This is a genomic window from Rhodococcus sp. PAE-6, from assembly GCF_025290685.1.
GTDB classification, from domain to species: domain Bacteria; phylum Actinomycetota; class Actinomycetes; order Mycobacteriales; family Mycobacteriaceae; genus Rhodococcus; species Rhodococcus pyridinivorans.
In genome coordinates, this window is record NZ_JAOCLZ010000004.1 from 287,116 (window position 1) to 338,886 (window position 51,771).

48 protein-coding genes and 3 pseudogenes (1 of these 51 only partly in view) are annotated in these 51,771 nt (G+C 68.4%); 24 read left to right on the forward strand and 27 right to left on the reverse strand.

The features are described 5' to 3' along the window. Positions 1–50: the 5' end (the start) of a thioredoxin-disulfide reductase gene (trxB, locus tag NVV99_RS12020; RefSeq protein ID WP_006550899.1), read on the reverse strand. 916 nt of this gene lie to the left of the window's left edge; only the first 50 of its 966 coding nucleotides appear in the window; it begins with the start codon at positions 48–50; its stop codon lies beyond the left edge, outside the window. 200 nt (positions 51–250) lie between these two features. Then, positions 251–1,450 carry an NADH:flavin oxidoreductase gene (locus NVV99_RS12025; protein ID WP_024102536.1) on the reverse strand — a complete coding sequence of 400 codons (1,200 nt, stop codon included), beginning with the start codon at positions 1,448–1,450 and terminating at the stop codon, positions 251–253. A gap of 105 nt (positions 1,451–1,555) precedes the next feature. Here NVV99_RS12025 and NVV99_RS12030 point away from each other — a divergent pair, with 105 nt between their 5' ends. After that, entirely contained in the window at positions 1,556–2,107 is a 552-nt protein-coding gene (locus NVV99_RS12030; protein ID WP_006550897.1) for a TetR family transcriptional regulator, read from the forward strand. A 49-nt stretch (positions 2,108–2,156) separates the two neighbouring features. Here the strand turns inward: NVV99_RS12030 and NVV99_RS12035 are convergent, their stop codons facing one another. The 5 genes from NVV99_RS12035 to NVV99_RS12055 all read right to left on the reverse strand — a co-directional run bounded on the left by NVV99_RS12035 (position 2,157) and on the right by NVV99_RS12055 (position 10,525). Beyond that, complete coding sequence (locus NVV99_RS12035) at positions 2,157–2,879, reverse strand: hypothetical protein (RefSeq protein WP_024102535.1); 723 nt, start codon at positions 2,877–2,879, stop codon at positions 2,157–2,159. Positions 2,880–2,933: 54 nt separating this feature from the next. After that, a complete protein-coding gene (gene sigM, locus NVV99_RS12040; RefSeq protein ID WP_024102534.1) occupies positions 2,934–3,482 on the reverse strand; it encodes an RNA polymerase sigma factor SigM in 549 nt (182 codons plus the stop codon). Between the two features lie 142 nt (positions 3,483–3,624). Then, the gene (gene murJ, locus NVV99_RS12045) at positions 3,625–7,443 is read right to left on the reverse strand and encodes a murein biosynthesis integral membrane protein MurJ (RefSeq protein WP_024102533.1); all 3,819 of its coding nucleotides are present in this window, start codon (positions 7,441–7,443) and stop codon (positions 3,625–3,627) included. Continuing rightward, the gene (locus NVV99_RS12050; protein ID WP_024102532.1) at positions 7,440–9,923 is read right to left on the reverse strand and encodes a DUF6049 family protein; all 2,484 of its coding nucleotides are present in this window, start codon (positions 9,921–9,923) and stop codon (positions 7,440–7,442) included. The genes murJ and NVV99_RS12050 overlap by 4 nt, the downstream gene beginning before the upstream one ends. Beyond that, positions 9,920–10,525, reverse strand: a complete 606-nt coding sequence (locus tag NVV99_RS12055) for an NUDIX hydrolase (protein ID WP_033098068.1) — start codon at positions 10,523–10,525, stop codon at positions 9,920–9,922. The genes NVV99_RS12050 and NVV99_RS12055 overlap by 4 nt, the downstream gene beginning before the upstream one ends. Before the next feature lie 75 nt (positions 10,526–10,600). Here NVV99_RS12055 and NVV99_RS12060 point away from each other — a divergent pair, with 75 nt between their 5' ends. The 6 genes from NVV99_RS12060 (at position 10,601) to NVV99_RS12085 (ending at position 19,310) form a co-directional block, all read left to right on the forward strand. Continuing rightward, positions 10,601–12,055, forward strand: a complete 1,455-nt coding sequence (locus NVV99_RS12060) for a CCA tRNA nucleotidyltransferase (RefSeq protein ID WP_006550891.1) — start codon at positions 10,601–10,603, stop codon at positions 12,053–12,055. A 141-nt stretch (positions 12,056–12,196) separates the two neighbouring features. Further along, positions 12,197–16,252, forward strand: coding sequence for a bifunctional nitrate reductase/sulfite reductase flavoprotein subunit alpha (locus NVV99_RS12065; RefSeq protein ID WP_024102531.1), 4,056 nt, complete (start codon positions 12,197–12,199; stop codon positions 16,250–16,252). Positions 16,253–16,316: 64 nt separating this feature from the next. After that, on the forward strand, positions 16,317–16,721 hold the full coding sequence (locus tag NVV99_RS12070; protein WP_019290487.1) for a molybdopterin-binding protein: 405 nt from the start codon (positions 16,317–16,319) through the stop codon (positions 16,719–16,721). Further along, the gene (gene modA / locus NVV99_RS12075; protein WP_024102530.1) at positions 16,718–17,470 is read left to right on the forward strand and encodes a molybdate ABC transporter substrate-binding protein; all 753 of its coding nucleotides are present in this window, start codon (positions 16,718–16,720) and stop codon (positions 17,468–17,470) included. The genes NVV99_RS12070 and modA overlap by 4 nt, the downstream gene beginning before the upstream one ends. Next, complete coding sequence (locus NVV99_RS12080; RefSeq protein ID WP_041803501.1) at positions 17,467–18,252, forward strand: ABC transporter permease; 786 nt, start codon at positions 17,467–17,469, stop codon at positions 18,250–18,252. Before modA ends, NVV99_RS12080 begins: the two co-directional genes overlap by 4 nt. Continuing rightward, entirely contained in the window at positions 18,249–19,310 is a 1,062-nt protein-coding gene (locus NVV99_RS12085; RefSeq protein ID WP_006550885.1) for a sulfate/molybdate ABC transporter ATP-binding protein, read from the forward strand. The genes NVV99_RS12080 and NVV99_RS12085 overlap by 4 nt, the downstream gene beginning before the upstream one ends. A 3-nt stretch (positions 19,311–19,313) precedes the next feature. Here NVV99_RS12085 and NVV99_RS12090 read toward each other — a convergent pair whose 3' ends face one another. Both NVV99_RS12090 and NVV99_RS12095 read right to left on the reverse strand, forming a co-directional pair. Further along, positions 19,314–20,606: an MFS transporter gene (locus NVV99_RS12090; RefSeq protein ID WP_024102528.1), complete on the reverse strand. Its 1,293-nt coding sequence runs from the start codon at positions 20,604–20,606 to the stop codon at positions 19,314–19,316. Positions 20,607–20,616: 10 nt separating this feature from the next. Further along, entirely contained in the window at positions 20,617–21,564 is a 948-nt protein-coding gene (locus NVV99_RS12095; protein WP_024102527.1) for an NAD-dependent epimerase/dehydratase family protein, read from the reverse strand. Between the two features lie 166 nt (positions 21,565–21,730). Between NVV99_RS12095 and NVV99_RS12100 the strand changes: the two genes are divergently transcribed. Together NVV99_RS12100 and NVV99_RS12105 are read left to right on the forward strand one after the other, a co-directional pair. After that, positions 21,731–22,399, forward strand: a complete 669-nt coding sequence (locus tag NVV99_RS12100; RefSeq protein WP_019290493.1) for a TetR/AcrR family transcriptional regulator — start codon at positions 21,731–21,733, stop codon at positions 22,397–22,399. Between the two features lie 13 nt (positions 22,400–22,412). Further along, entirely contained in the window at positions 22,413–23,030 is a 618-nt protein-coding gene (locus NVV99_RS12105) for a YqgE/AlgH family protein (protein WP_019290494.1), read from the forward strand. 24 nt (positions 23,031–23,054) lie between these two features. Here the strand turns inward: NVV99_RS12105 and NVV99_RS12110 are convergent, their stop codons facing one another. Beyond that, complete coding sequence (locus tag NVV99_RS12110) at positions 23,055–24,008, reverse strand: DUF1648 domain-containing protein (RefSeq protein ID WP_024102525.1); 954 nt, start codon at positions 24,006–24,008, stop codon at positions 23,055–23,057. A 4-nt stretch (positions 24,009–24,012) separates the two neighbouring features. After that, positions 24,013–25,164 (reverse strand): response regulator transcription factor, encoded by a 1,152-nt coding sequence (locus tag NVV99_RS12115; RefSeq protein ID WP_024102524.1) that lies wholly within the window; start codon positions 25,162–25,164, stop codon positions 24,013–24,015. A 101-nt stretch (positions 25,165–25,265) separates the two neighbouring features. On the opposite strand from NVV99_RS12115, the gene NVV99_RS12120 reads away from it, so the two are divergent. Continuing rightward, complete coding sequence (locus tag NVV99_RS12120) at positions 25,266–25,919, forward strand: hemerythrin domain-containing protein (protein WP_024102523.1); 654 nt, start codon at positions 25,266–25,268, stop codon at positions 25,917–25,919. A 21-nt stretch (positions 25,920–25,940) separates the two neighbouring features. On the opposite strand, the gene NVV99_RS12125 is transcribed toward NVV99_RS12120, so the two are convergent. Further along, positions 25,941–26,345, reverse strand: coding sequence for an SdpI family protein (locus tag NVV99_RS12125; protein WP_024102522.1), 405 nt, complete (start codon positions 26,343–26,345; stop codon positions 25,941–25,943). Positions 26,346–26,441: 96 nt separating this feature from the next. Between NVV99_RS12125 and leuS the strand changes: the two genes are divergently transcribed. After that, the gene (leuS, locus tag NVV99_RS12130) at positions 26,442–29,309 is read left to right on the forward strand and encodes a leucine--tRNA ligase (protein WP_260782886.1); all 2,868 of its coding nucleotides are present in this window, start codon (positions 26,442–26,444) and stop codon (positions 29,307–29,309) included. Between the two features lie 68 nt (positions 29,310–29,377). On the opposite strand, the gene NVV99_RS12135 is transcribed toward leuS, so the two are convergent. From NVV99_RS12135 to NVV99_RS12145, 3 genes are all read right to left on the reverse strand, one after another. Further along, positions 29,378–30,037 carry an IF2 family translation initiation factor gene (locus NVV99_RS12135; protein WP_024102520.1) on the reverse strand — a complete coding sequence of 220 codons (660 nt, stop codon included), beginning with the start codon at positions 30,035–30,037 and terminating at the stop codon, positions 29,378–29,380. Between the two features lie 59 nt (positions 30,038–30,096). Continuing rightward, positions 30,097–30,693: a CsbD family protein gene (locus NVV99_RS12140; RefSeq protein ID WP_024102519.1), complete on the reverse strand. Its 597-nt coding sequence runs from the start codon at positions 30,691–30,693 to the stop codon at positions 30,097–30,099. Between the two features lie 65 nt (positions 30,694–30,758). Then, entirely contained in the window at positions 30,759–31,586 is an 828-nt protein-coding gene (locus NVV99_RS12145) for an alpha/beta hydrolase (RefSeq protein WP_024102518.1), read from the reverse strand. A gap of 143 nt (positions 31,587–31,729) precedes the next feature. On the opposite strand from NVV99_RS12145, the gene NVV99_RS12150 reads away from it, so the two are divergent. Genes NVV99_RS12150 through NVV99_RS12160 form a run of 3 tightly spaced genes read left to right on the forward strand, consistent with a single transcriptional unit; the run spans position 31,730 to position 33,638 of the window. Continuing rightward, positions 31,730–32,113, forward strand: a complete 384-nt coding sequence (locus tag NVV99_RS12150; RefSeq protein ID WP_024102517.1) for a nuclear transport factor 2 family protein — start codon at positions 31,730–31,732, stop codon at positions 32,111–32,113. Continuing rightward, positions 32,113–32,634, forward strand: coding sequence for an alpha/beta fold hydrolase (locus tag NVV99_RS12155; protein WP_024102516.1), 522 nt, complete (start codon positions 32,113–32,115; stop codon positions 32,632–32,634). Before NVV99_RS12150 ends, NVV99_RS12155 begins: the two co-directional genes overlap by 1 nt. Then, positions 32,589–33,638: a DUF6777 domain-containing protein gene (locus NVV99_RS12160; RefSeq protein ID WP_024102515.1), complete on the forward strand. Its 1,050-nt coding sequence runs from the start codon at positions 32,589–32,591 to the stop codon at positions 33,636–33,638. The genes NVV99_RS12155 and NVV99_RS12160 overlap by 46 nt, the downstream gene beginning before the upstream one ends. Before the next feature lie 38 nt (positions 33,639–33,676). Here the strand turns inward: NVV99_RS12160 and NVV99_RS12165 are convergent, their stop codons facing one another. Beyond that, on the reverse strand, positions 33,677–34,348 hold the full coding sequence (locus NVV99_RS12165; protein WP_024102514.1) for an SDR family oxidoreductase: 672 nt from the start codon (positions 34,346–34,348) through the stop codon (positions 33,677–33,679). Positions 34,349–34,358: 10 nt separating this feature from the next. Beyond that, the gene (locus NVV99_RS12170; RefSeq protein ID WP_006550869.1) at positions 34,359–35,063 is read right to left on the reverse strand and encodes a vancomycin high temperature exclusion protein; all 705 of its coding nucleotides are present in this window, start codon (positions 35,061–35,063) and stop codon (positions 34,359–34,361) included. 40 nt (positions 35,064–35,103) lie between these two features. Here NVV99_RS12170 and NVV99_RS12175 point away from each other — a divergent pair, with 40 nt between their 5' ends. Further along, positions 35,104–36,114, forward strand: a complete 1,011-nt coding sequence (locus tag NVV99_RS12175; RefSeq protein ID WP_024102512.1) for a PHP domain-containing protein — start codon at positions 35,104–35,106, stop codon at positions 36,112–36,114. A 3-nt stretch (positions 36,115–36,117) separates the two neighbouring features. Beyond that, complete coding sequence (locus tag NVV99_RS12180; RefSeq protein WP_024102511.1) at positions 36,118–37,560, forward strand: NAD(P)/FAD-dependent oxidoreductase; 1,443 nt, start codon at positions 36,118–36,120, stop codon at positions 37,558–37,560. 4 nt (positions 37,561–37,564) lie between these two features. Here the strand turns inward: NVV99_RS12180 and NVV99_RS12185 are convergent, their stop codons facing one another. Then, complete coding sequence (locus NVV99_RS12185) at positions 37,565–38,185, reverse strand: trans-aconitate 2-methyltransferase (RefSeq protein WP_024102510.1); 621 nt, start codon at positions 38,183–38,185, stop codon at positions 37,565–37,567. Positions 38,186–38,271: 86 nt separating this feature from the next. Between NVV99_RS12185 and NVV99_RS12190 the strand changes: the two genes are divergently transcribed. After that, entirely contained in the window at positions 38,272–38,562 is a 291-nt protein-coding gene (locus NVV99_RS12190; RefSeq protein ID WP_006550865.1) for a putative quinol monooxygenase, read from the forward strand. Positions 38,563–38,609: 47 nt separating this feature from the next. Here the strand turns inward: NVV99_RS12190 and NVV99_RS12195 are convergent, their stop codons facing one another. From NVV99_RS12195 to NVV99_RS12205, 3 genes and pseudogenes are all read right to left on the reverse strand, one after another. Beyond that, on the reverse strand, positions 38,610–39,590 hold the full coding sequence (locus tag NVV99_RS12195; protein WP_024102509.1) for a pirin family protein: 981 nt from the start codon (positions 39,588–39,590) through the stop codon (positions 38,610–38,612). Between the two features lie 59 nt (positions 39,591–39,649). After that, entirely contained in the window at positions 39,650–40,549 is a 900-nt protein-coding gene (locus tag NVV99_RS12200; RefSeq protein ID WP_260782887.1) for a spermidine synthase, read from the reverse strand. 41 nt (positions 40,550–40,590) lie between these two features. Further along, positions 40,591–40,785: pseudogene (locus NVV99_RS12205) on the reverse strand (MFS transporter); the annotation flags it as partial. Positions 40,786–40,856: 71 nt separating this feature from the next. On the opposite strand from NVV99_RS12205, the pseudogene NVV99_RS12210 reads away from it, so the two are divergent. Next, positions 40,857–41,579: pseudogene (locus NVV99_RS12210) on the forward strand (LLM class flavin-dependent oxidoreductase); the annotation flags it as partial. Positions 41,580–41,698: 119 nt separating this feature from the next. After that, the gene (locus NVV99_RS12215; protein ID WP_024102503.1) at positions 41,699–43,036 is read left to right on the forward strand and encodes an amylo-alpha-1,6-glucosidase; all 1,338 of its coding nucleotides are present in this window, start codon (positions 41,699–41,701) and stop codon (positions 43,034–43,036) included. A gap of 49 nt (positions 43,037–43,085) precedes the next feature. Here the strand turns inward: NVV99_RS12215 and NVV99_RS12220 are convergent, their stop codons facing one another. The 4 genes from NVV99_RS12220 to NVV99_RS12235 all read right to left on the reverse strand — a co-directional run bounded on the left by NVV99_RS12220 (position 43,086) and on the right by NVV99_RS12235 (position 48,117). Next, complete coding sequence (locus NVV99_RS12220) at positions 43,086–45,164, reverse strand: PhoX family phosphatase (protein WP_024102502.1); 2,079 nt, start codon at positions 45,162–45,164, stop codon at positions 43,086–43,088. A 111-nt stretch (positions 45,165–45,275) separates the two neighbouring features. Next, positions 45,276–46,526: an alpha/beta fold hydrolase gene (locus tag NVV99_RS12225; RefSeq protein WP_024102501.1), complete on the reverse strand. Its 1,251-nt coding sequence runs from the start codon at positions 46,524–46,526 to the stop codon at positions 45,276–45,278. A 60-nt stretch (positions 46,527–46,586) separates the two neighbouring features. Continuing rightward, positions 46,587–47,381 carry an LLM class F420-dependent oxidoreductase gene (locus NVV99_RS12230; protein ID WP_006550857.1) on the reverse strand — a complete coding sequence of 265 codons (795 nt, stop codon included), beginning with the start codon at positions 47,379–47,381 and terminating at the stop codon, positions 46,587–46,589. A gap of 466 nt (positions 47,382–47,847) precedes the next feature. Further along, positions 47,848–48,117: a pirin-like C-terminal cupin domain-containing protein gene (locus NVV99_RS12235; protein WP_006550856.1), complete on the reverse strand. Its 270-nt coding sequence runs from the start codon at positions 48,115–48,117 to the stop codon at positions 47,848–47,850. Between the two features lie 95 nt (positions 48,118–48,212). Between NVV99_RS12235 and NVV99_RS12240 the strand changes: the two genes are divergently transcribed. Then, the gene (locus NVV99_RS12240; protein ID WP_006550855.1) at positions 48,213–48,461 is read left to right on the forward strand and encodes a type II toxin-antitoxin system Phd/YefM family antitoxin; all 249 of its coding nucleotides are present in this window, start codon (positions 48,213–48,215) and stop codon (positions 48,459–48,461) included. Next, positions 48,458–48,712: a Txe/YoeB family addiction module toxin gene (locus NVV99_RS12245; protein WP_024102500.1), complete on the forward strand. Its 255-nt coding sequence runs from the start codon at positions 48,458–48,460 to the stop codon at positions 48,710–48,712. The genes NVV99_RS12240 and NVV99_RS12245 overlap by 4 nt, the downstream gene beginning before the upstream one ends. Before the next feature lie 100 nt (positions 48,713–48,812). Here the strand turns inward: NVV99_RS12245 and NVV99_RS12250 are convergent, their stop codons facing one another. Beyond that, positions 48,813–49,334 carry a hypothetical protein gene (locus NVV99_RS12250; protein WP_024102499.1) on the reverse strand — a complete coding sequence of 174 codons (522 nt, stop codon included), beginning with the start codon at positions 49,332–49,334 and terminating at the stop codon, positions 48,813–48,815. A gap of 156 nt (positions 49,335–49,490) precedes the next feature. On the opposite strand from NVV99_RS12250, the gene NVV99_RS12255 reads away from it, so the two are divergent. The 3 genes from NVV99_RS12255 to NVV99_RS12260 all read left to right on the forward strand — a co-directional run bounded on the left by NVV99_RS12255 (position 49,491) and on the right by NVV99_RS12260 (position 51,221). Beyond that, positions 49,491–50,447 carry an ERCC4 domain-containing protein gene (locus tag NVV99_RS12255; RefSeq protein WP_019290518.1) on the forward strand — a complete coding sequence of 319 codons (957 nt, stop codon included), beginning with the start codon at positions 49,491–49,493 and terminating at the stop codon, positions 50,445–50,447. Positions 50,448–50,760: 313 nt separating this feature from the next. Further along, positions 50,761–50,997: a transposase gene (locus tag NVV99_RS27265; protein WP_080678512.1), complete on the forward strand. Its 237-nt coding sequence runs from the start codon at positions 50,761–50,763 to the stop codon at positions 50,995–50,997. A gap of 11 nt (positions 50,998–51,008) precedes the next feature. Continuing rightward, positions 51,009–51,221 (forward strand): transposase, encoded by a 213-nt coding sequence (locus NVV99_RS12260; protein WP_024102496.1) that lies wholly within the window; start codon positions 51,009–51,011, stop codon positions 51,219–51,221. 170 nt (positions 51,222–51,391) lie between these two features. Here the strand turns inward: NVV99_RS12260 and NVV99_RS12265 are convergent. After that, positions 51,392–51,771: pseudogene (locus NVV99_RS12265) on the reverse strand (transposase); the annotation flags it as partial.

A 51,771-nucleotide genomic window follows, 5' to 3' on the forward strand; every position in this document is an offset into this window, starting at 1 on the left:
GGTCCCGAACCGACGATGATGAGGTCGTGAATCGTGGGCGAGGTCGTCATGCGGCGGAGCCTTCCGGTTGGGTGAACGGGGGCGCGAGGACTGCGGGCGATCCGGCCGGAACCGGACGGCAGCCTACAGATACTGTCAACACCAGGGTAAACGGTGTTGTTCCCCTTCCGCCGTGCGTCCCGCCACAGACGCCCTGTACGGACCGGCCGGTGGCCCGACCGGCCCGCCCTCGATGCGAACCGGTACGGTCTCAGGCCGCGCCGGGCACGTCCCGCAGCGTCTCGCGGATCACGCAACGCGTGCCCGTATAGATGGTCGGCATGCACTTGTTGCAGTGGATGCACAGACCTTCGTGTGCCGTCTTCTCCTCGAACTTGCGGACGAGATACGGATCACGCAGCAGCGCGCGGCCCATGGCGACGAACTCGAAGCCTTCGTCGAGCGCCGTCTCGATAGTGTCGAGCCGGTTGATGCCGCCGAGCAGGATCAGCGGGATCTTCAGTTCCTCCCGGAACTGCCGGGCCATGGGCAGGAAGAATGCCTCCTCGAACGGGAGCTTCGGGAAGATCTTCGGCCCGTAGACCTTCAGTCCCCAGCCGACGACCTTCGGCTGCGACGCCTGGAACTCCTTCATGGGGACGTCGCCGCGGAAGAAGTACATCCCGTTCAACAGCGAGCTCCCGCCGGTGAGCTGCATGGCATGGATGGTGCCGTCGGACTCGATGAGCTTGGCCATGGGCAGGGACTCGTCGAGCCACAGACCCTGGGGCACGCCGTCGGTCATGTTGAACTTCGCGATGACGGCCACCCCCTCCCCCACTGCCGTGCGGACGGCCTCGAGCACGCGACGCGGGAAGGCGGTACGGCCCTCGATGCTGCCGCCGTACTTGTCGGAGCGCTTGTTGAGATTCGGGCTCATGAAGGAGCTGAGCAGGTAGTTGTGCCCGAGGTGGACCTCGACGGCGTCGAATCCGGCCTCGACGGCGAAGCGCGCGGCGCGTGCGTAGTCCTCGACCACCCGATCGAGCTGCTCGAGTGTCGCGCCGCGGACGAGCCCCATGGCGGGGGCGCTGATGCGCGTGGACGGCGCGAGCGTCTTCATCTTGTTGGAGATCTGGTTGGCGACGAGTCCGGCGTGGCCGATCTGCGCGGAGGCCAGACCCCCGGCGGCGTGCACGGCGTCGGTGAGCCGGGTCAGGCCGGGGACGGAGTCGGGGTCGAGCACGAGGGTGTCGCGGTGGACGCGGCCGTCGTGGGAGACCGAGCAGTAGGCGACGGTCGTGAGGGCGGTGCCGCCGCGGGCGACCTCGGCGTGGAATTCGACGAGTTCGTCGCTGACGGCTCCTCGAGGCATGACCCCTTCGAAGGTTGCCGCCTTGACGATGCGGTTGCGGAGGGTGAGCGGCCCGAGTCGGGCCGGTTCGAACACGGTGGGTCGCGGCGAAGACATGCCCCTACTTTCGATGCCAGTGGTATCGTAATTGCGCTTCGACTATAACGCTCGTCACACTCCGCGCCAGATCGATTCCCACTCGGTCCCGACATCACGGATCCCATGCCCAGCACCGCTCCGGGGCGCCCCCGCGACCCCCGAATAGACAACGACGTCCTCACCGCCACCCGCGAGATGCTCCGCTCCCACGGCTGGGACGGGCTGAGCCTGCGGGCGGTCGCCGCCCGCGCCGGCGTCGGCCGCGCCGCACTCACGCGTCGGTGGCCGACCAAGGCCCACCTGGTGCTCGACGCACTGCTCGGTTCCGCACCCGATCTGACGCCCTACGACGGCATCGATCGCAAGGGCTGGATCGAATGGGTGGTCACCGGGAGCATCGAATTGTTCTCCCGGCCGGAGGTCCGCGCTGCGCTCCCGGGGCTTCTCGCGGCACTGCGGGACCACGACGACCTCCGCAACACGCTCTGGCGCACGTTCAGCGGCCCCAGCACCGCCCTGTTCGCTGACGGCGACGGTTCGGACGTCGAGATCGACGCCAAGGCCGTGCTCGTGATGGCAGCGGGGTCGGCGTTGTTCGCCGGCCTCATCGCCGCGGAGGACGACACACCCGCGCTGCGCGCGCGGATCCTGGAACTGTTGTCGACCGTGGCGTAGCGCCGGACCCGAGCGCCGGACCCGAGCGCCGGACCCGAGCGCCGAAAGATCAGCCGATCGTCTTGCGGACCACTATCGCGGGATCATCTGCGTCGCAGTCGGTTCCGACCACCAGAGCGGTAAGCGCCGGTGCGTCCGGTCCGCTCAACAGGACGAGGACGGCATCGTCGCCGGCGTACCGCACCGCGCGTGAACCGATCGGTGACCGGCCTTCGAAACCGTTCGCGTCCAAGCATTCTCGGAGACGATCGGCTCCACCGAGGAGACCGGGATCGGTGTCGCCGATCATCGCCCGCAGGGTGGAGGGTTCGAACAGGGCCTCGTCTTCCGCTGCCGCGACGGGAACACCGGTCGGGTCGTCGCTACCGAAAGCCGTTTCGCGCACGACCACCACGAGCAACACCGCCACTGCAGCCGCGACCGCGGCACCGGCCACCGCCCACCGGCGACGCCGTGCGATGCGGGACGGTGTGGACCGGACATCGGACCGGTCGTCGGATCGATCCTCCGCGAGCGCGGCACCGATACGCGCGGCGATCTCGGGCGGAATCGATTCTTTCGGTGGAGCGCCGCGCAGGGCCGACAACCGCGCCTGCGTCGCGTCGAGCCGCGCCAGATACACGACGGCCCCGGGATCGCGGCGCACGCGCGGCCACAACCGGGCGGCGAGCTCCTCGTCGAGCACCCCGGCATGCAGATCGGCGAGCAACTCCGCGGAGTACGGCGGGCGCATCTCGGCGGAGTTCGACGGACGCATCTCGTCCTCGTTCATGCGCGACTCTCCTCCGCGGTTCGGCATCCCTCACCAGAGTAAGACGGAGGAGGATCACGATCGGTTCCCCTCGGAGCGAAGGTCGTCGAGAAGAATTGCGAGCCGGCTCCGCGCGCGGGCACAGCGGCTCTTGACCGTTCCCTCCGGAACACCGAGACGTTGCGCCGCCTCCCGGACGGAGAAACCTTCCACATCCACCGCGACGACGGCTGCCCGCTGGTCGGGTGGCAGTGCGAACAGGGCGGATTCGATGTCGAGTGCGATCTCGGTGTCGTGGATGGGATCGCGCGGGGTACGCAGGTCGTGCGAATCGTCTTCGAACAGTGGGACGGTCACGCGGACACGATTGCGGCGGATGCGATCGAGGCACGCGTTGACGACGATCGAGTGCAACCAGCTGCGGACCGCGGCGTCCTCCCGGAAACCCGAAGCCCTCCGGTGCGCCGAGAGCAGTGCCTCCTGAAGCGCGTCGGCCGCGTCCTCGTTCGAGTAACTCGTCCGCCGCGCGACCTGCCACAGATGGTCGTGATGTCGTGCCAGCAAGGCGGAGAAGGCATGCCGATCGCCTGCGACGTGTGCTGCGAGCAGCTCGGCATCCGACACTGCTCCATCGGACGCCACCCCGTCCGACACGCTTCCGCCGTCGTCGACACCCCCGTCGGGCACGGCGATTTTTGCGATCCCCCCGAAAATTCGCACGCGCGGATGGTAGCCGATCCGGACGATTCCGCCCGGCTGTCCGCGGTCAGCGTGCGGCTTCGAATTCCACTTCGGAGAGGGAACTCTTGTTGCTTCCGCCGCTCGAGCTCAGATCGGTGATCCACACCAGCACGTGCGAAGTCTGGCCGTCCGCCTCGACCGGGATCGTGGTCTCACCGGAAGCCAGTGTGCCCGAACCGATCACCTGCGTCTGATCGAGCGACGTCGACTCGGACGGTGCGCTGCGCACCTCGACGACCGTGCCCGGCGTGTCGGTGGTGACCTTCACCGCGGACAGTTCCGACGCGTCGGCGAGCGTGAACAGAAGTCCGACACCGTTCTTCAGCGACGGGAACGGATCGAAGTAGGCATCGGTGCTCCATGAGGTGGACGGATCACCGTCGATCGCCTGCGACGCGGTGGCGGGCGAATCGGGTGTGCCCTGAGGCGAGAACACCGACACGGAGGTCGCGGAGACCGGAGCGCTCGCCGCCGGTCGCGGCGGCGCGGCCTCGACCTGCTCGTCGCCCGCCCCCTCCTCGGCGGGTGCCTCGGCAGTGGGAGTCAGACCGAACTCCTGACTCGTCAGCGGAGCATCGTTGGCATCGCCGGCGAGCAGGTTCGCGATCCACCATCCGATGAGCGCGAGCAACAGCACCGTCGTGGCACCGAGCGCGGCCAGGGCGATGAGCATCCGCTGCGAATGTTTCTTCTTCTGTTCCAGCGCTTCGGGATCCGCGAGTGCATGCGTCTCCGCGGCGGCAGCGCGCTGCCCGATCCGCAGTGCCGGGATCATCTCGGTCTTCTGATCGACGACCGACGCCTGGTCGAGGATGTGCTGCACGGTCGCGGCGGTCCGGATACCGCCGTCCTCGGACAGGGCACGCACCGCGACCGCGGAGATCTCGAACGGCACATCGGGACGCAGGACGCGCGGCTCCACCGGCACACCGTCCTTGCGGTCGGGCTCCGGCATTCCGCCGACGGTGGCACCGCTGTGGTGCGGGACGGGAACGCCGCCCGGAGCCGACGGCTCACCGAGCGGCCACCGTCCGGTGATGAGTCCGTACAGGCTCGCGCCGAGACCGCGCACGTCGGACATCGCGTCGGAATCGGAGAAGGTCGCGGGGAAGGCCAGCACGGCGTCACCCGCCACGCTGATGCGGATGCGATCCGGGTGGTCGATCGACAGGGCGCTGCCCGCACGGTGCGACGCCTCGGCGGCGGCCGCGAGCGCGCGGATCGCGCGTGCCGCACCGATCGGCGACGGCTCGGTGGTGGACATCTCCTTCAGCGACCGGCCGGGAGTCCACTCCGAGATGACGATGCCGCCCGAGCTGCCGCGCACCACGTCGAGGACGCGGGCGAGTCCGGGCGAATTGATACGACCGAGGCGCAGGGTGCGCGAGAGCACGGCCTGCGGCGAGTCGGGGCCGGTGCCGTCGGCCGCGCGCTGTTCCGCGTCGACGAAGGTCAGCGCGACCTCGCGATCGAGCTTGACGTCGAGTGCCTGCCAGAAACGCAGACCGCGCGCGCCTCCGTGCGGGGCGAGCAGACGGTAGCGACCACCGGCGACCGAGGCACCGGCGATGAGATCGGGGCCGCGCATCGGACGGCGCGGCTGGGAGGCCGGGCCCGCGACACGCACCGGCGGGAGCTGCGGGGATCCGACGGGGATGACACCCGTGTCGAGGTTCGGATCGCGCGGCGGGCGCTTGCCGTCCTTGTCGGCAGACTTCTGCCGTGCGGCGGCATCGATGGTGGACTTGCCGGCAGCGTGGTCGTCGCTCACCCTCACTCCTTCGTTGTCGACTCGTCCACTTCCGGTGTGCAGACGCGGGTCGCCGCTGGGGGCCGCGAAGAACCGTGGTCGACGGCTCCCGGACCGTACCTGCTGCTGATCAGGGTACGGGAGTTGTCCGTGCGCATTGCTGCGACCGGGCACGTCCCTGATGGCGGGCATGACCTCTGTGATGGCGTCATAAGGTCCGACGCCGTACTCGCCGTAGTCGATACGCGGCAGGATGACGGTCTTCTCGGCATCCGATTCGGCGTAGCGCGGACGCGGGACGGGGGCGGGAGCCGGTGCCTCGTCGGAGGTGGTTCCGGTCTCGGGTCCGGAGGGGGCCTCCTCGACCGGGGCGGTGCCGCGCAGTGCCGCGACCTTCCGTCGCACGGCCGCTTCGATCGCGAGGATCTCGGGCACCTTGAGCAGGTACATCCCGACCAGCGCGACGAGCACCATGAGCACACCGTTGAGCCCGACCCGCACGAGCGAGCCGATGCCCCCGAAGCGGTCGGCAAGGACGTCGAGTTGCAGGAGACGGTCGGTGACGAGCACGACAATCGCCGCGGCGAGCGACGCGAGCACGACGTGCCAGACGGTGCGTCCGACGTTCGCCATCTGCAGGTCGCCGAGTGTGCGGTGCAGCAGATAGCCGCCGATGAACGCTCCGACGGTGAACGCGACGCCCGTGGCCGCGCCGAGGAGCAGCACCACCTGCTCGTCGTTCGCCGCGACGACGGGCGCCAGCGCGGACAGGCCGATCTTGACGGCGGTGATGCCGAGGATGATCCAGGTGGGGGTCCAGGCCTGTTCCCTGGCATAGAACACGCGCAGGTGGATGAGCACCAGCGCGTACGGGATGAGCGTGAACGCCGACCAGCTCACCGCCTGGCCGAGGCGTTCGGCGTTGCTGCCGCCGAAGTTGCCGTAGCCGTACAGCGCGGCGCCGACCTGCGAACCCGCGATCGTCAGGAAGGTGACAATCGGGATGAGCGAGATCATGGTGAGGCGGGTCGCGACGGACAGGTCGTCGACGACGGCCGGGGTGTCGTCCGCGGCGGCGTTGCGACTCAGGCGCGGCATGATCGCGGTGAGCACGGTGACCCCGAGGACGCCGTAGGGCAGCTGCAGCAGCAGCCACGCGTTGTTGTAGATCGCGGGACCTGCCTCGTCGGCGCCTGACGACACACGCGTGGCGAAGACCATCCCGGCCTGGCTGATCAGCACGTACAGCACGATCGCGGCGGCCATGCCACCGAACTGCCGGAGCCGGTCGTCGAGACCCCACAACGGCCTGAGATTGATGCCTTCGCGGCGCAGCGCGGGTACCAGGCACATCGCCTGCGTGATGACGCCGAGCAGCACGCCGATGCCGAGGACGAGCAGTTTCGGATCGCTCATCCGCACCGGATCGAGCGTGATCTCGCCCGGCATCAGGTAGTAGATCACCAGCACGGTGAGCACCACGAGGTTGTTGCACACCGGGGCCCAGGCGCCCGGCTTGAACACCTGCCGGGTGTTGAGGATGCCCGTGAACAGGCCCGACAACCCGTAGAACATGATCGCGGGCAGGAGCAGGTACGACAGCGCTGTGGTCAGCGACGTCGAGACCTTGCCGGACTCGTCGAGGAAGACGTGGGTGGTCAGGACCGGGGCCGCGGCCACCGCGAGAACGGTCGCCGTGCCGAGCAGCACCAGCGCCGCGGTGAACAGTCGCCGGACGAAGGCCTCACCGCCGTCGGGGTCCTCCCGCTCGGCCCGCACCAGCACCGGCACGACGATCGAGGTCAGGACGGCGCCGAGCACCAGCTCGGAGATCATGTTGGGGATCTGGTGCGCCACGGTGAAGGACGACGCGACGCTCGCACCGAGCAGGGTCAGGATGAGCAGCTGCTTGAGGAAGCCGGTGATGCGGCTGACCAGGGTCGCCACGGCGATGGAGCCGGTCGCCGCGAGCAGGCTCTGCGGCCTGCGGCGACCCGCACCGGCACCCGTGACGTCCGGTGAGGTGGTGGGAGAGTCCGACGGTCCCGGGTTCGGGTGTGTCTCCACGTCGTCCCGTGTGGAGTTCCCGGTCATTTCTCATACCCTTCGTCGGCTGGATCCGGCTCTCCCCGGAACCGGTGCAGAAGTCGCCTGCCCGCCAGGAACAGCAGGAGGGCTCCCGCACATCCCGTGACGACGGCGAGGATCTGGCCGTACGCATTGGAACGTACCGTCACCGTCGTCGAGCTGCCGAGAGGCAGGCCGGAGTCGGTGGTGAGTGCGAACTCCAACCGGAGGTTCCGCGAGTCGCTGATCTGAGCCGGCACCGTGAGGGTGCGGCTGCCGCGCGGCGGGAGCTGGGTCGGCCCGATATCGGTGATGTCCACCGCGTCGGGCGCGTCCACCTGCAGCCGCACGGTGATGCCCACGGGCAGGTCGTTGCGCGCGGTGAGCAGCAGCGGACTCTGTTCGGACGTCAGGGTGTACACACCGCCGGTCGAGATGACCGTCACGGCGTCGTAGATGTCGTCGACGGCCTCCCGCACCTCGGAGGCGCGGTGCTCGCCGGTCGCGTAGGCACCGTCGGCGTCGGCACCGCGACGACCGGCCAGGCTCATCGCGCGCAGCAGGTCCTCGCGCAGCGGGGCGGTGAACTGCTGCGGGGTGAGCTGGGCCTGCGGGTCCTCGACCAGCGCCGTCTGGATCGCGTCGAGGCGGCCGATCTGTTCCTCGGCCTCGGACACGACCGCCGCGGAGGCGCCGTCGGTGATCGCCTGCTCGGGATAGACCAGCATCGAGGCCGTCGGGTCGTTCGCGGTGTTCGCGGCCGCGTCGACGAGCGCGGCGAGCGGTCGCGGCGTGGTCAGGCCCGAGCGGACGAGCGTGGAGAGCATCGACAGCACGGAGGCGGCGTCGTCGGGCGATGCCGACCAGTTCTGCGGCGGCGCGAACAGCACCGATCGGCCCGCGGCCGGCAGGGCCGCCCCGGTGACCTCGCTGACCGTCGGCACCATGGCCGGCCAGGCCAGCGCGCCGAGGGCGTCCTGCAGGCGGGCCGTCGAGGAATCGCGGGAGAGGTCGTAGCGCGCCGAGGAGGGGACGAAGGACGGCGTCTGCGGGTCGGTGCCCATCCCGGCCAGTGCCGCGGACGCGGACGAGTCGAACAGGGCGGCGGTGAGGCCGGAGACACCGGAGATCCGGAAGCCGTTGCCGCCCGGCGCGGTGGACGGCGTCGACGACGTGCCCGCGAGCAGGGCGCGTCCGCCCTCGAGGGCGTTGTCGGACACCAGAGCGGTCACCGGGCCGTCGGCGGCGAGCATCGATCCGGTCTTCTCGGTGAGTACGCCGGAGTCGGGCCACATCACGCCCGGGGTGGAGGTGACGCCGAGGATGGAGTCGACGATGGCCGCCGGTGATTCGAGCGCGGAGTCGGTCAGGGACGAGTCGGCGAGGTCGCCGAGCGCGGTCAGGTCGACCTGTGCGAACGGCACGGCCAACGTGCAGGTCGTCGCCGCGAGGGCACGCAACCGCTCGAGCCAGGCGACCGCGGCATCCGTGCCCGAGCCCGGACGCGCATCGCCGGTCGGTTCGTTCGGATCCTCGACGACGAGATAATCGCGCGTCATGTTCGCGACGGTCACGAGCAGGTCCGGGTCCACGGCCAGACACAGTCCCTCGAGGACGCGGGGTTCGGTGCGGGCGGTGTCCTCGACGGCGCGCAGCAGACCGTCGAGCCTCCCGCCCTCGGTGAGCGAGGCCGCGAGGTCGTCGTCGACCAGGCGTACCGGCTCGGTGCCGGAACCGGCCACGCCGGCGGCGAGCCTCGGCCGATCGGCCAGTGGCCACAGCATCGTGACCGCGGCGGGGCGGGACACGTCGGGCGGTACGGCGGGGAACGCCTTCTCCTCGCGGTCGAGCCGGCCGTCGTCGGACGAGCGGGTCGTGCCCCGCGACCCGCCGTTCCCGGTTTCGGTCTCCTCGGTGACCTCGTCGCTCGCGGGAACCGCGAGCACGGGCAGCAGGAAGCGTGCGTCGTCGAGCCGGGCCGCCCCGCCGTATTCGGGGACCCCGTTGACGTTCACCAGCAGCGGGTAGACGCCGGGAGTGTCGATGTCGAGCGACGGCACGAGATCGGAGCGCAGCGGCAGTTCGAGTTCGAAGTCGGCACGTTCGCCCTGCCCCAGCCGGTCGGCGACCTCCTCGAACTCACCGACCGTGTCGAATCCGGCCTGGTCGAGGGACAGCGAGGTGCGCAGCGCTGCGGAGTCGGAGACCACCGGTGCGCGCTGCAGCCGCACCCAGACGTCCTCGACGTCCCGGTCGCCGATGTTCGCCACCGTGCCGCGGACCGTGACGACGGACTCGCTCGTGAGAGTCACCGTCTGCGGCGTCACCTCGTCGATACTCAACTCGAGGAAGCGCGGTTCGTCGGGGTCGGTCTGGGCTGCGGCCGGATTCGCCGAGGCCGTCGGGAGAAGAGTCGTCGGCAGAAGAGGCGTCACGCCTGCCGTTGTGAGGACGAGTACGAGCACGGCGAGCACCGCGGCGCCCGCCCGGGACACCACCACCGTCATCCGCGTGGGGCCCCCGGTTCGTCGGCATCGGGGAGTCGCGTGTGGTCCATCTCGGCGATGAGCTGATCGGCGATGTCGGCGAGCTTGCGTTCGTCGGCGTACGCCAGGCGGGTCCGCAGTTCGCGCAGCGGCACCCACGCCACCTCGGTGACCTCGACGTCCGCGTCGGAGAGTTCTCCGCCGAGATAACGCAGCAGATAGTGGTGCACGGTCTTGTGGACCCGGCGGCCCTCGGTGACGAACCAGTAATCGATGCTGCCCAGCTCGGCGAGCACCGAACTGCGCACGCCGGTCTCCTCGCGGACCTCGCGCATCGCGGTTTCCTCGGCGGTCTCACCCTGCTCGATGTGGCCCTTCGGCAACGACCACAGCAGGCGTCCCCTCCGGTCGGTGCGGCCGATCAGGGCTGCGCAGAGTTTCTCGGGCGGACCACCGAGTCCGTCGACCACCAGACCTCCCGCGGAAGTCTCGCGGACGGTCCGCATGCGAGGTCCGGGCGAAGCGGACGATCCGGGCGAAGCACCGTGTGCGGTCTTCTTTGCGCCCGCGCCACGCCGCCGCGAGCTGCGGCGGTTACGGTTGGCACGTTCGGCGGGCGACACCTCATAGATAGTAGATGGACCGACGTTGGTCCCGGCTCAACCACACGAACGCGCTGCTCGGTAAGGTGCAAAGACGTGAACTCCCCCACCGCAGACACCGACCGTCGTACCCGGCTGCTCGCCGGAGCCGAGGCCACTCTGCGCGATCTGTCCGACATCCTCGCCCCGCTGGGGGCGCGATTCGCCGAAGCCGGACACGAGCTGTATCTCGTGGGGGGCAGCGTGCGCGACGCGGTGCTCGGTCGCCTCGGCACCGACCTCGACTTCACCACCGATGCGCGTCCGGAGGTCGTGCAGGAGCTGCTGCGCGGATTCGTCGACCACCAGTGGGACACGGGTATCGACTTCGGGACCATCAGTGCGGTGAAGGGACTCGAGCAACTCGAGATCACCACCTTCCGCAGCGACGCCTACGACCGTGTCACGCGTCACCCCATCGTGAAGTACGGCACGAGTCTCGAGGACGATCTCGTGCGCCGCGACTTCACCGTCAATGCGATGGCCGTGCGGATCGGACCGGACGGTGCGGGTGAGTTCGTCGACCCGCTCGGCGGCATGGACTCCCTGCTCGCCGGCGTGCTCGACACCCCGGCGAAGCCCGAGGACTCCTTCCACGACGATCCGCTGCGCATGCTGCGCGCGGCGCGGTTCGTCTCCCAGCTCGGCTTCGCCCTCACCGAGCGCGTGCACACCGCGATCGTCTCGATGGCCGACGAGATCCTGCGGATCAGCGCCGAGCGGGTGCAGGCCGAGCTCGACAAGCTGATCCTCGGCGACTATCCGATCGAGGGCATCGACACGATGGTCGAGACCGGTCTGGCGCAGCGGGTGATCCCCGAGATCCCCGCGATGAAGCTCGAGATCGACGAGCACCACCAGCACAAGGACGTGTACTGGCACTCGCTGACCGTCCTGAAGCAGGCCATCGACCTCGAGGACGGCGATCCCGATCTCGTCCTGCGGTGGGCCGCGCTGCTGCACGACATCGGCAAGCCCGACACCAAACGCAACGAGCCGCAGGGCGGCGTCAGCTTCCACCACCACGAGGTGGTCGGAGCGAAGCTCGTGCGCAAGCGCATGCGCGCCCTCAAGTACTCGAAGCAGATGATCGAGGACGTCAGCCGTCTGGTCTTCCTGCACCTGCGCTTCCACGGCTACGGCAGGGGACAGTGGACGGATTCGGCCGTGCGCCGTTACGTGCACGACGCCGGGCCGCTGCTGCCGAAGCTCCACAAGCTGGTGCGCGCCGATTGCACGACCCGCAACAAGCGTCGGGCCGCCGCGCTGCAGGCCACCTACGACGGTCTCGAGGAACGGATCGAGCGCATCGCCGCCGAGGAGGATCTCGCCAAGGTCCGGCCCGACCTCGACGGCAACGCGATCATGGAACTGCTGGGTATCTCCGCAGGTCCGACGGTCGGCAAGGCGTGGAACTTCCTCAAGGAACTGCGGCTCGACCGCGGCCCGCTCGAGCGCGACGAGGCCGAGGCCGCGCTGCTCGAGTGGTGGGCACAGCAGCAGGAGGCCTGACTCCGAACGTCTGATCTCACATCGTCGTGACGGCGGCGTGAGCCAGATGTCACCGCGTGCTCACCGCGGGTGACGCCACCGCAACACCGCTTCTCCAGCATGGACACCGGCGTAGTCGAGACGGTGTCGAGGAGTTGCGGGATGCAGGACGAGATCACCACGGTGAAATCCACCTGCTCCTACTGCGGTGTGGGATGCGGGATGCTCCTCGACGTCGCCGTCGACCCGGAGACGGGTGACCGACGCGTGGTGAGGGCATACGGAGACAAGGATCACCCGACCAACAGGGGTCGGTTGTGCACGAAGGGCGCGACCAGCGCGGAGATGCTCGCGGCCGGGGGCCGGCTCGATACGGCGTGGATGCGTTCCGAGCGGGCGGCCGAGGTCGCCCCGCTCCCCTTCGACGATGCGATCGCCGAGACCGCGCGGCGCCTGAACGATATCGTCTCGGCCCACGGCTCCGACGCGGTGGCTCTCTACGTCTCGGGACAGATGTCGCTCGAGGCCCAGTATCTCGCGACGAAGCTCGCGAAGGGATACCTGCGCACCTCGCACATGGAATCGAACTCGAGACTGTGCATGGCCGGCGCCGCGACCGGGTACAAGCAGTCGCTCGGATCCGACGGCCCGCCCGGCTCGTACGAGGACTTCGACCGCGCCGACGTCTTCTTCGTGTCGGGTTCCAATATGGCCGACTGCCATCCCATTCTGTTCCTGCGCATGATGGATCGGGTCAAGGCGGGAGCGCGACTGATCGTCGTCGATCCGCGGCGCAGCGCGACCGCCGACAAGGCCGACCTGTTTCTGCAGATCGCGCCGGGCACCGACCTGGCGCTTCTCAACGGTCTGCTGCACCTGATCGTCGAGAACGGACACGTCGACCGCGACTTCGTCGAGAAGCACACCGACGGCTGGGACGCGATGGAGTCCTTCCTCGCCGACTACCCACCGCACGTCGTCGCCGAAGTCACCGGTCTGGCCGAGGCCGACATCCGCACCGCGGCGCAGTGGATCGGCGAGGCCGGGGAGTGGATGAGTTGCTGGACGATGGGTCTGAACCAGAGCACCCACGGCACGTGGAACACCAACGCGATCTGCAATCTGCACCTCGCGACCGGGGCGATCTCCCGCACCGGCAGCGGGCCGTTCTCCCTCACCGGCCAGCCCAACGCGATGGGCGGCCGCGAGATGGGATACATGGGACCGGGTCTGCCCGGTCAGCGCAGTGTCCTCTCCGACGACGACCGCGCGTTCGTCGAAGATCGCTGGTCGCTGCCGCGCGGCACGCTGCGCACCGAGGGCGGCGCCGGCACCGTCGACATGTTCGAGCGCATGGCCGCCGGAGAGATCAAGGCGTGCTGGATCATCTGCACCAATCCCGTGGCGTCGATCGCGAATCGGAGCACCGTTCTCGAGGCACTCGGGAAGGCCGAGCTGGTGATCGTGCAGGACGTCTATCGCGAGACCGAAACCGCTTCGTACGCAGACGTTCTCCTACCCGCAGCTCTGTGGGCCGAATCCGAGTATGTCACCGTCGGATCCGACCGTACCGTCAATCTTCTACAGCAGGCCGTCGAACCCGTCGGTGAGTCGCTGCCCGACTGGGAGATCATCGCGCGGGTCGCGCAGGAGATGGGTTTCGGCGACGCCTTCGACTATTCGAGTGCCGAGGAAATCTTCGAGGAGATCACCGGATTCGCGAATCCGCAGACCGGCTACGACCTGCGCGGCATGACCTACGACCGACTGCGGGAAGGGCCCGTGCAATGGCCGTGCCCGCCGGAGTCGGCCGCGACACGGCACCCCGTCCGCTATCTCAACGACGGGACGAGCCGGACCCCGGTGGTGCGCGAGGACGGTTCCCGTCCGCGACTGGCGTTCGCGACCCCCGACGGCCGCGCTCGTTTCTTCCCTCGCCCGCACATGCCCGCCGCGGAAATGCCGGACGACGACCACCCCTTCGTCCTGAACACCGGACGCGTCCCGCACCAGTGGCACACCCTCACCAAGACCGGGAAGGTCGAGAAACTCACCAAACTGAATCCCGGACCGTTCGTCGAGATCAATCCCGATGATGCACAGCGACTGTCGATCGTCGACGGCGACCGGGTCGAGATCGCATCGCGGCGCGGCCGGGCCGTGCTGCCGGCCGTCGTCACCGACCGGGTGCTGCCCGGGAACTGCTTCGCGCCCTTCCACTGGAACGACCTCTTCGGCGACGATCTCGCCATCAACGCCGTGACGAACGACGCCGTCGACCCGGCATCCCTGCAGCCCGAATTCAAGGTCTGCGCCGTGTCGGTGGAGAAGGTCGCGGGTGCGGTCGAACCGGTGCTCGAGAGCGGTTCGGTGCTCGACCGTCTCGAGTCTGCGCTGGGACTCGGGACGATTCCCGCACCCACCTTCGACGACGCCGAACGAGGTTATCTCGCAGGTCTTCTCGCCGGACTCAGGACGGCGGAGATCACTGCCGCGCCGACCCTTCCGCCGACCGCGCCGTTCCCGGCCGACAAGCGGGTATGGGTCGACGGACTGCTCGCCGGGATGTACGCGCACTCGGCCCCGGTTCCCGACGCGACGCCCACCGAGGCGGTGCCGGACGGGCCGGTCGTCGTGGTGGCCTGGGCGTCGCAGACGGGCAACGCCGAATCCTTCGCGGCGAGTTGCGCACAACGGCTCCGCGATGCCGGTCGGGCCGTGCGGCTGAGGGGGCTGAACGAACTCGACGTCGCCGCGCTGGCCGACATCGACGACCTCGTGGTCGTCACGAGCACCTTCGGCGACGGCGACCCACCCGACAACGGCGGGTCGTTCTGGCGGTCGCTCGCGGCGGACACCGCGCCCGAACTGAGCGGAACACGTTACGCAGTAATTGCTTTCGGCGATTCGAGCTACGACGATTTCTGCGGCTTCGGGCGCCGTGTCGATGACCGTCTGAGCACTCTCGGCGCGACCCGCCTGGCCGAGCGCGTCGACTGCGAACCCGGAGAGGACGAGCGCGCGCAGAACTGGCTCGACGCCCTCGTACCGCTGCTGGGAGGCTCGACGACCCCGGTCGCATCGGCTGCTCCCGCAGCCCCTGCCTATACCCGCAACTCGCCGCTCGTCACCCGGATCACCCGCAACATTGCACTGAGCGGTGCGGGTTCGGCGAAGGACGTACGTCAGTTCGGATTCGAGATCTTCGATCCAGCATTCGAATACGAGGCCGGCGACGCACTCGGGGTGATGCCGACGAACGGCCCGGAGGCCGTCGACGAATGGCTGCAGGTCACCGCCCTCGACCCGGAGACCGCCGTCGAACTCGGCGACCGTCCTACCGTGCCGCTGCGCGAGGCCGCGACCCGTCACCTCGACATCACCCGGGTGACACCGGAACTGCTCCGGTTCGTGCAGAAGCAGAGCGGCAGTGCCGAACTCGCGAAACTCCTGCGACCGGGCAACAAGATCGAGCTGCAGCAGTGGCTGTACGGGAGGCAGGCGATGGACGTCATTGCCGAGTACCCGTTCAAGGCGCCCTGGGACGAATGGAAGGACCTCCTCGGCCGTCTGCGTCCGCGCCTGTACTCGATCTCGTCGAGCCCGAAGACGAACCCGCGCGAGGTACAACTGACGGTGTCGGTGGTGCGCTACGAATTCGAGGGTCGATCCCGGGCGGGCGTGTGCTCGTCGTTCCTCGCGGATCACAGCAAGGGTGTGGACATCCCGATCTTCGTGCAGCGCAACGAGCACTTCCGGCCACCGGCACCCGAGACCGACATGATCATGGTCGGTCCCGGTACGGGCATCGCACCGTTCCGCGGTTTCCTCCACGACCGTCGCGAGGCCGGGCACACGGGCCGCAACTGGTTGTTCTTCGGCGACCAGCGATCCGAGACCGACTATCTCTACCGCGACGAGATCGAGTCGATGCACGCCGACGGTTTCCTCACCGAGCTGGGACTGTCCTTCTCCCGCGACCAGCGGCAGAAGATCTACGTGCAGGACCGGATGCGCGAGCATGGTGCGCAGGTGTGGAAGTGGCTGCAGAACGGTGCCCACTTCTATGTGTGCGGCGACGCCGGACGTATGGCGAAGGACGTCGACGCGGCCCTGCGCGAGGTGGTGCAGGCACACGGACGGCTCGACCGCGACGCCGCCGCGGCGTACGTCGAGCAGATGGCCGCCGACAAGCGGTACGTCCGCGATGTCTACTGATCTGCTTGCCGGTCCGCAGATGCGGATATAACGTAGCGTTCATGACGCATCTGCGGAGACACGCGTGACCTCCCTCCGGATCCGCGACGCCGCGTCGTTGCTGGGGGTCAGCGACGACACGGTCCGTCGCTGGATCGACCAGGGGCTGCTGCGCGCCGGCAAGGATTCCGCCGGACGCAAGACAGTCGACGGTCGCGAGCTGGCGGAGTTCGCCCGCGCTCAGGCCGATGCCGGTCCCGATCCGCTCGGGGTGGGCAGCTCCGCTCGCAATCGCTTCGTCGGGCTGGTTACGCGCGTCGTCTCCGACACCGTCATGTCGCAGGTGGAGATGCAGTGCGGTCCGCACCGCATCGTCTCGCTCATGAGCACCGAGGCCGTGAACGAACTCGGTCTCGAGCCGGGCAGCATCGGGGTGGCCGTCGTCAAGGCGACCACCGTCATCGTCGAGACACCCGGAGGGGACGGATGAGGCGCCGGGCGCTCGCCGCGTTCGCTGCCGGTCTCACCGCTGCGGCACTGACGTCGTGCGGCACCGGCGGTGGCTCGGATGTCCTCACCGTTTATGCGGCGGCCTCGCTCCGGGCGCCTTTCACCGAGATCGCCGAACGATTCGAGGAGGCGAACCCCGGAGTGTCGGTGGAATTCTCGTTCGCCGGCTCGTCCGATCTCGAGACCCAACTCGAGCAGGGGGCACCCGCCGACGTCTTCGCCTCCGCCGACACCCGGACGATGGACGCCGCCGTCGCGGCCGGACTCGTTGCCGGTGAGCCGATCCCGTTCGCGACCAACATGCTCACGATCGTCACCGAACCGGGGAACCCGAAGAACGTCACCTCGTTCGACGATCTCACCGGCGACGGTCTCTCGGTGGTCGTGTGTGCGCCCCAGGTACCGTGCGGGGCGGCGACCGAGCGACTCGAGGAGACCGGCGGTGTCGAGCTCGCGCCGGTGTCCGAGGAATCGTCGGTGACCGACGTGCTCGGCAAGGTCACCTCCGGTCAGGCCGACGCCGGTCTGGTCTACGTCACGGACGCGAGGGGGGCCGGCGAGAAGGTCACCGTTGTCCCCGTCCCGGAAGCTGCGGAGATCGTCAACATCTATCCCGTTGCACCACTGTCGAATTCCCGAAATCCCGGTCGCGCCGACGCCTTCGTGCACTTCGTCACCGGCACGGGCGGTCGTGCCGTCCTGGCCGACGCAGGATTCGGTGCACCGTGACCGCGACGGGACTGCCCCGGTGGTTGTTCGTTCCCGCGGCACTCGGGTTGCTGTTCGTCGTCGTGCCCCTGGTGTCGATGCTGCTCACCGTCGACTGGACGACCTTCCCCTCGCTGGTGACATCCCCGGCGTCCCTCGACGCGCTCGTCCTGAGCCTGCGCACCTCCGCGGCGGCCACGATCCTGTGCATCCTGCTCGGCGTGCCTCTCGCAATGGTTCTGGCGCGCAGTGGCTTCCGGTGGATATCGGTGATCCGTGGGTTCGTCCTGCTGCCGCTCGTGCTGCCCCCGGTCGTGGGCGGTATCGCCCTGCTCTACACCTTCGGTCGTCGCGGACTGATCGGTGAGCACCTCGATGCGCTCGGGATCCACATCGCCTTCACCACCACCGCGGTCGTGCTCGCGCAGACCTTCGTCGCACTGCCCTTCCTCGTCACGAGTCTCGAAGGTGCGCTGCGCAGTGCGGGTTCACGCTACGAGGACGTCGCGGCGACACTCGGTGCGCGTCCCACGACGGTCTTCCGGCGCATCACCCTGCCCCTCGTGCTGCCCGGCCTGGTCTCCGGTTCGGTACTCGCATTCGCCCGCGCACTGGGCGAATTCGGCGCGACCCTCACCTTCGCCGGCAGCCTCCAGGGTGTGACGCGCACGCTGCCGCTCGAGATCTATCTGCAGCGGGAAACCGATCCCGACGCCGCCGTCGCGCTGTCGCTCGTGTTGATCCTGGTGGCCGTCGTGATCGTCGTGGCCGTGTACTCGCGGCGGAAGGACCGCCCGCTGTGAGCCTGACGGTGCGGGCCCGGGTCGCCGCACGCGATGTCGACGTCGACCTCGAGGTCGCGCAGGGTGAGATCGTCGCGGTGCTCGGCCCCAACGGAGCCGGCAAGTCGACGCTGCTGGGAGTGGTCTCCGGTCTGCTGCGTCCCGATGCGGGTCGCGTGGAACTCGACGGTCGCGTCCTCACCGATACCGCGACCGGCGTCGCCGTCGCTCCGCACGACCGGTCGGTGGTGCTGCTCGCCCAGCAGGCGCTGCTCTTCCCGCACCTGACGGTCGCGGACAACGTCGAGTTCGCACCGCGCAGTGCGGGTGCGGGTCGGCGTGAGGCCCGTGTGCGCGCCGAGAGGTGGCTGCAGGAGGTCGATGCCGCAGCACTCGCCGATCGTCGTCCGCACGAGTTATCGGGTGGGCAGGCGCAACGGGTCGCACTCGCACGTGCCCTCGCGGCCGAACCGCACCTGCTGTTGCTCGACGAGCCGATGGCCGCGCTCGACGTCACCGCGACACCGGTGTTGCGGTCGTTGCTGCGACGCGTCCTGCGCGACAGTGGACGCACGGGCCTGCTCGTCACCCACGACCCGCTCGACGTGCTCGCCCTCGCCGATCGGGTGATCGTGATCGAGGCCGGGCGGATCGTCGAGGACGGGCCGGTACGCCGGGTGCTGACCCGGCCGCGCAGCGCCTTCGCCGCCCGCATCGCGGGGAGCAATCTCGTCACCGGCATCGTGCGAGCTGAGGCGCTGGAATCCGCGGACGGTCTCGTCCACGGCCGCGTCCACGACGACTGCGTCCCGGGTACGGCCGCCGTCGCCGTCTTCGCGCCGTCGGCGGTCGCCGTCTACACCGAGGCCCCGCACGGGAGCCCGCGCAACGCCCTGAGGGTGAGGATCGCGGAACTCGAGGCGCAGGGTTCGTCGGTGCTCGTGCGATCGGATACGGGTATCGCCGCGGAGATCACGACGGCGGCACTCGCCGACCTCGACGTCCATCCGGGTGACTCCGTATGGTTCGTCGTCAAGGCCACGGAGGTGGGGATCCATCCGGCCGCGCTGAGCGCGTGATCGCTACTGCCGCGTGCGGCGCACGACGAGCACGGCGACGAGCCCGATCAGGTAGACGACCCCACCTGCGACGGCCAGCTCGGGTGTGCGTCCGTCGGGGTCGATGACGAAGGCCGCCACGACGATCGCGCCGAGGAAGGCGATGTTGAAGACGGTGTCCTGCAGCGCGAAGACCTGACCTCGGCGCGCGTCGTCGATATCGATCTGCATCGCGGCGTCGCCGGTGAGTTTGATGGTCTGACCGGCGAGGCCGAGCAGGAAGGCCGCGACGAGCAACGGTCCGGCCGACACGGTGGTGACGAACGCGAACTGCACGATCGCGGCGGCGATCAACCCGACTGTGACGGTGCGCGGCCGGCCCAGCCGCGGGATCAGGATCGGTGCGAGCACCGCTGCGAGGAGCATGCCGGTGGCGGTGCAGGCGACCGCGACACCGAATCCGGAGAATCCCGCGAGCAGGTCGGAGCCATTCTCCTCGGCACGCAGGACGAGCACCATGATGAGCGTGTCGACGCCGAACACGATGCGGTGCGCGCCGATTCCGAGCATCGCGATCGTCACGCCAGGAGCTTCGAGGACGGCTCCTGCACCGGTCCGCAGACCCGACAGGACGGTGCGGATCACGGTCCGGGGACGTATTCCCTCGGGGCCGAGGGCATTCGCGGCGAATCCCGCTGCGGCGACCGCACCGACGAGCGAACCGCTCACTCCGAGGAGGACGGCCGTCCCGGAGCCAGTGTCGCCCGCGCCCACGAATCCTATGGTCGCGACCGCCGTGGCGGCCCCGACCGCCGAGACACCCGAACCGACCGTCGCCAGAACGGAATTGACCGGGACGAGCCACGACTGGGCGACCACGTGTGGGAGCGAGGCCGAGACGCCCGCCAGGACGAATCTGCTCACACCGATGGCGGCGAGCGCGAGCAGCATGAGTGGGGTCTGCGGTCCCCCGAGGAGCAACACGGCCGCCGCTGCCGCAATGAACACTCCGCGGAGCAGGTTGGCCCAGACGAGGACGAGGCGCCGGTCCCACCGGTCGAGCAGGGCGCCGGCGAACGGACCGATCACCGAGTACGGCAACAGCAGCACCGCGAAGCCTGCCGCGATCGTCACCGGGTCGGTGTGACGTTCGGGGTTGAACAGGATCGCCCCGCCGAGTGTGGCCTGGAACAGTCCGTCACCGAACTGGCTCGCGAACCGCACTCCGGTCAGTCGTACGAGACCCGGCGAGTTCCGCAGGGCGGTTGCGGTCGATCGCCACGCCCGCTGCCTGGACTGCTGCCCGGAGTCTCGCACAAGCACGACACTATCGGCTCCGCCACCATTCGGCGGTGCGGGCGGCCGCCTCGTCGAGCGGGGTGGGCGACAGGCCGAGTACCTGTTCGGTGCGGGTCGAGTCCATGACGAACGGGGCATCGAACTGGTAGAGCATCTCGGCGAGTTCCTTCATGTCCCGGTTCACGTGGCCGCCGGCCCGCACCAGCCAGGACGGGATCGTCCCCACCGCGGGCGCGGGCAGGCCGGCCGTCCGCGTGAAGGCGGTGGCGATCTCGCGCTGTGCCACGGCCGGTCCGGTGGGTGCGTGGATCACGGTGTTCCACACGGTCGGCTCCCCCGCTGCCGCGATCATCGCCGCGGCCAGGTCGGGAACGTAGGTGAACGAATGCGGGACGTCGGCCGAGCCGAGCACCCGCACCTTCTTCCCGGCGAGCACGGTGGGCACCATGCGTTCGCCGGCCATCGCGTTCAGTACCCGCGGACCGAAGAAGTCCGACGCGACCACGCTCACCGTCGGTGCGCGATGCGCTGCCCGGGCGGCGAGGAGCTGCCGTCGGACCCCGCGCTTGCCGGTGTCGGCCTCGCGGGGCGAGTCCTCGGTCATGACCCGGTCGGGTTCGCTGTACGAGTAGAGGCTCTCGGGGAAGACGACGACCGTCTTCTCCGACAGGTTCGCGGCGGCGTCGAGAACGACCCGCTCGGCGACGGGGAGTTCGCGTGCCCACACGTCGGCGCGGTAGGCCGACCCGTGGACGCACATGTACACCGCGTCGGCAACAAGTCCGTCTTCGTCGACGAGTGCTGCGGCCACGGCCTCGGGATCCGTGACGTCGACACGCAGGCGTTCGATGCCCGCGCCTTCCGGTCCACTGCCCGATCGGGTGAGAAGGCGCACGCGATGTCCTTGTGCGGCAATCTGTTCGGCGACGGTCCAGCCGACGGGTCCGGCTCCTGCGACCACCTGGAGATGCGACATGATTCCTCGCTTCGGAAAAGTGTGAGCACTGCTCTCTGATGACGTCGACGATCCTCCGTGCAGCCGTGCTTGTCAAGAGCAGTGCTCTCATTTGTTGACGGTGCTCTCTGTTCGACGGCAGAATGGTCCGGTGACGACACCACGGGCGCGCGCACGCGCACAGACGATGGCCGACATCCTCCGGATCGGCCGCGAGCATCTCGGCACCCACGGAGCGGCGGCGCTGTCGCTGCGTGCCGTCGCCCGAGACCTGGGCGTCGTCTCCTCCGCCGTCTACCGCTACGTCTCGAGCCGCGACGAGCTGCTCACCCTGCTCGTCGTCGACGCCTACGACGAACTCGGCGACAGTGTCGACCGTGCCGTCGACGCAGTCGACCCCTCCGATCACCGCGAACGGTTTCTCACCCTCGGCCGGGCGGTGCGCTCGTGGGCGCTGGCCGAACCGGCCCGCTACGGGTTGCTGTTCGGCAGTCCGGTGCCCGGTTACGCTGCCCCGGCCGAGCGCACCACCGCACCCGGTATCCGCGTGGTCCTGCGACTGGCCCGGATCGTGGACGAGGCCCACGCCGCGGGTGTATTGGACGACACGGCCGCTGCCCCACCTCCGGAGAGCCTGGGGGAACCGCTGGGCCGGATCCGGGACGAGTTCTCCCTCACGGCCCCGGATTCCGTACTGGCACGCGGTCTCTGGGTGTGGCCGTCGTTGTTCGGGTCCGTGAGCTTCGAGGTCTTCGGTCAGTACGGCCCCGACACTTTTCCGGACCGCGAGGTCCTGTTCGAACATCATCTCGCCCTGTTGGCACAGACCGTCGGGTTCCACCCCACGCGCCGGTGACGGCGGTGACAGAATGGCTGACGTGGCGCAGCATCAGGACGAACCCGAGGACCGCACCGCACCCTCGACACCCAGGGTGCGGGCCGGAAGCCTGCTCGTCTCCGCCACCGATCTCACCGAGCCGACCTTCCGCCGCACCGTCGTCTACATCATCGAGCACACCGATGCCGGCAGCTTCGGTGTCGTCCTGAACCGCATCAGCGACACCTCCGTCGACGCCATGCTGCCGCAATGGTCGTGGCTCGCCGCCGAACCGAAGACCCTGTTCGTAGGCGGTCCCGTCCACCGCAGTTCGGCGCTGTGCCTCGGCACGCTGCGGGTGGGGGCCGACATCACCGACGTCCCCGGCATCCGCCACGTCGACGGCCGAGTGGTGATGATCGACCTCGATGTCGATCCCGGGCACATCGCCCACTACGTCGAGGGTGTGCGGATCTTCGCGGGATACGCGGGGTGGAGCGCAGGTCAGCTCGACGGCGAACTACGCAACGACGACTGGATGGTGGTCTCGGCACTGCCCACCGATGTGCTCGCCCCCGCGCACCTCGACGTGTGGGCGAGGGTGCTGCGCCGGCAGCCGCTGCCGATGGCGTTGCTCGCGACGCACCCCATCGAGGTCGAGCGCAACTGAGCCCCCTCGGGCGACCGGGACCGGTCAGCGGGCGTCGGCGAGAGTGTTGAGCGCGCCGGCCATCTCCTCGGCCCTCGTTGCGGTCACGGTGAATTCGTGTCCCGAGGCCGTGGTCACCACGACGGCAGGCCCGGTGCGAGTGACCAGGCCGTACCGCTTGCCGCCCTTGACCCGCAGGCCCCAGCCGCCCCAGTCCTGGAACGGGCGGGTCTCGGTGACCTTCGCCCCGACGATCTCGTCGAGGTCGTATCCGAGCGCGTCGGTGGCCAGATTCGACACCCGGATCCCGTCCGCGTCGACCACCACGGTGTAGCGGAGCAGACCCAGCACGAGCAGAGCGACGGGCGCGATCAAACCCAGCGGCCACCAGCTCTGCGTCGCACCGCACACGACGAGCGCGGGGATCAGGACGAGCAGCGACAGTCCCGCCGTCGTGCCCACACCGGTGCCCACCTGCTCGACGATCGGCAGTTCGGCACGACCGCGCGGCAGCGCCGGATCCGGAGCGGCGGTCGCCGCCTTCCGCTCCCGACCGTCGCGCAGGAGCCGTCCCCCGAACCAGCCCACCGCGATACCCACCCACATGCCGAGCACCGCCGGCCAGCCCTCCAACGCGGCCTGCGTGGCGTCGGTCGTGTCGAGCTGCCCCGCGAGACCGGCCAGGAACAGTGCGGTGATCGTGCCGGTGACCCCGAGACCGATCGCGAGCATGTAGCGACGCATGAGCAGTTGCGCCTGCGCGATCGCGGCGATCGCGCAGCACCCTCCCCCGACGAGCACGATCAGCAGGGCGGCGGTCCACGCCGAGGTCATCGGTGACCCGAACGAATCGGGTGTCGTGCCCGACCAGTGCGTGGCGATCTCCTCGGGCAATCGTGGGATCCACGAGCGGGTGAGCACGAGTACGGCCACGGCACACAGCAACGGAACGGCCAGTCCGAGCAGCGCACCGACGGGGTCGACCTGACGCGTCGTCATGGGGTCAGCCTAGGGTGCGGGCCTCCACCGGCGCCGTCCTCGTTCCGCTCTCGTCGAACCATCCGTCGGGTCGCAGGTCGCCACCGAACCGGGGCATGTACTCGGTACACGCGAGTCGCGAGACGAGGCTGCGCCGGCTGTTCACACCGGTCTTGGTGAAGATGTTCTTCAGGTGGTCCTGCACGGTGTACGGGCTGATGAACAACCGACTCGCGATCTCGTTGCGAGACCGTCCGGCGAGCACTTCGACGAGTACTTCCGATTCGCGTGGCGTCAGACCGTACGCGGCGGTGACCAGGGCGACGATCTCGGGCAGGCGTGCCCGCTCGAGGGTCATGACGACGCGACCGGTCTCGTCGAAGATCGCGGCGCGCAACACCACCCATTCACCGTCGAGGGTGCGCAGGCGCACCGTCGCAGGGGCGGGTCGTGTCCTGCGGACCTGGCGGGCGATCACGTGCGCCGGCCCGGGACGGCCCCGGACGGGACTGCCCCAGCCGAGACGCTCGAACCAGACCGCCGCCGAGGCGGTCACGGAATCGAAGTCGTCGTCCGCCCCGATCACGACCACGGCCGGACCCGGACACCCGGCCGCAATCTCCGTGTGTCGCACCCGCGCCGATGCGTCCCGGATGAGTGTGCTGCGGAAACCGTTCGCGATGTCGCCGAGCACGTCGTCGAGCATCGCGAGTTCGGCATCGGTGAAGCCGCGACCCGGTTCGCGCATCAACTCCCCCACACCCCAGCATCGACGGTCGCCGTCCCGGAAGACCAACTGCAGTTCGTGTCCCATGCCCAGCTGCGACACGAGTTCGAGATAGCGACGGTGTCCGTCTCGAGTCCCGTCGTCCGCCGGTTCGCCGATGCGGCGCAGTCCGGTCGGACGCCGGAGGAGCACGTAGAGACTGTCCGGATCAGGGTCCGGGCCGTACTCGATCTCGATCGACAACCGGAGGGCCTCGACCGGATCGTCGAGACCTCGGGTGGTGAAGCCGGTGGGGACCACGACGGCAGGGTCGACGGGCGCCAGGCAACCACCGTCGTACGGAATGAAAGCGCCGAGCACATCCATCACGAACTCGCGGAACTGCGCCCCGTCCGCAGCCGCGGATGCTGCGTCCTGGATGCCTGCCCTCAACCGCTGTGCAGAGCGCATATCCCGAAGTATCCCCCTCGAATGTGGGATTGAGAACACCTCACGCGGCGACGAGGCTCCATGGACACGGGGACATTCATACGGAAGTCGAGGTACCCGCCATGACCACCACTCACGCCACGCCGTTGTCCGCCGAGGATCTGGAGGTCGTGCATCTGATCCACTCCGCTCTACGCCGGGACACCGAACGTCTCGCCGACTTCGCGCAGAAGTGGCGGACCGCCGATCCCGGCACGCACGATGCGCTGCTCCTCGGCTGGCACGGATTCAGCACCGAACTGCACACGCACCACTCCGTCGAGGACGTCTACGTCTGGCCGTTCATGCGGCCACGCCTCGCACACGATGCGGGGGCGATGGAGGTGCTCGATGCGATGGAGGCCGAACATTCCGTGATCGACCCGGCGTTGGCGGAGATCGAGGCTGCGCTCGACGACCGGGAGACGGCGACCGAGCGGCTCGGCGGTCTGCTCGACGGTCTCGTCACGTCGCTGGGTGCTCACCTCGCGCACGAGGAACGGGACGCCTTCCCGCTGATCGAACAATCCATCACCAAGGAGGAATGGCACGACATCTCGATGCGGGCGTTCGCGCAACTGGACAAGCGCGAGGTCTCCGAAATGCTGCCCTACCTCTTCGAGGGAGCACCGAAGGACCGCGTGGCCGTCGTGCTGAAGAGTCTCCCGGTACCGGTGCGGGTGCTCAACCGGTTCTGGTGGACACCGCGCTACGCACGGGAGCGCCGCTGGGCGTGAGGACTGCCGGTGGGAGGACCGTCAGGCGGTCGGCTCGCACGCCCCGCGCAGGCTGCACGCCCCGCACGAGGTACCGCAGCCGGATGTCTCCTCCGGCTTCGTCGCCGCAGCGACCCGCGCTGCGACGGATCCGCCGGCTCCGGCGGTGATCAGGGCGGCCACCACGGTGACGACGACTGCAATGATCCCGGCGACGGTGGGCAGCGTCAGCGACGCGACACCACCGAGGGCGAGGAGCACCGCGGACCCGAGCATGCTGGGTGCGGCAACCTTGTTGGCCAGGGCGAACGCCTCGTCGTCACGCAGCGCGTCGGGGGTGCGCACACCGGCCCAGCGGTTGCGCGGGAGCTTGCCGGTCAGTGCCGCGACACCCACCGCGCCGACGACGAGAGCGAGCACGAAGAGCAGGACAGCGACGATGAGCACCCGACCAGGATACGCGGCCGGTGGTGCCACCGGTCTGCGCGGGTGCGGGCACGTTCTACCCTGGTGGGAGCACTCACACGCCCGGCCGAGTAGATAGTGATCACCGTGACCCGTCCCGAACAGACCTCCCAGCACGAACCCGGCAGCACTCCGCAGCATCGGTACACCGCCGAGCTCGCGGGGCGGATCGAGCAGCGCTGGCAGGAGCTCTGGCGCGAGCGCGGCACCTTCCACGCCCCCAATCCGGTGGGCGATCTCGCCGGCGAGGTGCCCTCCGACAAGCTGTTCGTGCAGGACATGTTCCCGTACCCCTCGGGCTCGGGCCTGCACGTGGGGCACCCGCTCGGGTACATCGCCACCGACGTGTATGCGCGCTTCAACCGCATGCAGGGCCGCAACGTGCTGCACACCCTCGGTTACGACGCCTTCGGTCTGCCGGCCGAGCAGTACGCCGTGCAGACGGGCACGCACCCGCGCACGACCACCGAGGCCAACATCGGGAACATGAAGCGGCAGCTCTCCCGGCTCGGTCTCGGGCACGACGAGCGTCGCTCGGTCGCGACGACCGACGTCGACTTCTACCGCTGGACGCAGTGGATCTTCCTGACGATCTACAACGCCTGGTACGACCGCGAGGCCGGCCGGGCGCGTCGCATCTCCGAACTCGAGGCCGAATTCGCCGACGGCACGCGTCGTCTCGAGGACGGACGCGACTGGGCGTCGCTGTCGGAGGGTGAGCGCGCCGACGTCATCGACTCGTACCGCTTGGTCTACCGGTCGGATTCGCTCGTCAACTGGTGCCCGGGTCTGGGCACGGTGCTCGCCAACGAGGAGGTCACGGCCGACGGCCGCTCCGAGCGCGGCAACTTCCCGGTCTTCCGGAAGAACCTGCGCCAGTGGATGATGCGGATCACCGCCTACTCCGACCGCCTGATCGACGATCTCGAGCATCTGGACTGGACCGACAAGGTCAAGTCCATGCAGCGCAAATGGATCGGGCGCTCGCACGGCGCCCAGGTGAAGTTCGCCGTCGCCGACCACGATTCGGCGATCGAGGTGTTCACCACCCGGCCCGACACCCTGTTCGGTGCCAGCTACGTGACCCTCGCTCCCGAGCACGAACTCGTCGACCGGATCGTCGCCGCGTCCTGGCCCGAGGGCGTCGACCAGCGCTGGACCGGTGGCGCCGCCGATCCGGCTGCCGCGGTCGCGGCCTACCGCGCGTCGATCGCCGCGAAGTCCGATCTCGAGCGGCAGGAGTCGAAGGAGAAGACCGGTGTCTTCCTCGGCGCCTACGCCGTGAACCCGGTCAACGGCGAGCGACTGCCGATCTTCATCGCCGACTACGTCCTCACCGGCTACGGTACCGGCGCGATCATGGCCGTTCCCGGCCACGACCAGCGCGACTGGGAGTTCGCGACCGCCTTCGGTCTGCCCATCCGCGAGGTCATCTCCGGCGGCGACGTCACCGCCGAGGCGTACACCGGCGACGGTGTGCTGGTGAACTCCGGCCTGCTCGACGGTCTCGACGTCGCCGAGGCGAAGAAGACGATCGTCGCGAAGCTCGAGGCGGCCGGCGCCGGACGCGGCACCATCCAGTACAAGCTGCGCGACTGGCTGTTCGCGCGGCAGCGGTACTGGGGCGAGCCCTTCCCGATCGTCTACGACGAGCAGGGACGCGCCCATGCTCTGCCCGAATCCGCTCTGCCCGTGGAACTTCCCGAGGTGGAGGATTACGCGCCGGTCTCCTTCGATCCGGACGACGCCGATTCCGAACCGTCCCCGCCGCTCGCGAAGGCGGTGGATTGGATGAACGTCGAGCTCGATCTCGGCGACGGCCTGAAGCGCTACACGCGCGACACCAACGTGATGCCGCAGTGGGCCGGCAGCTCGTGGTACCAGCTGCGCTACATCGACCCCACCAACTCGGAAGCCTTCTGTGACAAGGAGAACGAGGCGTACTGGACCGGCCCGCGGCCGGAACTGCACGGCCCGAACGACCCGGGTGGCGTCGATCTCTACGTCGGCGGTGTCGAGCACGCGGTGCTGCACCTGCTGTACGCGCGGTTCTGGCACAAGGTGCTCTTCGACCTCGGGTACGTCACCTCCTCGGAGCCGTACCGTCGCCTGTTCAACCAGGGTTACATCCAGGCCTACGCCTACACCGACTCGCGCGGCGTGTACGTGCCGGCCGAGGAGGTCGTCGAGCGCGACGGCACGTTCTACTGGACCGGCCCGGACGGTGAGCAGGAGGTCGCTCGCGAGTACGGGAAGATGGGCAAGTCGCTCAAGAACTCCGTCAGCCCCGACCAGATCTTCGACGAGTACGGCGCCGACACCCTGCGCGTCTACGAGATGTCGATGGGCCCGCTCGACCAGTCGCGTCCGTGGGCGACCAAGGACGTCGTCGGCGCGCACCGCTTCCTGCAGCGCGTGTGGCGTCTCGTCGTCGAGGAGGAGGGTGGCGCGCTGCGCGTCACCGACGACACCCCCGGCGACGACACGCTGCGGGCGCTCAACAAGACGGTCGCGGGTGTGTCGGACGACTTCACCCACCTGCGCGACAACACGGCGATCGCCAAGCTCATCGAGTACACGAACCACCTGACGAAGCAGTACCCGTCGGGTGCGCCGCGCAGCGCCGTCGAACCGCTCGTGCTCATGCTCGGCCCGGTCGCCCCGCACCTCGCCGAGGAGATGTGGTCGCGTCTCGGACACACCGAATCGCTTGCGCACGGCCCGTTCCCGGTCGCCGACGAGAAGTGGCTCGTCGAGGACAGCGTCGAGTACCCGATCCAGGTCAACGGCAAGGTGCGCAGCCGCATCACCGTCCCGGCCGACGCCGCACCCGACGCGATCGAGGCCGCCGCGCTCGTGGACGAGAAGATCGCCGACCTGCTCGGCGGTGCCGCACCGCGCAAGGTGATCGTGGTTCCCGGCAAGATGGTCAATGTCGTGAAGTAGCAACCGCTTACGACGGACGAGACCCCGGTGCACAGGATGCACCGGGGTCTCGTCGACTACAACCGGGATCAGGGGTGATTGTGTTCGATCTTCTCGAACTCGGCGACCTCGCCCGCATCGTGCGCGCGCTCCTCCGCTTCCTTCGCCTCGAGCTGCTTGGCGACGGCATCCTTGAGGGAGACCTTGGCGGGCTCGGCGGCCTCCTGCTCGGCCTTGCGGATGCGCTCCTCGTCCTTCTTCTTCGCGGTCTCGGCGGCCTGGCGCTTCGCGGCGGCCTCCTGGTCGGCCTTCGCGGTCTCGGCGGCCTTCTTCTGCTCGGCCTCCTTCTCCGCCTGCTTCGCGCGTTCCTGCGCACGCTCCCGGGCCTGCTCGACTTCGTTCTCGCGGTCGCGTCGCGCGGCTTCCTGCTGGGCAGCGGCACGTTCACGCGTTCGACGGAGTTCGGCGTCTGCCGCGCGCTTCTCGGCCGCGGCCTGCGCGTCGAGTTTCTCCGCGCGCTTCACCGCCTCGGCGCGTTCGGTGGCGAGCGCCCCGCGGGTGGCGATCTCCTGGTCGTCGAGCACGCTGCCGACGATGCCGTCCAGCATGCCCAGCCCCCGCTCGTACATCAGGCGCGGTGGGGCGTCGGTGGGCAGGAACCGCAACTGCTGCTCGATCAATCCCAGCGGGAAGCGGGCGATCTTGTACTGCAGTCGCAGAACGCTCTTGGGCAGAGTGGCGAGGTTCATGGGCGCATCTCCAACTTCGATGGGGGTACAGCTCCGGTAGGGAATGTCGGTGGTGTTCGTCAGCGATCCGGCTCGTCGGTCAGCGTGCGTTCGAGGGCGTCGGCCTTGCGGCGTTCCTCCTCGGCCTGGAGGCGTGCACGTTCGGCGTCGTGGGAGGCTCGTCGGTGGTCCTCGTCGGCGGCCGCGACCTCTGCGGCGGCATCCGTGACCTGCTCGTTCTCCTCGCGACGTGCCTGTTGTTCGGCGGCTGTGGCCTCACGGGCGGCGTCGGATCGCCCTCGGACGATGTTCTCCTGATGTTCGAGGTCGGCGGCCTGTTTGCGGACCCGTGCCTCCCGCTCGGCCTGCGACTCGACGGCGTCGGTCCGCTGCTGCACGGCCTCGCGTTCCTGCTGTCCGGCCTCGCGGACGGCGTCGAGCTGTTCGACCGCCTCGTCGCTCTCGGCCTCGGCCATGTGCGAGAGGGTGTCGGCCTTCCTGGTCTGCCGGGCCTGCTCCTGCTCGAGACGGCCTTCGGTGGTGAGGGAGTCGTTGCCGGTCAGAGCGCCGGCGACCTCCTTCGCCTTACCGACCACGGTCTGCTTCAACCCGAGGCGTGCCTTGTCGGCCGGACCAGGGCGAGCCCTGTCGGATGTGTTGTCTTCGACCACGGTCATCTCCTTCCGTACGGGACACGAAGGGGACGGCCCCCATGGCTTGGGGTAGCCAGACGCGGTCGGCTTCAATCCTCGAGAGTCTCGAGAGGGTGGATGTGCGCGCCGACGAAGTCGACGACATCGCCCAGGACCTCGTCCCGATTCGTCTCGTTGAAGATCTCGTGCCGCGCTTCGGGATAGGTCTTCGACGACGCCCCGCGACCTGCCAGCGACGACCATCCGGTGGCGGTGCCGTCGAGGGGAACCAGTCGATCGTCCTCGCCGTGCAACCACAGCACGGGCACGTCGTCGACGGCACCGGCGGCGGTGATCGTGTCGATGCAGGTCTTCAGCGCCTGCACGGTGGTGCGCTTGAACGGGCCGTGCCAGACGAGCGGGTCGGCCACGTAGGCGCGACCCACCTCGGGATCACGGGAGAGGGTGGACGGATCGATGGGGGTATCGGGGATCTCCTCGGCCGTGAGCAGGGCGTCGACGGCCGCCCACCTGCCGAGGACCGGGCCGGACAGGACGACCGCGGCCAGTTCCGAGCCGTATCGCTGCGCGTACCGGGCGGCGATCATGCCGCCCATCGAGTGTCCGACGAGCACGACCGGCAGGTCGGGATGCTCGCGTCGCGCCGTGAGATCGAGCAGACGGAAATCGTCGACCACCTTCTCGAAGTCGTCGATCAGGACGCGTTCGCCGTCGCTGAGACCGTGACCGATGTGGTCCACCGCGTAGACGGCGGCGCCGTCGGCGACGAGACGCGCGGCCACATACTCGTAGCGTCCGCAGTGCTCGCCGTAACCGTGGCACAACAACGCCACGTAGCGCGGGGCCTCGCCGACCCACGTGCGGGCTGCGAGAGCACCGGCGTGTCCGTCGAGGGTGAAGGCGACAGCGTCGATCATCGGGTCTCCGATCGTTCCGGGTGATGGCGATGTCATCGTCCTCCGGCGCGGGGTCTTCCGAGTGGGAATCGCGAGTGCATCCGCGGATCCGGCCCATTACCGTCGAATTGAAACGTGTTCCCGATTCGAACGAAGGAGACCCCATGGCACCGAGTCGGGACGCGATCCGCACCACCGTCGAGAACTACGTGAAGTCCGTGGCCTCCGGCACCGTCGACGATGTCCTCGCGCTGTACGCACCGGGCGCGACGGTCGAGGATCCGGTCGGCACGCCGGTCCGCGCCACCGAGGCCGAGATCCGCGAGTTCTACGGAGTGGTCGAACCGCTCGCGCAGACCGGTGAGGTGATAACTCTCAAGGTCGCGGAGAACAACGCCGCTTTCGTGTTCCGCCTGGTCACGCACCTGGGTGAGCAGGATCTGGTCATGGAGGTCGTCGACGTGATGACCTTCGACGACGACGCGAGGATCACGAGCATGAGGGCGTTCTGGAGCCAGGAGGACATGCAGACCGTCCCCGCCTCCTGATGGACAGCCTCATCGTCGAGGTCGATGGTTTCACGTGGAACATCGACGATCGGGGCGACGGACCCGCGGTCGTCATGTGCCACGGCTTCCCCGGCCTGAGGTATAGCTACCGGCACCAGTTCGCGCCGCTCGTCGACGCCGGATACCGTGCCGTCGCCCCCGACATGCCCGGCTACGGCCGAACCGACCGGCCCCGGGAGGCCGAGGAGTACACGAACGTCGCGATTTCCAAGCGCCTCGTCCGACTGCTCGACGTCCTCGGGACGATGTCGGGGTCGTCGGCGCTCGAACGGATGCGTGCCTTCGTCCCCGATCTGCGCGGTGTCCACCTGCTCGAGGGCGCGGGGCATTTCGTGCAGATGGAACGTCGCGACGAGGTGAACAACCTCCTCCTGCGTTTCCTCTCCGGATCCGGATACCGACGAGAACCGCCGAACAGCACTTTCACCGGCGATCATCGACCTAGCATGACGGCGTGGCCAGCGACACGGTTCGTGGATTCGGTCTGGCACTCGCCCTGACGGCACTGGTGGCGGGTGCCTGCTCGTCGGGCGGTTCGGTCGAGACGACGACGCCCGTGCAACTGCATGTCGCCACCGCGCAGGACGACCCGTGGACGCCGCGTCTCGTGCCGCCGCAGGTGCCGGTCGCGGTGCCGCCAGCTCCCCCCGAAGTCGTCGAGGAAGGCGGTGATCCGGTCACCGCGACCGCCGGGACCCCGGCCGTTTCCGGTGATCGGCCGGCGCTCTACGGGGGCAGTCTCGACCGGCCCCTGTGCGACCGCGAAGGGCTCATCCTTCATCTGGAGGAGGATCCCGCCAAGGCCGAAGCGTGGCGCGGTGTCCTCGGCGTGCCCGACATCCGCGGCTACACCGACACCCTCACGGCGGTCCTGTTGCGCGCCGACACCCGGGTGACCATGCACGAGTACCGCGACGGTGCGGCGAGGCCCGTGCAGTCGCTGCTCGAACGCGGCACGATCGTCCTCGTCGACGAACTCGGTGTTCCGCGCGTGCGGTGCGTGCGCGGCAATCCGCTGTCCGCGCCGGTGCTCACCGGAAACGACGAACTCGAAGGTCCGAAATGGCCCGGACTGAACGCCGAGCGGATGTTCGTCGTCCAGCCCGCCGCGACTGCCGTGCGGGAGTTGGAGGTCATCGACATCACGACCGGCGCGATGGTCCCCGTGCCGGTCGGTGAGGCCCTGCCGAAAACCATGGCTCCGGCCGCACCGGAGACCACGGAGGAAACCCGCCCGGAGACCGAGGCGCTGCAGGTACCCGTTCCTGCACCGCGTCGCGATCCGGTGCCGGAAGCCGCGGCACCACCACCGCCTCCTCCCCCGGAACCGCCGCCTCCGCCGCCCCCCGCTCCGGAACCGCCGCCACCGCCACCGCCGCCGGCTCCGGAACCCGCTCCGGCACCGGCACCCCCGCCGGCGCCGCGGGCTCCCGCGCCGCCGCCTCCGCAGATCCAGATCCAAATTCCGGGCGCTCCCCCGGTCGTGATCCCCCTGCCGTTCTGAGCCGTCAGCCGTTCTGAGCCGTCAGCTCTTTCGAGTCATCAGCGAGGACGCAGAACGACCTCGGTGGGGTGGGCGTCGACCGGCGCCTCGACGACCTGCCGCACCGCACGCGCCACCGTGCCGGGGCTGAGGAACTGCGACGGGTCGTACTCGCGGCCCTCCGACGCGACGATCGCGCGCTGCATGTCCGTGTCGATCCGGCCCGGGTGGATCGAGGTGACCCGCAGCGCGGGTTCCTCCTCGCGCAGCGCGTCGCCGAACGCCCGCAGTGCGAACTTGCTCGCGGCGTAGGCACCCCACCCGGGGCGAACGCGCAGACCCGCCCCCGAGTTGATGAGCACCACGTGGCCGTTCGCGGCCCGCAGGGCCGGTAGCAACACCTGCGTCAGGGCGACGACGGCGACGACGTTCGCCTCGAACGTCTCGCGCCACTGCCGGGGCTCGCTGTCGGCGATCGTGCCCAGTTCGGCGACGCCCGCGTTGTGGACGAGCACGTCGAGCCGATCGATGTCGGCGGCGGCCGCGGCGACGGCGACGTGATCGAGCAGGTCCACGGGCCACGGCGTGGCGTCGGGCAGTTCCTCGAGGATCGCATCGAGCGACTCGCGACGTCGTCCGCCGAGGAGCAGATCGTGGGTGGGAGCGAGTTCCTGGGCGATCGCGGCGCCGAGACCGCGACCTCCTCCGGTGACGAGAGCTGTGGGGCGCATGATCACGAGCCTAGGAAGCAGACGGTGGGGCGGCCACCGCACCGTGCTCGAGACCGGCCAGGATCTCGGCGAGCCGGTCGTCCGGAGGGGTCTCCACCGCCGGGTCGCGCGGGAACCGGAGTTCGAGGAACGCCTTGGGTCGCGACAGCACGTACTCGCGCGCCAGATTCCTCAGCCGCGTGCGCAGTCGCACGTCGTTCGCGGCGCGGACTCCGGCGATGTCGATGCCCGCCCGCCGGCACAACGCCACTGCACGCGGAAGGTGGAAGGCCTGGGTCGTGATCAGCGCCTGCCGCACGCCGTAGGTGGCCACCGCACGCCGGGCGGTGTCGTAGGTGTCGAGACCGTACGGGTCGGCGACGATCCGTTCCCGGTTCACACCCTGCTCGACGAGATACGCGATCATCGCCTCGATCTCGTCGCCCGAGGTTCCGGCCCCGTCGCCCGAGACGAGCACGGCTTGCACCCGTCCCCGTGCCATCAACGCGACCGCGACGTCGAGGCGGCTGCGGAGCACCCGCATCGGACGGCCCTCGTGCACCCGCGCGCCCGGCACGATCACCACCGGGGCGGGCGGCGCGCCGTCCACCTCGTACATGAGGTCCTTCGCTTCGGACGCCACGCGGGCGGAGACGAGTGTCAGCGCGGACACCGCACCGACGACCAGTGCGGAGACCGCACCGAGGGGGGACGACGACCGGACGGATTCGAGCATGCGTCCCAGATTACGGACGCCCGGCGGCCACAATAAAGGGGTGGACCCCGTCGACGCACTCCGCGAAGTCGCCTTCTGGCTCGAACGCGAACACGCCGACACCTACCGTGTGCAGGCCTATCGGCGCGCGGCGGAGGTGCTCGCCGAGGTGAGCGACCACAAGCGGGAGGTTCTGCGGAAGACCGACTCGTGGACCGATCTGCCGGGCGTCGGGAAGAAGACCGCGACGGTCGTCCGGGAGTCGTTCGACAAAGTGCCCGCCTATCTCGAGCAGTTACGCGAGGAGGCCGACCCGATCGGGCGCGGCGGCCGCGACCTGCTCGAGTCCCTGCGCGGCGACCTGCACACCCACTCGAACTGGTCCGACGGCGGCAGCCCGATCGACGAGATGCACCGCGTCGCGTCGACGATGATCGGGCACGAGTACTTTGCCCTCACCGACCACTCCCCTCGCCTGAAGGTCGCGAACGGGCTCACCGCGGAGCGGTTGCGCTCGCAGCTCGCCGTCGTCGCGGAGATCAACGAGAATGGCAGTGGTGCAAGGATTCTCACGGGTATCGAGGTCGATATCCTCGACGACGGGTCGCTCGACCAGGACGAGGGGCTGCTCGCCGAACTCGACGTCGTCGTCGCGAGCGTGCACTCGAACTTGCGGGCCGACCGGTCGGCGATGACGAAACGCATGCTGCGTGCGGCGGCGAATCCCCACGTCGACGTCCTCGGGCACTGCACCGGCCGGCTCGTCGCCGGGGGGCGCGGAAACCGTCCCGAGTCGAAGTTCGACGCCGAGAAGGTCTTCGCCGCGTGTCGCGACCACGACACCGCCGTCGAGATCAACTGCCGGCCCGAACGCCGCGACCCGCCGTCGCGTCTCATCGACCTCGCGCTCGAGACGGGCTGCCTGTTCTCCATCGACACCGATGCGCACGCACCCGGGCAGCTCGACTGGCTCGGGTACGGTTGCGAACGTGCCGTCGAGCGGGGTGTCGAACCCGAACAGGTGATCAACACCTGGGAGATCGACGACCTGCTGGCGTGGGCCGACAGGTAGGAGATGCGCGTGGAACACGTCGACGTACTGATCGTGGGAGCCGGATTGTCCGGCATCGATGCCGGTTACCGGTTGCAGACACAGTGCCCGGATCTCGGGTACGCCATCCTCGAGAGTCGCGACGCGATCGGTGGTACGTGGGATCTGTTCCGCTATCCGGGGATCCGATCGGACAGCGACATGTACACGCTCGGCTTCCCGTTCCGCCCGTGGCGGGGCGAGAAGTCCATCGCCGACGGCCCCGACATCCTGCAGTACATCCGCGACACCGCCGCCGAATTCGGCATCGACCGACGGATCCGGTTCGGCCACAGGGTGATCGATGCATCCTGGTCGTCGGAGGACGCCCGGTGGACGGTGCGTGCCTCGACCGGGCAGGGAACCGTCGAGATGTCCTGTTCCTTCCTCTATCTCTGCAGCGGCTACTACAGCTACGAGTCGGGTTACCTGCCCGACATCCCCGGTCTGCAGGACTTCGCGGGCACGGTCGTGCATCCGCAGTTCTGGCCCGAGAACCTCGACTACGAGGGGAAGAGGATCGTGGTGATCGGCAGTGGCGCCACGGCCGTCACGCTCGTGCCCGCCCTGGCGGAGAAGGCCGAGCACGTGACGATGCTGCAGCGCTCCCCCACCTACGTGATGTCGCTGCCCGCGCGCGACCCGATCGCGACGCGGATTCGACGCCTGTTGCCGGACAGGGTGGCCCACCGCGCAGTGCGGACCAAGAACGTCGTGGCCAATCTCGGCTTCTACCAGTTCTGCCAGCGGTTCCCCTCGGCCGCGAAACGCATGTTGCGCACCCTCACCGAACGTCGCCTACGCGGCAGGATCCCGGTCGATCCCCACTTCTCGCCGCGCTACGACCCGTGGGATCAGCGACTGTGCGTGGTCCCCGACTCCGACCTGTTCCGCACCTTGCGCGCGGGGGAGGCGGAGATCGTCACCGACCGGATCGACACCGTCACCGAGAAAAGTGTCCGCCTCGAGTCCGGTCGCGAACTCGAGGCCGAGATCCTGATCCCCGCAACGGGTCTGCAACTGGTGCCTGCGGGCGGAATCGAGTTCGTCGTCGACGGGGAGAAGATCGACCTCTCGGCCCGGTTCATCTACCGTGGCATGATGCTCGACGGCCTGCCCAATGCCGCGATGTGTCTCGGCTACACCAACGCGTCGTGGACCCTGCGTGCCGATCTCGCGTCCCTCTACGTGTGCCGGTTGCTGCGGTATATGCGACGCAACGGTTACCGTTCGGCGGTTCCGAGGTATTCGGGCGACGGGCGTACCCGCCCGCTGCTCGGTCTCGACGCCGGGTACATCCACCGCGCGGAAGGTGCTCTGCCCAAGCAGGGTTCGCGCAGCCCGTGGCTGATGCGGCAGAACTATCTCCTCGACCTGCCCACCATGCGGCTCGGGCGTGTCGACGAATCGATGCAGTTCACGCCCTGACCCGTCAGCGTCGGCGCGCCGCCAGGTGGACGTCGGGGAAGCGATGGTCGGCGTCGGGGCGGCCGACCGTCCGCCACACCTCGTCGAATCCGGCGTCGGACAGGGCCGCGGCGAGACGATCCGGGTGCCACCGCCACGCCGGCGCCACCGCGTGATCGAACTCCACCACTTCGCCGGGGGTGTCGGTGGTCTGGCCCGCGATGAGCACCACGCCGCCGGACGGAACCCGCTCCGACCACGCGTCGAGGATCCTGGGGATCTCGGACGGCGGAACATGGATGAGGCTGCACCGTGCGATGATCGCGCTCGGAACCACTCCGCGGAGTTCGTCGGACCCGAGTCGCGCGTCGTCCCGCACGAATCGCAGCGCGGGGTAGGCGCCCCGCGCGATGCGCAGCATCTCGGTGCTGGGATCGAGGCCGATCACGTCGAGTCCGCGGTCGGCGAGATCCGCGGCCACGTATCCGGGCCCGCAGCCCACGTCCAGCACGACACCCTGCACCTGGCTCTGGCACACCATCTCGGCGAAGGCGGCGACGGTGTGGCGTTCGAGCGGAGTCAGGTACGGATCGGGAAACAGCTCGACGTACAGATCCGCGAGGGCATCGTATCCGGGCTGGGTCACTCCGGCATGGTACGACGGGCCGCGATGAGTTCGACCCCGTTCGCAGGTCCTATCCACGACGAGGCAGTGACCACGGGAGGGAATTCATGATCATCGTCGCAGGACATCTCACCGTCGACGCCGACAGGCGTGAGTTCTATCTGGCGACCTGCAGGTCCGTCGTCGAGGCCGCCCGTAGAGCGCCGGGCTGCCTCGACTTCGCTGTCACCGCCGACCTGATCGAGCCCGACCGCGTCTGCATCTACGAACGGTGGGAGTCACAGGCACACCTCGACGACTTCCGCGGCAGCGGACCCGACGACGATCAGGCGCGGGAGATCCGGTCGATGGAGGTCTCCGAGTACCTCGTCCCGGATGTGCAGCCGTCGAACGAGTAGTTCTCGTCGCAGATCCCGCCGGAAATCGACAGGATCTGCGCACGCCGTCAGCGTTGCTCGAGCTTCTCGTCGGGATACCGCGCGAACCGGCCGGCGTCACGTTCGTGCACGGGACCGTCGCTGTCCCAGGGCCATCCGCCGAATCCGGTGCGGCGGTAGTCCTCGAACGCCTGGCGGACACCCGCCTCGTCGTTGAGCACGAACGGGCCGTACGAGACGACGGGTTCGCCGATCGGGCGACCCTGCAGCATCAGGATCTGCGTGCCCTCGTCGCCGCCGGTGAGGTGCACCGGCACCGACGCGTCGACGACGACCCCGTGCCCGGACTCGATCGTCCGGTCACCGATCCGCACGGGGGAACCGTTGTACACGTACAGGACCCGTTGCGTCTGCTCACCGCGCGCGGCCGGCAGTTCCCAGCGCGCACCGGACGACAGGTCGATGTTCCAGATCGCCACGTCGGTGCCGGGTCGGGACGCCCACGAATTCGGCGGGGGCGGCGGCGGAGTCGCGCCGTCGAGCTCACCGGCGATGACGCGGACGGAGACGGTGCGTCCGTCCTCGTCCGAGACGGTCACGGTGGGGGTCTCCTCGTTCCACAGCATCGAGAAGTGCGGATCGACGGTCTTCGACTCGGCGGGCAGGTTCAGCCAGATCTGGAACAACTCGAGCGGATTGTCCGAATCCTTGTTCAGCAGAGGGAACATCTCGCTGTGGACGACCCCGTTACCGGCGGTGAGCCACTGCGTGTCGCCCTCACCGAAACGCGCCGCCGCGCCCACCGAATCGGAGTGGTCGACGAAACCCGAGCGCACGAAGGTCACCGTCTCGAAGCCGCGGTGCGGGTGGCCGGGGAATCCTGGGACGGTGGTGCCGTGGTACATGCTCCAGCCCGCAGGGTTGCCGAAGTCCTGGCCGAGCGGGCGGCCGTCGAGCGACGCGTCGGGCCCGAGCTCGTCGTTGCCCGCCGGATACGCGTCGACGTGGTGTGCGACGAACAGGAAGGGATCGATCGTCTGCCAGGGCATACCGAGCCGGAAGACCTGGAGTACCGGAGTAGGGGCTGCTGACGTCATGACCCGTGCAACTACGTGCCCGCGCTCTTTGTTCCGGGCGGTGTGGTGGCCTCGCTGTCGTCGAGCACGCGCGCCCCGGCGGCGAACTTCTCGACCTGGTCACCCAGCCGGATCTGCGCGGGGACGGCTCCGCCGAGCAGGTCGCGGGCCAGGGCCGGGGAGTCACCGAGCGGCAGGTCGCTGCCGGCGATGACGACGTTGCCGTAGCGGCGTCCCTTGAGCATCGCGGGGTCGGCGACGATCACGGTGTGCTCGAAGACCTCACCGATCGTCGCGGCCTCACGTTTCGCGACGGTCAGGTCGCGGAAGTCGCCGCAGTTGACGACGTAGACACCGCCGGGCGCGAGCACGCGTCGGGCGTGCTGTGTGAACTGGAGGGTGGTGAGTGCGACGGGAGTGCGGTTGTAGGCGAAGACATCCCGCACGATCACGTCGCGGCTCGCGTCGGAGAGCGAGGTGAGGACCTGACGGGCCTCCCCCACCCGGATACGCAGCAACGGAGCGCGGGGCAGATCGAACCAGTGGCGGACGAGTTCGGCGAGGCGACCGTCGATCTCGACGACGACCTGCCGAGCGTCGGGGTAGACCGCGGCGAAGTAGCGCGCCATCGTGCACGCACCCCCACCGAGGTGCAGCACGCGCAATCTCGAATCGTGTTCGAACCTGCTCTCGACGAGCATCGCGATCCACCGCATGTACTCGAACTCGAGCAGGGCCGGGTCGCTCAGGTCGATGTGCGAGCTGGGCACCCCGTTGATCTCGAGGACCCATCCGTCGGCGAGATAGCGATCCTTGACGAGCTCGCACGTACCCGTGTCGATGTCGTACAACCCCTCGGCCGGGCCGCCCGGTGCACCCGTCTTCTCCTTGCACGGCGACGATGCGGCGCGGCCACCTCGTTGCCTGCTCATACGACGAGCCTAGTACCGGCTCGTTTGCCTCGGATCAGAGGCATCGTGCCGACGAACGAACTCTGGTCGGGGAAGAACAGCTGGTTGAACACCAGGCTCGCAGCCGTCGCGTAGAGGAAGAAGTCGTACCACTCCACCGTGGTGCCGAGCAGGCTCGCCGCGACCACGGTGCGTAGTCTCCTGCGACGATCGAGATCGGACTCGGGTGCGGAACTGGGCTGTGACAGCGTGGTCACGGACTCGATTCCCGGTGGTGGACAGCGTGCAACCCGGCGACGCCAACCACGTCCGACACATTCACACACGGGCGGGCAACGGCCCGGTCGACTTCAAGGGCGAGTACATCCGGGTCGAGAACGCCCAGCTCCAGCGCATCCCCCGATCCGGTGCCGCCGCTCTTCTTCGGCGGGTCCTCTCCCGCCGCCGGCACCGTCGCATCGCAGTTCTGCGACACCTATCTCACGTGGGGTGAGCCGCCGGCCGCCGTCGCCGACAAGATCGCGTGGATCCGCGGCCTTGCCGACATCCAGGGACGCACCCTCGACTACGGCATCCGCCTGCACGTCATCAGCCGGGACACCTCCGACGAGGCCTGGGCCGAGGCCGACCGCCTGCTCTCCGCGCTCGACCCCGCGACCATCGAGAAGACCCAGCAGAGCCTGGCCCGCTCCGGTTCCGAGGGGCAGCGCCGGATGGTCGAGCTGCACGGCGGGGCAGCGCTTACGCCGCGAGCAAGGACGCCCACAGCCTCGAGGTCTCCCCCAACCTGTGGGCGGGAGTCGGACTCGTCCGCGGTGGCGCGGGCACCGCGCTCGTGGGTTCCCACGAGGAGGTCGCCGACCGCATCGCCGAGTACGCCGAGATCGGACTCGACCACTTCGTGCTGTCGGGCTACCCGCATCTCGAGGAGGCCTACCGCTTCGGAGAGGGCGTGCGCCCGATCCTCGAGCGTCGCGGCCTGCTCGCCCCGGCCTCCCACCGCCCGGGCGACCTGTCGGGCTCGACGGCCTTCCTGCCCTCCGCGCACTGACCATCCCCTGACACATCGATACAGCACAGCTCGACCAGCGCCGGCACGAAATGTGTCGGCGCTGTTACAGCTGCGGCCCTCGTCGTGCGGATCCGTCCGCAGCACAGAGAATGGGGGCCATGCCGGACCGAGGATTCACCTCCACACAGCTCGCCGCACGCGCGGCGTACCTGCTGCGTGGGAACGACCTGGGCGCCATGACGAGTGCCGCTCCCAAGCTTTATCCACACATGTGGAGTTGGGATGCGGCGTTCGTCGCCGTGGGGCTCGCGCCGCTCAGTGTCGAACGGGCGGTGGTCGAACTCGACACCCTGCTCTCGGCACAGTGGAAGAACGGGATGATCCCACACATCGTCTTCGCCAACGGTGTCGACGGCTACTTCCCGGGCCCGGCGCGCTGGGCGGTCTCCGAACTGGCCGCGCACGCACCGGCGCAGGTGCAGACCTCGGGTATCACACAGCCTCCCGTGCACGCCATCGCCGTACAGCGCATCCTCGAGCATTCACGACGGCACGGCCGCTCGACACGTGCTGTCGCCGAGGAGTTCCTGGATCGCCGGTGGGCGGATCTCGTGCGGTGGCACCGCTGGCTCGCGCACGCACGCGATCTCGACGGCAACGGCCGCATCGCGCTGTACCACGGGTGGGAGTCGGGCATGGACAACTCCCCGCGCTGGGATACGGCGTACGCCAACGTTATCGCCGGTCCGGTGCCGCCCTTCCATCGCGAGGATCTCGAGCACGTCGCCGACGCCACCCAGCGACCCACCGACCGTGAATACGCGCGTTATCTGTGGTTGCTCGAGGAGATGAAGACGGCGCGTTACGAGGACAGCGTGCTCGCGAAGGCCATGAGCTTCGCGGTCGAGGACGTCTTCGTCAGCGCGGTGTTCTCGCTGTCGTGCGAGGTGCTTGCAACCATCGGTGAGGAGCATTCCCGTCCCAACGCGGATGTGCGCGAGCTGTATCAGTGGGCCGAGCGGTTCCGGAAGGGCGTGATCACCACGACCGACTCCCGCACGGGCGCGGCGAAGGATTTCGATCTACGCAGCGGGAAGTGGGTCGCCACCGACACTCTCGCGATGTTCGCGCCACTGCTGTGCGGCGGTCTCGACCGGCAGGCCGAGAGGGCGCTGCTGCGCACCTTCGAAGGGCCGAAGTTCTGCGGGCATCCGGATCTTCGCTATGCGGTACCGCCGTCGACGTCCCCCGTCTCGGGCGACTTCCGTCCCCGCGAGTACTGGCGCGGACCGGTGTGGCCCGTGATGACGTGGTTGTTCTCGTGGGCGTTCGCCCGTCGTGGTTGGGCCGAACGGGCCAACGTGCTTCGCGCGGAAGGACTCCGGCAGGCGAGCGACGGCACCTTCGCCGAGTACTACGAACCGTTCACCGGCGACCCGCTCGGCAGCATGCAGCAGTCGTGGACCGCCGCAGCGGTATTGGACTGGCTCGGATGACCCGTGCGTGGTTCCGGGAGCGAGCGCGACCGGAACCACGCACGAGGTGTCAGACCCCGATACGTCCGCCGTCGGACTTCCACGCCGCGACCACGGCGGGACGCGGCTGGGAGTCGCCTCCGTCGGGCCAGTGCGAGGCCGGCGACGCCCACGACGCGTCGTCGGTCTCCCCGGGATGCTGGACGCACACCACGACCCGGCCGTCCTGCACGATCGGCCCGCACGTCTCGGCGCCGATCGGCACGGTGAGGAACTGCTTCGTCTCACCGCGGCGCGGTCCGTCGAGGACGACGCTGAACAATCCGTCGTTGGAGCCGAGTGCGTTGCCGTCGGTCGAGATCCACAGGTTGCCGTACGAATCGAAGGCCAGGTTGTCCGGGCACGAGATCGGACTGACCTGCGACTTGTCGAAGCCGCCGAAGTAAGTGTCGGCCTCGTTCGGGTCGCCGCACACGAGCAGCAGCGTCCACGTGAAGGACGTACCCGCGTGGTCGTCGTCGATCTCGAGGACCTGACCGTTCTTGTTGTTCTCGCGCGGATTCGCCTCGTCGGCCGGCGCGGCGCCGTCGACACCGCGCTTGGTGTTGTTGGTGAGTGCGACGTAGACCTTGCCGGTGACCGGGTTCGGTTCGAAGTCCTCGGGACGATCCATCTTCGTCGCGCCCACCCGGTCGCCGGCGAGGCGGGTGAACACCGCGACCTCTTCGGCGCTCATGCCGTCGACCAGCGACTCGGCGCTGCCGTCCTCGTTCGCGCGCAGCAGCGGGATCCACTCGCCGCTGCCGCGGAACTCGCCGGCCTCGGGAAGTGTTCCGGATCCGTCGATCTCGTCCGGATGGTCACCGCTGAGCTTCGCGACGTAGAGCGTGCCGGCGTCGAGCAGGGTCATGTTGTGCCGCATCGCAGCTCGCGAGTTTCCGGGCTGCATCTTCCGCGACGAGACGAACTTGTACATGTAGTCGAAGCGTTCGTCGTCACCGCTGTACGACACGACGGTGCCGTCGTCGGTGATGTGGACGGTGGCCGCCTCGTGCTTGAACCGTCCCAGTGCGGTGTGCTTGACGGGCACCGAATTCGGATCCCACGGATCGATCTCGACGATCCACCCGAACCGGTTGACCTCGTTGGGGTCCGCGGCGATGTCGAAGCGCCGGTCGAATCGTTCCCACTTCCGTTCGGTTTCCGCGCCCTCGAGTCCGTACCGGGCGAGACGTTCGGCAACGACCGGGTCGGTGACGCTCTCGGCGTTGGCGAAGTACTGGTTGAAGTTCTCCTCGCCCGACAGCACGGTGCCCCACGGCGTGAGCCCGCCGGCGCAGTTGTTGAACGTCCCCGCGACCCGCGTGCCCGTCGGGTCGGCGGTGGTCTTCAGCAGGCCGCTGCCCGCGGCCGGTCCGGTGAGAAGGAACTCGGTTGTTCCGGTGATACGACGGTTGTATTCGCCGAATTCCGGTGTCAGGCGCCCGGTCCCGGGCTCGCCCTTCACCTGGACGACGGACAGCCCGTGACCGGCGATGCCGATGCGTACCTGTTCCTCGGTCGGGTCGTCCGCGTCGTAGTCGGCGAACATGAAGGGCTCGGTGGTGTATTCGTGATTGACGACGAGCAGGTAGGTGTCGGGTCGGCCGTCCACCGGGAGCAGACCGGCGAAGTCGTTGTTGAACCCGAACTGCTTCTCCTGTGCGGTCGCCGTCTGGTTGCCGATGTCGAAGGCCGGTGCATCGGGCAGCACCGGATCCCCCCATCGGATGACGACGTCGTTCTCGTATCCTTCCGGAACCGTCACCGCGTCATCGGTGTTCGGCGCGACCGCCGTGAAGTTCGTGCCGTCGGGCACCGGCCCGAGATCGCCTGCCGCCCCAGCGTCACTACCGGCGGCGGCAGTGGAATCGTCCGCACAGGCCGTCAGAACGCCACCGGCGCCGACGGCGAGCACGGCCATGGCCCCGCCCCGCAGAACCCCGCGACGCGAGACGGCCGCGCGCACGATGTCGCCGAAGTATTCACCGCGGGAGGTGTTCGGGACGGCGTGCGAACAGGCATCCCCGCACTTGTACTTGCACGTGATGTTCGAGCGCGACGATATGCCGTCGTGCGTGACGAACAAGGGCAGGACTCTACGGGCCACAACGTTCTCCTCGTAAATCGGTTCGACGCCGGAACCGTAGGAGCGTCAGGCGAGTCGGACGGAACGAGAAGGTGAACACCCGATGAGCATTCGGCGGCCGTGAGACGGCGGTCACAGAACGGGCCGAGGTCCGCCCGGGGTGATGCGGTCGGGATCCACGATCGGCCGGACACCGGGACGGTCGTCATCGAAGAACGCGCCATCCGGCGACTCCTCCTCGTCGTCCTCGACCTCGCCGGGCCTGCCGTCGACGAAGGGCACCACCCGGTTCGTGATCGCGGTGTTGTATTCCGCGGGAGCCTGGATCGGATTGGCGTGTCCGGTGCGGTCGAGTTTCGACACCAGCAGCGTGCCGTCGACACCGCCGGACTGGTCGATCAGGATCCGGTGACTGTACTCGACGTCGACGACGTTGTCGTTCACGGCGTTCCGTGGCCGGAGGAACGCTATGGCGGGACGGATCTTGTCGTCGCGTTCGTCGGCGAGTGCCCTCAGGTTGTCGATTGCACCGGAGGCGACGATCGCCCGGAACTGCGATTCGATCAGTCCGTTGCTCGCGGCGTCGGTCGAGAAGATCTTGTCGTGGAGCACCTCGACCGCGACGTCGTGCAACTCTTCGGTGTCGATACGGCGGTACCACCGGTCCGAGGGGAGCACGAAACGGTCCATGCGGGCGGCGACCTCGACGAGCATGCGCATGCTGCGGCTCTCCCGTGCGCCGGGCAGCCAGCCGATCCAGCGCAACAGGTCCTCACCGGCGTCGCGCGCGTCGGCCCGCACGGCGTGCAGGTCGAGCGGCGTGCAGTCCAGGATCACGCCGGTCACCTCGAGATCGGTGTCCTGATACAGGTGCTGGGCGACCTCGAGGGCGATGATCCCACCCATGCTGTGCCCGGTGAGCACGATGTTCTCGATCCCGGACCACGCGGCACGCTCGTGGATCAGGCGGCTGACGACGGCGGTGTCGAGACCGCTGTTGTCGTACTCGACCGCCCACACCTGCCCGAGTTCGCTCAGTGCGGGCAGTGCCGTGGCGGTCTCGGTCGCGTCGAGGTTGCCCAGGCCCACCAGGTCGACGACCGCCGTGTCGCGGTCCTCCCGCGTCGCCGCGTCGTGGATCGGATGTAGCTGTGGCTGCGTGAGAGCGAGTCGCTCACGGACCGGCGCGACGTCCCATGCCCAGTACTGGGTGAACAGGGCGACGAGCGGGAGCGCCGCGACGGCGGTGCGCGCGAGGGCTCGTCGAAGCCGGCCGAACCGTACCCAGTGATGACCGGCGCGGGTATCGCGGAGACGTCGCCGCCGCCGACCGTCGTCCCAGTCGTCGGCGGTGCAGGGCGGTAGCCATGGTGCGTTCGACATGCACCACCGATGCTACCGACGTACTGTGCTCGGCTCAGGGTCCGTCGGCACGGGCCGGGATCAGCTCAGCCCCGTCAGCGGGGGTGCGGAGTTGTCGTCTCGCCACGCGATGGCTTCGCGCAGTTCGGTGAGGTCGTAGTCGGGACCACCGACACCCACCGTGAACTGCGTGATCCCGAGCTCCACATAGGACGGGGCCGCGTCGGCGCCGGGCCACGAGGTGGACCGTTCGATGTCCTCGGGTCGACGACCGGCCTCGGCGCAGCGCTGCGCGAGGATCTCGGATTTCTCGGCGTGGGTCTCCATCTCGCCGAAGCTGTGCCAGATGTCCGCGTACTTCGCGACCATCGGAAGCGTCTTCTTCGGGCCGCCGCCACCGATGAGGATGGGAATGTGCCGGGTGGGCTGCGGGTTCAGCTTGCCGAGGCGATTCACGATGCGGGGCATGTACTCGGCGAGCAGGTCGAGGCGGGAGCCCTTGGTGCCGAACTCGTAGCCGTACTCGTCGTAATCTCGTTCGAACCAGCCCGAGCCGATGCCGAGGATGAGACGACCGCCGCTGATGTGGTCGACGGTGCGGGCCATGTCGGCGAGCAGGTCGGGGTTGCGGTAGCCGCCACCGGTGACCAGTGCGCCGATCTCCACACGCTCGGTCTGCTCCGCCCAGGCGCCGAGCATCGTCCAGCACTCGAAGTGGGCGCCGTCGGGGTTGCCGTAGAGCGGGTAGAAGTGGTCCCAGTTGAACACGATGTCGGCGCCTGCGTCCTCGGCGCGGAGCACGGTGTCGCGGATGACGCCGTAATCGGGTTGCTGCTGGGGCTGTAGTTGGAGTCCGATGCGAATGGGGCGCGTCATGGAGTCCAGGTTAAGAGAGTGTGTCTCATGTGGACGGCTTCTTGAAGCAAGTGAGTGCAGCACCGAGATGGAGGAACCCGACGAAATGTTCCCCGCAGGGCTCGATAGCGATCGGCGGACGAGGGGAACGCGCACGACGATGACCTCCAGCTCGGGCGCAGCCGGACGGCGGGCCGGGTCCGGGGCCATGTCGGCAGTTTCCCGCGCGTCCTTCTCCAGAGTCGCTGCGGTCTCGGCGAACTGGTCGAGGGCGGGATTCACGCCGACGAGTGTGAATCGCGTCCGATCACGGTGACGTCGCCACCCCACAGGTCGCCGAGGATTCGGACGAGGAACGCGGTGCTGTGATCCCAGCCGTCGCGCGGGGCGCCGGCGCCGTAAGAGCCGCCGCGGGTGATGAGTAGAACGACGGGCTTACCGTCGAGGAATCGATCGCTGGCGACGCCACCGGCAATGACAAGGTCGATCAGAGGTACTGCAGTCGGGACCGGCGGGGGATGTCGCCGAATTTACCGGCGTGAAAGTCCTCGAATGCATTGGTGATTTCCACCTTGGTGTTCATGACGAACGGTCCGCCGAGCACCACGGGTTCGCCGATCGGCGGTCCGCTGAAGGTATGGATTCGTGCGGGGGTGTCGCCGTCGGTGGTGTCGATGTCGATGGTGGACGAGCCAGCGTGCGTGCACCCGGAGCGCAGCGCCGGCAGATGGACGAGCAGAGGGAACGAAAGCCGCACCTCGCGCCTTTTGGTACCGAATGCCGTACCGAAGTGGTACCGTTTAATGTACCGGTTCAAGAGCTGGGCCGAGAGACTTCGGGGAAGGAGTACCTATGGCTGCCATCACTGCTACCGAAGCGAGAAAAAACTTCTTTCCGCTGCTCGAACAGGTCAACAAGGACCACACCCCTGTGGAAATCGTATCCAAGCGGGGCAATGCCGTCCTGATGTCGAAGGATGACTACGACGCCATGCTCGAGACCTCGTACCTGATGCAGTCTCCGGCCAACGCCCGACGACTGCTCGCCAGCATGCAGAGAGCTCGCGGAGGTGAATACACCGAAAGGGAACTCATCGAGTGAACATCACCTTCACCGACGAAGCCTGGGACGACTACCAGTTCTGGATCTCGACCGACAGAAAACAGCTCAAGCGTGTCAACGAGCTGATCAGGGATTGCCAACGAGACCCGTACTCGGGGATCGGCAAACCCGAACGGCTCAGACATGCCCTGTCAGGACTGTGGTCTCGACGTATCGACAAAGAACACCGCCTGGTCTACGAGGTCATCGACGGTGCCCTGGTCATCATCGCCGCCCGCTACCACTACTGACCCGATCCACGGTCCGACGACCGAATCCGGGCAGGATTATCACTTCTGACTGAGCAACCGCAGACACATCCTCGCCGATGGTCGGGGGGGTACTTGCAGGTCAGCGACAGTCGACATGCACCGAGACATACACCCGGCCACTGTGCTCGCCGCTCCACTGGTCCGGACCTTCGACGGCCGCGGCGATGTCGAACTGGTCGGGTTCGGACCAGTCCACCGGCTCGGGTGCCGCGATCAATGCGGTGGTGTCGAGCTCGGCGGACGGGAACTGCTGGTCGGTGTTGCCCACCGTCAGTACCGGCGACCCGCACGCAGCGCGGAGCAGATGGTCGATGTCCGATGTGCGCCACGCGGTCGCCGAGAACCGGATCGTGTCCTGAGCGAGTAAGTCCACTGCCTGCCCGACACCGACGGCGTGCGCCGCGGCCATCTCCACCCCGGTGCTTATGCCGCTGTCGAGCAGCCACGCATGGAATATGGGTATGAGCCGCTGGTACTCGTCGACCGCGGTTCGGCGAGAGCGATCTGCGAGCGAGACCATCGTCCCCTGGTTCTTCTGCGCTCGCTTCTTGGCTTTCGCGGCGCGCTTCTGCCCGGCCGAACCTCTGCTCTTGTCGGACATGTGGCAGGACCTTTCATCGACGACCGGTTTCTGTCGCGCCCACCCGATGCATTCCTGCCTCGCACACGCGTGTCCGGCAGGCTTGTCGGCGGGCGATCGGTATCGGACACTGCTCGGTATGTATCGCCGAGCGAAAGGCCGCCGAACTTCGTGGACATGGTGATCGCCCGCAACCCGGACCCGGAATCACGGCTGCCGTTCCTGCTGCGCCTGCCCCTGTCGGACGGACTGGTGTTTCGCACCTCCGACACCTGGCCGCGTACCAAAGCCCTGTTCTGCTATCCCGTTCCGGCCGACGAGTGGCCTGAGGACCCCGAGATCGTCGAGCAGGTTCGGTTGCGTTCGTGTGTGCGTCGCGGTGCCGCGATCGACGTGGTCCTGGACCGGGGACGGGAGAACCGGTCGCAGATCGTGTTCACCCAAGCTCGGGGGCGCGATGCCGTGTTCTGGCAATCCCCGCGCACTCGGAAGCAGGCACGTCCGAATGTGCGCACCCCCACCGCCCGAGCCGCCGGCATCGCCGAACTGACGATCGTCGTCGATTCCCACGAGCGTTACCCCTACAAATTCCCCGGGCAGCAGGTCGACACCGTCCGCCGTGCGCTGGCGTGCGGAGACTACGGTCTGCTCGTCGACGACCGGTTGGTCGCCTCGGTCGAACGCAAGTCGTTGGCCGACCTGGTAGGCAGCCTGACCAGCGGGAGGCTGCGTTTCGCGATGGCCGAGCTCGCTGCCCTGCCCCGCGCCGCAGTGGTGGTCGAAGACCGTTACTCGGCGGTGTTCAAGTTCGAACGGGTCCGGCCGGCGATGATCGCGGACGGTCTCGCCGAGCTGCAGGTCCGCTACCCCGGTGTGCCGATCGTGTTCTGCGAGACTCGTCAGCTCGCCGAGGAGTGGACCTACCGCTATCTCGCCGCCGCGCACGAGTGGACCGGCGTCGAGGACGCGGCGTGTGACCGCATCACACCGCAGCACAAGGACGCTCCCACCGCGGAACCGTCCACCGCCGACGTACGCGCGTGGGCCCGCGGCGAGGGCATGAAGGTCCCCGATCGTGGCCGGCTCCGTCCCCAGGTGTGGGCGGCCTGGCGCAACGCTCACGCCTCGGGGTGAGGCTGAACGCCGCAGCAGCCGATGCCACGTCCTACCGTTTCGTGCGGAAGGCGCGGCGACTGCCACGCGCGCTCGATAGACCGCGCCCCATCCAGCGGTTCGACGCCACGCCGTGCTGAGCACGGCGATCACGTCATCGTCGAGCATGATTACTGAATCGTCCCTGATTTCATCGAGGGTGAGCCAGACATCCCGGAAGGATCACCCCAGACTCATCATGGCGAACTACAAATACCCTCAGGAATTGGCGTGAGCGAGCGACCCGACTCGCCGTCGAAGCCCGCCGTGACCCCGACACCCGCACCGGCGCGCCATCAACCGGATCGCCGAGCAGACCGGCGTCCACAAGGAAGCCCTGCGGACCTGGGTGCGCAAAGCCGAAGACGACGAGCTCCCGACCGAGCCGGTCGATGCCGAAGCGCGCATCCGCCGTCCGGAGAAAGAGAACCGCGAACTACGGCAGTTGATGGAGATACTTCGCTCTGCCACAGTGTTTTTCGCGAAGGCGGAGTTCGTCCCCGCAAGTGGGAGGTGGCCCCACGCCGACTGAAGTAATCGCCTGTGTTCATCGACGAACACAAACACCGCTGGGGGATCGAGCCGATCTGTCGCGTTCTGTCGGAGAACACCGGCCGGGAAGACGTCGAAGCGGCCACCGTGCAATGGGTGCATTGGTTCGATACCGAACGGGTCCACGGCATACTCGACTACCGCACCCCGACCGAGATCGAGACCGCCTGCTACGCACAACCACCGGCCGCACCTGCGGCCTGAGGACTGAACACACGCTCAGCCTCAACAAGACTCGGGACTTGACGATCCAGTGGAACAACCCGACCCGAGTGGTCGGACGATCAGCCATGCCAGCAGAGCGATCGTTACCGCACAACCATATTCACAGCAACGCGCTCAGCTGATCGGTGCATTCGGGCTAAGAGCATGTCTCATTTGGTCAGTGTCTTGAAGGGGGTCAACGCGGCAGCGAGTTGGAGAAGGGAAGCGAGGTTCTCACCGTGACGTTCGTAGCGCATCGTCAGCCGGCGATAGCCGCTCAGCCACGCCAGGGTGCGTTCGATCTTCCACGGTAACGGCCGAGGCGCTCGCTGCTGTCGACGCCGCGGCGGGCGATGCGTGGGACGATGCCCCGTGCCCGCAGCCTCCGGCGGTGTACGGGATAGTCGTAACCCTTGTCCGCCCGCACCCGGCCGGGCCGGCGACGACACGGACCACGACGCGAACGCACCGCCGGAATCGCAGCAACCATCGGCTGCAACATGACACTGTCATGGGTGTTCGCCGAGGTCACCGCCGTGACTAGGGGGAA

Bases quoted from the DNA above. Each gene is read 5' to 3' on its own strand.
- NVV99_RS12250 (WP_024102499.1), bottom strand. From the start codon at position 49,334: ATGTCCGACAAGAGCAGAGGTTCGGCCGGGCAGAAGCGCGCCGCGAAA.
- NVV99_RS12155 (WP_024102516.1), top strand. From the start codon at position 32,113: ATGGACAGCCTCATCGTCGAGGTCGATGGTTTCACGTGGAACATCGAC.
- NVV99_RS12190 (WP_006550865.1), top strand. From the start codon at position 38,272: ATGATCATCGTCGCAGGACATCTCACCGTCGACGCCGACAGGCGTGAG.
- NVV99_RS12225 (WP_024102501.1), bottom strand. From the start codon at position 46,526: ATGTCGAACGCACCATGGCTACCGCCCTGCACCGCCGACGACTGGGAC.
- NVV99_RS12050 (WP_024102532.1), bottom strand. From the start codon at position 9,923: ATGACGGTGGTGGTGTCCCGGGCGGGCGCCGCGGTGCTCGCCGTGCTC.
- NVV99_RS12105 (WP_019290494.1), top strand. From the start codon at position 22,413: ATGGCTGACGTGGCGCAGCATCAGGACGAACCCGAGGACCGCACCGCA.
- NVV99_RS12035 (WP_024102535.1), bottom strand. From the start codon at position 2,879: ATGAACGAGGACGAGATGCGTCCGTCGAACTCCGCCGAGATGCGCCCG.
- NVV99_RS12165 (WP_024102514.1), bottom strand. From the start codon at position 34,348: ATGCGCCCCACAGCTCTCGTCACCGGAGGAGGTCGCGGTCTCGGCGCC.
- NVV99_RS12095 (WP_024102527.1), bottom strand. From the start codon at position 21,564: ATGTCGCATCTCCAGGTGGTCGCAGGAGCCGGACCCGTCGGCTGGACC.
- NVV99_RS12065 (WP_024102531.1), top strand. From the start codon at position 12,197: ATGCAGGACGAGATCACCACGGTGAAATCCACCTGCTCCTACTGCGGT.
- NVV99_RS12135 (WP_024102520.1), bottom strand. From the start codon at position 30,037: ATGAACCTCGCCACTCTGCCCAAGAGCGTTCTGCGACTGCAGTACAAG.
- NVV99_RS12230 (WP_006550857.1), bottom strand. From the start codon at position 47,381: ATGACGCGCCCCATTCGCATCGGACTCCAACTACAGCCCCAGCAGCAA.
- NVV99_RS12195 (WP_024102509.1), bottom strand. From the start codon at position 39,590: ATGCCCTGGCAGACGATCGATCCCTTCCTGTTCGTCGCACACCACGTC.
- NVV99_RS12215 (WP_024102503.1), top strand. From the start codon at position 41,699: ATGCCGGACCGAGGATTCACCTCCACACAGCTCGCCGCACGCGCGGCG.
- murJ (WP_024102533.1), bottom strand. From the start codon at position 7,443: ATGACCGGGAACTCCACACGGGACGACGTGGAGACACACCCGAACCCG.
- NVV99_RS12200 (WP_260782887.1), bottom strand. From the start codon at position 40,549: ATGAGCAGGCAACGAGGTGGCCGCGCCGCATCGTCGCCGTGCAAGGAG.
- NVV99_RS12240 (WP_006550855.1), top strand. From the start codon at position 48,213: ATGGCTGCCATCACTGCTACCGAAGCGAGAAAAAACTTCTTTCCGCTG.
- NVV99_RS12030 (WP_006550897.1), top strand. From the start codon at position 1,556: ATGCCCAGCACCGCTCCGGGGCGCCCCCGCGACCCCCGAATAGACAAC.
- modA (WP_024102530.1), top strand. From the start codon at position 16,718: ATGAGGCGCCGGGCGCTCGCCGCGTTCGCTGCCGGTCTCACCGCTGCG.
- NVV99_RS12100 (WP_019290493.1), top strand. From the start codon at position 21,731: ATGGCCGACATCCTCCGGATCGGCCGCGAGCATCTCGGCACCCACGGA.
- NVV99_RS12180 (WP_024102511.1), top strand. From the start codon at position 36,118: ATGCGCGTGGAACACGTCGACGTACTGATCGTGGGAGCCGGATTGTCC.
- NVV99_RS12170 (WP_006550869.1), bottom strand. From the start codon at position 35,063: ATGCTCGAATCCGTCCGGTCGTCGTCCCCCCTCGGTGCGGTCTCCGCA.
- NVV99_RS12145 (WP_024102518.1), bottom strand. From the start codon at position 31,586: ATGATCGACGCTGTCGCCTTCACCCTCGACGGACACGCCGGTGCTCTC.
- NVV99_RS12110 (WP_024102525.1), bottom strand. From the start codon at position 24,008: ATGACGACGCGTCAGGTCGACCCCGTCGGTGCGCTGCTCGGACTGGCC.
- NVV99_RS12120 (WP_024102523.1), top strand. From the start codon at position 25,266: ATGACCACCACTCACGCCACGCCGTTGTCCGCCGAGGATCTGGAGGTC.
- NVV99_RS12115 (WP_024102524.1), bottom strand. From the start codon at position 25,164: ATGCGCTCTGCACAGCGGTTGAGGGCAGGCATCCAGGACGCAGCATCC.
- NVV99_RS12140 (WP_024102519.1), bottom strand. From the start codon at position 30,693: ATGACCGTGGTCGAAGACAACACATCCGACAGGGCTCGCCCTGGTCCG.
- NVV99_RS12150 (WP_024102517.1), top strand. From the start codon at position 31,730: ATGGCACCGAGTCGGGACGCGATCCGCACCACCGTCGAGAACTACGTG.
- NVV99_RS12025 (WP_024102536.1), bottom strand. From the start codon at position 1,450: ATGTCTTCGCCGCGACCCACCGTGTTCGAACCGGCCCGACTCGGGCCG.
- NVV99_RS12255 (WP_019290518.1), top strand. From the start codon at position 49,491: ATGGTGATCGCCCGCAACCCGGACCCGGAATCACGGCTGCCGTTCCTG.